We start from the raw sequence: 56303 nt of genomic DNA, 5'->3' as shown, positions 1-56303 counted from the left end.
ACCAGATGACCCGATGCGCCACAACCTCAGCCGGGCTGATATGGCTCATCGCTTTCATATAGAGTGGCAGGCAACCCCACATGAAATAGGCAGAAATCGCCAGCACAAGTCCTTTTGAGGTGTCCGCATTCTGTGAGGGTGTGGAGGCAATCGCCAAAAGAAATCTCCGACAAGAATCGGACCTATTTACGGCAGTTCCTCAAGGGTTGAAAACTCTGAAAAGAGTGAAGTCGCTCATAACGAATTGTGATGGGTCAACGCCAAAGTCGCGCTATTTAGCGAGGCTCTGCCTCGCGCTCCGGGATATTTTTAGCCAGATGAAGACCGGATCCGCTGTTTCATCTGGCCCTAAATATCCCGAGGGAGTCGCGGCTTGCCGCGGCGGGGGCAGAGCCCCCAGCTCTGCGGGTCAAACCTTCACGCGCTCCGATTTGGGATCATACATAGGCTTCAAAGACGCCTCGGCCTTCACTTTGACACCACAAACGTCGATCTCGTAGCTCGATGCCAGAACATCAGCAGCTTTTTCGCCTGCGCACGGCACGTACCCCAGACCGACAGCACCACCCAGAGTGTGGCCGTAGTTGCCGGAACTCAGATAGCCGACATACTCACCATCGCGCACAATTGGTTCGTTGTGGAACAACAGCGGCTCAGCCTCGGTCAGTTTGAACTGCACGAGACGGTTTTTGGGACCAGTCTCTTTGCGCGCAATCACGGCTTCGCGGCCGATGAAGTCACAGCCCTTGTCGACCTTCACGGCAAAGCCCAGCCCGGCATCAACCACGTGGTCTTCACAGGTGATGTCATGCCCAAAGTGACGGAAGCCCTTTTCGATGCGGCAGCTGTCCATCATGTGCATACCGCACAGCTTCAGCCCCATATCCTGCCCGGCTGCGTGTAGCGTCTCGAAGGTATGTCCTGCCATGTCCGAAGAGACATAGATCTCCCACCCCAGCTCTCCCACATAGGTGACGCGGTGCGCGCGGGCGAGGCCCATACCAAGCTCAATCTCCTGCGCGGTACCAAATGGGTTGGTCGCGTTTGAGAAATCGTTGGGCGAGACCTTCTCGAGCAAGGCGCGCGCGTTCGGTCCCATGATGGCCAGAACGCCTTCGCCGGCGGTCACATCCGTGATGACGACGTTGAAGTTGCCTGCATGGCGCTGCATCCACGTTTGATCTGACAGACGGGTCGCGGCTGGCGTGACGACCAGATAGGCGGTCTCGGTCAGGCGGGTCACGGTGACGTCGGCCTCGATCCCGCCGGTGCGGTTCAGGAACTGGGTGTAGACAATCTTGCCATTCGGCACCGAGTAGTCGCCGCCGCCGATGTAGTTCATGAATGCCTCGGCGTCGGGGCCTTCGATGCGGATTTTTCCGAAGGAGGACATGTCATACATGCCGACATTCTCGCGCACGGCGCGGTGTTCTGCGGCAGAGTTTTCGAACCAGTTCTGACGCTTCCAGCTGTACTGGTATTCGCGTTCCTGCCCGTCATTGGCGAACCAGTTGGCCCGTTCCCAACCGGCTAGTTCCCCCATGACCGCGCCCTGTTCCAACAGGTGGTGGTGGAACGGAGTTCGCCGCACACCGCGTGCAGTGGCTTTCTGACGGTACGGGAAGTGATCGGCGTAAAGCAGGCCCAGTGTCTCTTTCGAGCGCTCGAACAAGTACTGCTTGTTGCCTTGGAAGGGCTGCATCCGGCTGATGTCGACATCGCCCAGATCAAACGGCTTCTCACCGCTGTCCATCCATTCGGCCAGCGCCATGCCCGCGCCACCGGCCGACTGGATACCAATGGAGTTAAAGCCCGCCGCGACCCAGACATTGTCCATCTCGGGCGCAAGACCCAAGTGATAGGCATCATCAGGAGTGAAAGATTCAGGTCCGTTGAAGAAGGTGTGGATACCGGCTTCGGCCAGCATCGGCATGCGGTTTACCGCGGCTTCGAGGATTGGTTCAAAATGGTCGAAATCCTCGGGCAGTTGATCAAACTCAAAGCTGTCGGAGATACCATTCATGCCCCAAGGCTTGGCATTCGGTTCAAACGCACCCAGCAGGATTTTGCCCGCGTCTTCCTTGTAATAGGCGCATTCGTCCGGAACGCGCAGAACCGGCAGCTGTGTAAGGCCATCGATGCCTTCGGTGACAATGTAGAAATGCTCGCAGGCATGCAGCGGAACGTTCACGCCCGCCATGCGACCCACTTCGTGGCCCCACATCCCGGCGCAGTTCACTACCATATCGCATTCGATATGACCCGAGGCGCTGCCGTCGTCGGCAACCCAGTCAACGCCGGTGACCTTGCGCCCTTGCTTGACTACATCGGTCACCTTCACACGCTCTTTCACAATACCACCGCGTTGGCGCGCGCCCTTGGCCAGCGCCAGCGCGATATTCGCCGGGTCACCCTGCCCGTCCAGCGGCAGATACACAGCCCCTTTGACGTCTTCGATGTTGAGATGCGGATACAGCTCGGCCACGCGCTCGTTCGAGATCTCTTCGACTTCAACGCCAAAGGCGCGGGCCATTGCGGCCTGGCGGTAGATCTCTTCCTTGCGCTCTTCAGTCAGCGCAACGGTGATTGAGCCGCAGCGCTTGAAACCTGTCGCAACTCCGGTTTCTTCCTCGAGCGAGCCATAGAGTTCCTGACTGTACTTCGCCAGCTTGGTCATGTTCGCCGTCGCGCGTAGCTGGGCGATCAGACCAGCCGCATGCCAGGTGGTACCGCTGGTCAGTTGCTTTCGCTCAAGCAACACGACATCTTTCCAGCCCTTCTTGGTCAGGTGATAGGCAACCGAGCATCCGATCACGCCGCCGCCAATGATGACCACGCGGGCCTTGCTGGGAAGATCAACCATAGTGAAGACTCCGTTCGTTCAGGTTTGTCCCTGAATGGCATGAAAAATCAGCGCGGAATCCATCAAAAACGTCATCGCATCCGCAAAAATCATCTCTGCGCGGCTTGTCTCTTTTGTTGACGCATCACAAAGGGCGTCACGCCGAAAAAACTCCGGTAAACAGATGAGAAACCGTTCGGGAAACCGCAGGCCAAGCCTATTTCGCGCACGCTCATAGTGGTGTTCAGTAGAAGGTTATTGGCCTTGGCTAGCCGCATTTCACGATAGAACCCGTTGGGTGTGGTGCCGAAGAACGCCTTGAATTTCCGCTCAAGAGACCGATTCGAGATATTCAGGCTGTCCACGAGGTCCTGGATCGGCAAAGGGTCTTCGATGTTGGCCTGCATCAGCTTGATGCACTGATCCAGTTTCTTGTCCCCAGTCGCTGTGTTTTTTGCGCCCGAGAACGGCTGCATCGACGAAAAATCGCGGATATTTTCATGCAGCATGACGTCCGCCACGGTCAATTGCGTGGGCCCCGAGATATGCCGCCCGATCACGACCAGTGCGATATCGGTGGTGGCCCCCATACCTGCACAAGTGACGACTGCGCCGCGCTCGGTTGCGATGGACAGTTTCGCTTCGAACCGTGCACCGCGCTCACGCAGGAATGAGGCGTTTTCCCAATGGGTTGCCAGATCGGCGGTACCCTGCTCGTCGATATACCGGCTTGCCGCCTCAGCCAACAAAAACACCTGCGCGCCGCGATAGGTATAGTTCGACACCACCCGGCCCAAAGACAGGTCGGGGTGATCCGGGTCCGAATTGCCAATCACAAACAGATAGGTGGCATCGGGTTGGTTCGGGATGGTTTCGGTCTGAACCTTTGCGTCGCTGCTGCTTGCCACCGGACCGCCACGCAGGGATCGGTAGGTATAGGTGAACGGCGGCGTTGCAGACACCCGATTAGAAATCCGTAGAACATCTACCAGCGACGCGAGTTCCAGCAGCACAAAGCCCGGCGCCACCAGAATGTCGAAATGCACGGGGCTGGTCTGACGCGTGGTGGGGGCTGGCGATGGTGTCTCGGACATACCTTTCCCTTGTCGGTTCAGACGATCCGATGACCGGCTGACTGCAGGCGACGCGCGAGGGCCTCGATATGATCCGGGCCGATTTCGCAGCATCCGCCAACGATTGTTGCGCCTTGGTCGACCCAGGCCATCGCGTGGTCGGCATAGGCCTCGGGGCTGAGATCGTGGCGCTGTGCGAGACTATCAACCGTGGGAGCGTCTTGCAAAAACCCCTCGGCGATATGCGTGAAGCCGTTGGCATAGGCACCAAATGGCAGTCCCATCCCTGACAATATCTCAAGCCCGGCTGGAACCGCTTCGGGACGGGTGCAGTTGATCAGCACCGCTTGCGGATTGTAACCCTCGACCAAGGGGGCAATCTGATCCAACGGCTCGCCGGATCGCAGACGCGTTCCGTCCTCATCCATCGGAGACAGGGCCAGCCACACAGGTTTCCCGCAGCCAGCAGTGCCCCTCAGGGCGCCTTCGGCCTCCATCACCGACGAGACCGTTTCGATCAGGATCAGGTCCACACCATCCCCCATAAGCGCGACCAGTTCAGCGAATTTGCGTCCGGCCTCCTCCGGATCAGGCTCGAGATCGGGTCTGTAGGAGGCCAATAGCGGCCCGAGCGCTCCGGCAATGCGCCCGCCATTCCCTGCGCGCGCCAGATCGGCCTGAGACACGGCGGTGTGGATCAATTGCGCCAACTGGTCCTCGATCCCTTCGCGCACAAGGCGCGAGCTGTGGACGGCATAGGTGTTGGTTGTCGCAACTGTGGCCCCGCGCCGGAAGTATTCCGCATGAACCTCGCGCACCAATTCCGGTTGATCCATCATCACCCGCGTCGACCAGAGCGGCGTTGGTTGTTTACCGCTGCGCTTGACCAGCTCCTGCCCGATCGAGCCATCCAACAGAGTAATTTCGGCCATGTCATAAACTCCTTACGGGATCAGCACCAATTTCCCCGGCAACGCTTTGGATTGGAAATCCTCTTGTGCCCTGGCGATATCCTTTAGGGGATAGGTGCGGGAAATCAAAGGCTTGATCCGACCAGCGTTCATCAGCTCAACCAGACGGCCAAACACCTCAGGCGATTGGTGAGTGCAGCCGTGAATGGTGATATCGCGCAGGTAGATGTCGCGTAGATCGGCCTGCACCATCGGGCCTGCAATCGCACCTGATACAGCATAGTGCCCGCCGGGTTTCAGGGCCAGCACGAGGCCCGCCCAGGTCGGGCCGCCAACCACGTCGATCACGACGTCGAACATATCTGCAGGCAACGCAGCATCGCGATCAAAGGTCTCAACCGCGCCTTGGGATTTCACAACCTCGGCCTTGGCGGCACCGGTCACACCCCATACAGACGCGCCGCGCAGGCGGGCCAGTTGCACTGCCGCCAGACCGACACCGCCCGAAGCCCCAGTGATCAGCACCTTGTGGCCAGCGGTGACCCCGGCGCGGGTCAAAAGGTTCTCGGCAGTGCCAAAGGCGCAGGGAATGGCCGCGATCTCGGTATCTGACAGTGGCGAGGCAGAGACATCGTAGAGATCATTCGCTTCGACCAGACAGTATTGGGCAAAGGCGCCATCAATCTCAGAGCCTAAGGCAATAAACCCCTGTGGATGGCCAGGTCGCGGGCGCGGCAGATTGATCGGGCAGGTCACGCGCTGACCGGGTTGAAACCCTGAACCCGGACCGGCTGCTTCGACAATGCCGCACAGGTCGCCGCCTTGAATTCGAGGGAATTGAAGCGCGCCGCCCCACCCTCCGGCATCGATATCCTGATCGACGTCATCGGTGGCCCCGGTCACGTCCGAAGAGTACCACCCGACCCGCGTATTGATATCGGTGTTGTTGACCCCGGCAGCTGCGACGCGGACCAGAACCTGCCCGGGACCGGGCGTTGGAACGGGAATATCCTCGCGCCACTGCAAAGCCTCCGGCCCGCCGTGATGAGTGAGGTAAACGCCGGACATATGTGCAGGGATCGTCATTTCAGCCTTCCGATTTGGACTTTGGTGAAAGGCAGACTGGGGCCCGCCATGGGCCCCAGCTTGGAGTTTTGTGCCAATTTGGCAATCCCCAAAGGGATCAGGCGCGCAGACGCTCGTTGGCGGGATCCCAGAGCGGCTGGTCTTCCTGCACCACAGCCCGGTACTTCTGGCCGTAGATCTCAACCTCAAGCTCTGTGCCCGGGTTTGCGACCTCGGTCTTGACCATGCCCAGCGCGATAGACTTGCCAACACGATAGCCCCATGCGCCCGAGGTCGTCTCGCCCACGATCTGATCGCCCTGCCAGATGCAAGACATGTAAGGCGCGTCGCAATCGCCTGCGTCCACTGTCAGCGTGACAAAGGATTTCTTCACACCCTGTTGCTTTTCGTTCAGGATTGCGGACTTGCCGGGGAAGTTCTGCGGTTTATCCAGTTTGACGAACCGCTCCAGCCCGCCTTCCAGCAGCGAGTAGTCGGTCGACAGATCGCCCTTCCACGCACGGTAGCCTTTCTCGATACGCAGCGAGTTCAGGGCGTACATGCCGAACGGGGTCGCACCCGCGTCGAGGATCGCTTCGTAGATCGCCGGCATGTCTTCGTTGAGGGCGTGAACCTCCCACCCCAGCTCTCCGGCGAAGGAGACGCGGATCAGGAAGGCCGGTTTGCCCGCCACGGTCGCGGATTGATGCGTCAGCCAGCCGGTGGACAGATCCGCATTGCTGAGGCCCGAGAGAATCTCGCGCGATTTCGGGCCGGTCACTATCAGCGTGTCACGAGTGGTAGTGACGTCCTCGACCGAAACACTTTCTGGCATTGCTGACATCAGGATGTCGCGGTCGTGCCACTGCGCGGTAGCGGCCGTGATCATCACGAACTCATCCTCGCCTAGTCGGATACAGGACATCTCGGTCAGGATACGGCCACGGTCGTCCGAAATGTAGACGAGGTTGATGCGGCCAATCTTGGGCAGACCACCGGTGATCAGGCCGCGCAGAGTTTCGGCAGCACCTTCACCTTTGACCATGAAACGCGAGAAGCCCGGCAGGTCCAGCACGCCGCAATTGTCGCGGACAGCTTCGCACTCTTCCTTGATGCGCTGCTCCCACGGGCCCGAGCGACCCCATGTATGCGTGGCCTCAAGCGAGGTGTCGTCGCCCGGCTTGGCAAACCAGTTTGCGCGTTCCCAGCCGTTATAAGCGCCCATGACGCCGCCCAGTTCCTTGACCTTGGCATGGACTGGCGACAGTTTCTTGTCGCGCGCAGCAGGCCATTCATGGTGCGGGAAGTGCATGGCGTATTCGTTGCCGTAGACCTCCATGCCCTTCTGGTTGCAGTAGTCCTGATCGGTGTAGTCGGTGTAGCGTCGCGGATCGACGGCCCACATATCCCACTCGGTGTGGCCATCAACGATCCATTCGGCCAGCACTTTGCCTGCACCACCGCCTTGCGCGATGCCGAAGGTAAAGCTGTGCGCTTCAAACGCGTTCTTCACACCGGGCATCGGGCCGATCATCGGCAGACCGTCCGGCGCGTAAGGGATCGGGCCGTTGATCACGCGACCAACCCCCGAGGTTGCCATCAGCGGAACCCGTTCCATCGCGTCGGTGATGATGTCCTCAATCCGGTCCAGATCGTCGTTCCAAAGCTGGAAGCTGAAATCCTCGGGCATCGGATCGTCTTCGGTCATCCACTCGCCCTTGCAGTTGGGCTCATAGGGGCCAAGGTTGAAGCCGTTCTTTTCCTGACGCAGGTAGTATGAGATATCCACGTCGCGCAGCAGAGGCAGTTTGCCACCGTTCTCCTTCGACCATGCCTCAACCTCGGGGACTTCATCGGTCAGCAGGTACTGGTGGCTCATGACCATCGCGGGCACCATGCGGCCGCCATAGGGTTTGAACATCTCACCCACACGCTGCGCGTAATATCCGGCTGCGTTGACGACATAGTCACAGGCGATATCGCCCTTTTCGGTGTGAACGGTCCAAGTGCCGTCATCGTGCTGCGTTACATCGGTGGCCGGGCAGAAGCGGATGATTTTTTGGCCCAGATCACGCGCGCCTTTGGCGAAGGCTTGCGTCAACTGCGCCGGGTCGATATCACCATCGGTCGGGTCGTATAGCACGCCCTCAAGGTCATGGGTTTCGAGGAATGGGTAGCGCTCTTTCGCCTGCTCTGGGGTCCACATCTCCATCGGGATGCCCTGGTACAGACCCATCGACATCGCGCGTTCGAATTCCTGCATGCGCTCTTTGCTGTGCGCCAAACGGATAGACCCCGAAACGTGGTAGTTCATCGGATAGTCGACTTCTTCGGCCAGACGCGAATACAGCTCGGTCGAATAGCGCTGCATGTTCATGATCGCCCACGAAGTCGAGAAGGTCGGCACGTTACCCGCCGCGTGCCATGTAGACCCCGCAGTCAGTTCGTTCTTTTCCAGCAGAACGCAGTCCGTCCAGCCCTTTTTCGCCAGATGATACAAGGATGAGCAGCCGACAACGCCGCCACCGATGATGACCACTCGGGCCTTGGTTGGAAAATCACTCATGTGTTTTGATCCTCTGTTACTGTGCCCGCTGGGGCAGATCGTCTGAGATGTCGTAGTAGTCACCCTTGTCCGCGACAAAGATGTGCTTTGAGAGTTTCAGGCCCGTTGGTTCGCTGAGCGCCCCCATCGAGATCGAAATCGTCTCTTCTTCATTGTGCTGCCAGAACAGGAATGAGCCGCATTCGCTGCAGAACCCACGCCGGGCGGTCTCTGAGGCGCGGAACCAACGCAGCGTGTCACTGGCGGTGAAGCTTAAGTTGTCCTGATGTGTCCAAGTCGATGACCATACATGACCCGATTGTTTGCGGCACTGACCGCAATGGCAGGCAGAGGGCGGCGAGAGGTCTCCGTCAATCGTAAACGCGACTTTGCCGCAAAGGCAGGATCCCGTCTGCATATAGCTACCCCCTTGCTGCGGGCGCAGAGCTGGCACCCAGCAACACGCCATAGATGATGAAACAGGTCGCCATGATCCGGCGGACCCAGATATTGAACACAGCCCCCAATGCCGCCTTGCCCATCAACGCGCCCAGCAGGGTGAAGCCGGCATAGCTGAGCGTGGTGATGATCAGAGCGGTCGGCATGATAACCCCCATCTGCTGCCAGATCGGCACGTCGGGCTGCACGAATTGCGAGAAAGCCGCCAGATAGCCAGCAACGCTTTTGGGGTTGATCGTCGCCACCGCCAGCGCATGCAGATAGACGTGCCGCGCCGGGCGTTCAGTGGCAGGCGCTGGCCGTTTCGCGTTGATCCATCCGCGAATACCAACCCAGATCAGGAACCCAGCCCCGACCAGTTTAGCGATGAAGAACGCGGTAGGTGAGGCTGCGATCAGGGCCGTTACACCCAATGCTGACAAGATCAGAAATGCGCTGGCCTGTGTCAGGATCGCAAGAACACCGAGCATCGCCTTCGGGAAGGGCAAGCTCATACCGTTTGAGATACAATTGACGGCATTCGGCCCCGGAGTGGTGACGAACACCACCCAGAACAGCGCGAATATGGTCCAGGCCTCAAAGCTCATCAGTATACCGGTGGTGCAATGACCCAGATGGCCACGGCGGGCTCATCATAGGGGTTTGCCCATTGATAGGGTTCGTGCTTGATGCGGAAACTATCGCCCGGCCCGACCGTGAAGTGCCGTGCACCGATCGTCAGGTCCAGTTGGCCCGAGATCATATATCCGACCTCCTGCGTTGGCCGGTCCGCGGGTTTTTGCATTTTGGATCGGGGCTCAAACGTGGAATGCACCATCTCGAAATCATCGGTCAGGTCTGGCGACAGCAGTTCTTCGATCAGACCTTCTTCACCCGAGCCCATAGGACGTCGTGAAACGGCGCGAACCACATAGCCTTGCTCCTCAACCGGAGCGGCAGAATGCGAAAACAGCATCGACATGGGAACACCCAGACATTCCGCGATCTGACGCAGGTCCGAGATTGAAGGGTCGGACATGTCCCGCTCGACCTGACTCAGCCAGCCGACCGAGCGGTTCAGGCGATCGGCAATTTCAGTCAGCGTCAAACCCCTTGCCTTTCGCAAGGCCCGCAAGTCCGCTCCGAGCGTCGCGCGCTGAGGGGTTTGCGTGTTCAAAACCAGACTCCGATTCTCGTGAAATTCCTTTTACGTTTTTCACGATGCCTCAGTTCCGTGAAATTTCAAAGCATTTTTTCACGACAGGTCGCAAGTCAGCGACCAAACCCAAACAAAACAGAGGTTTAGGCAGAGAACACGTTTTGGAGAATTTTGGTCAATTCGGACGCGTCCACTTCCGTGAAAGCATCCGGCTGGTCGCTGTCGATGTCAAACACGGCAATAACCGCGCCCGAGTCATCGCGAACCGGCAAAACAAGCTCTGACCTTGTGGAAGATGCGCAGGCGATATGACCAGGAAAGGCATCCACATCCGGGACCAGCTGCACCTCACCCGTGCGCGCGGCTGCGCCGCATACGCCGCGCTCGAACGGGATGACCAGACAGCCGTGACCGCCTTGATAAGGGCCGATCTTCAGCAGGCCCGGTTCGGTAACGCGATAGAACCCTGTCCAGTCAAAGCGATCATCGGCGTGATGCACCTCGCATGCGATGGTCGCCATCAGAGAAATCCGATCGGTTTCGCCTTCGGTCAGCGAGGCTATGGTTTTGGCGAGGGTGTCATAGTCGACGGTCATGTTGGAAATGCTCCGATCCGGGTCTTGGGGGGCGACGCCCCCAATCCCCGGAGTATTTGCAAAAGCGCAGAGGGTCAAACGCGTTCGATGGCGATTGCCGTGCCCTCTCCGCCACCGATACAGATCGCAGCGATCCCACGTTTCAGGTCGCGTTTTTCCAAAGCGTTTAGAAGGGTGACCATGATCCGGGCACCAGATGCGCCGATTGGATGGCCCAAGGCGCAAGCTCCGCCATTGACGTTGACCTTGTCGCGCGGCAAGCCCATTTCGTGCATGAAAGCCATCGGAACCACGGCGAATGCCTCATTCACCTCCCACAGGTCCACATCATCTTTGGTCCAACCCAGACGATCCAACAGCTTTTGAGCCGCAGGAACCGGAGCAGTTGTGAACAGGCCCGGGGCCTGCGCATGGCTGGCGTGGCCTAAAACGCGCGCGCGGGCGGTTAGTCCTTTTGCCTGAGCGGCGTCTGCAGAGGCTAGAAAGAGAGCCGCCGCTCCGTCAGAAATGGAGGAGGAATTCGCCGCCGTCACCGTGCCATCCTGACGGAAGGCTGGTTTCAGTGTCGGGATTTTCTCGGGTCGGGCGGATTTGGGTTGCTCATCGGCCTCAAGCACCAACGCCCCCTTGCGGGTTTGCACCGTTACTGCGGCAATTTCCTTATCAAACGCGCCACTGTCTTGCGCAGCCAGCGCGTTCGAGAGGGATCGCAGCGCATATTCATCCTGCGCCTCGCGGGTGAACTGATAGGTCTCGGCGCAGTCTTCGGCAAACGTTCCCATCAGACGGCCTTTGTCATAGGCATCTTCAAGCCCGTCCAGAAACAAATGGTCCACAACCTGCCCGTGCCCGATCCGCTCACCGCCGCGCATCTTGGGCAGCATGTAGGGCGCGTTTGTCATACTCTCCATCCCGCCCGCGATCATGGTATCTGTGTGGCCCAAAGCGATCTGATCATAGGCGATCATGGCGGCCTTCATACCCGAGCCGCACATCTTGTTTAGGGTGGTAGCGGGCACTTCTTCTCGCAACCCGGCGGCAAACCCCGCCTGACGCGCTGGGGCCTGCCCTTGCCCCGCCGGAAGCACGCAGCCCATCAGGACTTCGTCGACAGTTTCCGCGCCCGCCTGCTGCAAGGCGGCGCGAATCGCGGTTCCGCCAAGTTCGGCAGCGGGAACACCCTCGAACATGCCCTGGAACCCTCCCATAGGTGTACGGGCCGCGCCTGCGATCACAACGTCTTTCATCGGAAATCCCTCCTCTTGCCGGGACTTGAATACCGAATGGTAAGATTTGCCGTCTAGCGTATTTCTACGACGCAATTTCAGCTGAAAAGGGCGGTCAATCATGAGGCTGACCAGCACAACTAACGAAGGGGCACAGATCATCACCGTTCATTCGGAACGGATAGATGCGGCCATCGCGATCCAGTTCAAGGAAGACATGCGCCGCGAAACAGAAACCGACGCAACGCGCTTCGTTCTGGATCTGGCAGGCGTGGAATTCATTGATTCAAGCGGATTGGGGGCCATTGTCGCCTCGATGAAACAAATCGGAAGCGAACGCCGCCTGGATCTGGCCGGGTTGCAACCCGTGGTCGAAAAAGTGTTTCGTCTGACGCGAATGGATACCGTTTTCAGGTTGTTCGATTCCCTCGACGACGCGCTGTCAGCACAAGCAGACTAACGCGGCCAACGTAGATGTGTGTAACGCCGTCCAGTGATCAAACCTGCCTGCAGCTGAGTTTTCCGGCTGTAGAAACGGAAGCCAGCGCTGGCATTGCAAAATTGAGCGCAGGCCTGGCCCGTCACGGCTTGCCTGTCGAAAAGGCGGATGACGTGAAGATTGCCTTGGCGGAAGCAATCAACAACGTCGTCGAGCATGCTTATTCTGGCATTGAACCCGCCAAGGTGCAGGTTTGTTGCCGGTTGGAGCACAACCAGCTGGACATTCTGATATCGGATACGGGGCGTCCGCTGCCCGGCTGCAAACCTCCGGATGGGACCCCGGCCTCGGTTGAGACCAGCCTGCAGAACCTGCCAGAAGGGGGTTTTGGTTGGTATCTGATTCACGAACTGACAAGCGAGATTCGGTATGAGCGTCGTGATGGTTGCAATCTGTTGTCGTTGCGGTTCGACGTCCCAATGCCCGAATGACCCGAGGGATTTGACGCGAAATGGCCACAATAAGGCCTTTTTCGAACCATTACGCCGCCCCAAACGACTGTCAAACATAACACCGTAGCTCAGATAGCTTCCCTCGGCGCCAAGTGTCACAGCCCCCACCCAGTGAACGGCGCCGAGGAACCTCCCTACTCTCATTGAAGAACTGGACAATCATTCCCTGCGCGATAGTTTCGCGTTGTTCAAAACAGGGGGATGATGATGCGGGATTTACACAAGCCGGGCCGGTCCCAAGTTCTGGCCACAAACGGGATATGTGCGACCTCGCACCCCCTTGCGGCGAAAACCGCCGTCGACATTCTGGAACGCGGCGGCAACGCCATGGATGCAGCCATTGCCGGGGCGGTCTTGCTGGGGATTTGCGAGCCGCAGATGACCGGTTTGGGTGGCGATTGCTTTGTCCTCTACAATCGCGCGGGAGAAACCCAGATCCGAGCGTTGAATGGTTCAGGCCGGGCACCTGCTACTGCGCAAGCCAGCGCGCTGCGGGATCGGGGCTTGACTTCGGTGCCTTTGACCAGCCCCGACGCGGTTACAATACCGGGCGCGGTCGACGCGTTCTGCCATCTCAGTCAAATCGAAGGCCGACTGGGGCTGGGTGCCATTCTGCAACCGGCCATTCACTATGCAGAACAGGGTGTGCCGGTCGCTCCACGCGTTTCTTTCGACTGGCGCAACGGCGAACCGACCCTCCAAGGGGCCGCGCGGGATCACTATCTGATCCACGGGCAAGTCCCCAAGACAGGTCAGGTCTTCCGCGCGCCAAAACAGGCGGAGGTCCTGCGGCGGATCGCAAAGGATGGCCGAGAGGCCTTCTATTCAGGTGAAATCGCGGAGGATATGATCGCCGCCCTTTCCGCCTTGGGAGGCCTCCACACCGCCGAGGATTTCCAATCGACGCAATGCACCCCCTCCGAACCGATGCGCGGCACTTATCACGGCGTTGATCTGGTCGAGCATCCCCCTAACGGCCAAGGCGCAACGGCGATCTTGCTGCTCAATATTCTCAAGCATTTTGACCTTACCAGCATGGACCCATTGGGCGCGGAACGAGTGCATATCGAGGCCGAAGCGACAAAACTGGCCTATGACGCGCGCAATCGTTTCATCGCAGATCCCGACCATATGGCGCGGGCCGAGCGGTTTTTGGACAAAGACATCGCCGCATCCCTCGCGGCTTTGATCGACCCTAAACAGGCCATGCCCGCTGCCGCCCCGCTGACCGAAGCGATTCACAAGGACACCGTCTACATTACCGTCGTCGACCGCGATCAGATGGCCGTGTCGTTGATCTATTCGATCTTCCACAGTTTCGGCTCGGGGATCGCATCCGAGAAATACGGCATCTTGCTGCAAAACCGCGGCGCAGGCTTCACCCTGCAAGCCGGGCACCCAAATGAGCTGGGTGGCGGCAAACGCCCGATGCACACGATCATTCCCGGCATGCTGGCCGAGAACAACGGCGTTACGATGCCCTTCGGCGTCATGGGTGGGGCGTATCAACCCACAGGACATGCGCGGTTCGTGTCAAACCTGATGGATTTCGGTTTTGACCTGCAAGAGGCCATCAACGCCCCCCGTGCCTTCGCCGACGGAGGCATCCTGAAGCTCGAGCGCGGGTTCCCCGAAACGGTTGCTCAACAATTAAGCGAAATGGGTCACACTGTGGAGGTCCCAGAAACTCCACTGGGTGGCGCACAGGCCATACGAATCCGTGAAGACGGTGTTTTGGAGGGGGCCAGTGACCCCAGAAAGGACGGTTGCGCGTTGGGGTATTGATCAACGCGCAGGCGCGCCGCCCCGCTCAGTTCAGATGGAAGTGCAGCGGGTAGGATCCATCTTCGAATGGGCCGAACATGTTAGGGATGTCGGGATGCTCAACCGGCTCACCCGATCGGTCCTCGATCAGATTTTGTTCTGAAACATAAGCTACATAGAAGGATTGGTCGTTTTCAGCCAACAGGTGATAGAACGGCTGATCCTTGATCGGCCGACTGTCTTCGGGGATGGCTTCGTACCATTCCTCGGTATTCGAAAACTCTGGATCCACGTCAAAAATCACCCCTCGGAAGGGATGTTTCTTATGTCGCACAACTTGTCCCAGGCCGTACTTGGCATGTGTCTTTAGCATTGTTTCAGCCCCCAAAGAGGTTACTACCTCTTTCCGGGCAGAAAAGCCAATCATTGATGTGAAATTAAGGGAAACAGTCTGTGAACCTCTTACTGACAGTGTTCGAAATTGCGGCACCCGTGTTCCTTTTGTCAGCAATCGGCTTTGTCTGGGTCAAGCTTGGCTTTGAATACCGCCTACAGTTTGTGACGCGTTTTGCGATGACGCTGGCAGTCCCCAGTCTGATTTTCGTGGCCTTGATGCAGACCGAAATTCCCGGTGGTGACCTGTCACGGTTCACTCTAGCCACCATTGCGGCCAATCTGGTTCTCGCAGTCGTTTTTTGGGTTATTGTAAAGGTGCTAAAGCTTGAGCAACGCACCTACCTTTCTCCGCTGATCTTCGGAAATACCGGCAATTTGGGCCTTCCCCTATGCATCTTTGCATTTGGTCAGGCCGGTTTGGGATATGCGGTTATTTTTCTGGCCGTGACCGCACTGTTTTCCTTTACCTACGGAATCTATCTGGTCGCGGGCAAAGGCGCTTTCGGACAGGTCATCCGTCAGCCCATGGTCTGGGCCACGCTGCTGGGGGCGCTGTTCTTGTGGCAAGACTGGGAAACACCTCTCTTCCTAACCAACACCTTGGATTTGCTGGGGCAAATGGCTGTTCCGATGATGCTTGTGACCGTCGGAGTTGCGATCGCGCGCCTGACCTCTCGCAGTCTTCGCCAGGCCATTTGGCTGTCGCTTCTCAAGTTGGCGGTTTGCTTTTCCTTGGGATGGGGTGTTGCGATCCTCTTCGGGCTTGAAACCATCGCATTCGGTGTTCTGGTCTTGCAAATGTGTACCCCGGTCGCGGTCACCTCATACCTGCTGGCCGAGCGGTTTGAGGCCGATGCAGACGCCGTTGCGGGCATGGTGATGGTCTCAACGGTGCTGTCTGTCGCCGCGTTACCGGGTGTTTTGGCTATCGTTCTGTAACGATTGTGATTTCCTCAGCGCTCAATCTGCGCTAGAATGCCAGAAAAAAGGCACGAGGCACATGAGCAGAATTCTATTCGTACTCCTAGGGGTGCTGCTTTTGGCATCCTGTGGTGGCGGGTCTAAACAGCCACCCAGCAGACTAAATGACGCGTGCAGCATTGCGCGCGAGAAACCTGACTACATCAAAGCCTTCAAAAAAACCGAGCGGAAATGGGGTGTTCCCGTTCACGTTCAGATGGCGACGATCTATCAGGAAAGCCGTTACCGCCACGATGCGCGCACCCCGCACCGCTATGTGCTGGGCGTAATCCCGATGGGTCGGCAAAGCAGCGCCTTTGGCTACAGCCAAGCCCTGGACGGCACGTGGGAAGAATACCAGCGTGAAACCGGAAAACGCCGCGCCAAGCGGGATCGCATTCGCGACGCGTCCGATTTCATCGGCTGGTACATGAACAAAACCTACGAGCGGAACGGCATCAATCTGGGCGACACGCGCAACCAGTACCTGGCCTATCACGAAGGCCATACAGGCTATGCGCGCGGTAGCTACAACCAGAAATCCTGGCTGTTGAATGTGGCCAGCGATGTTGATGCACGGGCCAACCTGTATCAGGCTCAGCTGGCCGGCTGCCGCTACTGACTTGGGCGGGTCAGCGGTCGCTAGACCCGACCCGCTTTCCGTTCGAGAACAAGCTCTGATCGAGGCGCGCCCCCTCGGTCAGTTCCCCTAGAAGAACCGTGGTTTGTGTGCCTGCATTGTCGTGGATCACCCATTTCCGCAGCTCGACGGGGTTGTCTGTAAACATCAGCTCAATCCGGCCCGACTCAGGGTTTTTGGGGTCCTGTGCCGTTACCACGGTCGCGGTCCCGTCAAAGTCGTGTCCGACGACCATGTTGGCCTGCCCCAGATTTACGTTCCGAGCCAGCACAAGTGAAAGAGGCGTCCGTTTCAGCGGGTATTGTTCGGGCGGCTGGTTGGATTTCGGATCAAAGATCTGAACACTCCCCGAACGCGCAAGAACAACCGCGCTGTCGGGCGGATCATATTCAAACCGCATCTTACCGGGCCGTTGGATCCATAGCTTGCCGGTACTCAGCGAGCCATCATCATTCACTTGGGTAAAGCTGGTCTGAACCGTTTTCATCTTGTTCAGATAATTAGAGATCTCCGACAGCGGCAGCTTGTCCGCAGCCCATGCGGCAGGCGCGGCCAGTGTCAGAGCAAGGGCAAAAGCAATCTGTTTCATACGACTCAGATAAGGCTTCTGCCCTTGTTATTAAATATCCTACTGCTCGGGGACGAGGATTTCCCTCTTACCGACATGATTTGCCGCCGAAACAACGCCTTCGTCCTCCATCTGCTCAACCAGCCGGGCGGCCTTGTTGTAGCCGATGGCAAGTTTCCGCTGGATGTATGAGGTCGAGCATTTGCGATCCTTGATCACAATCGCCACCGCCTGATCGTAAAGCGCATCCTCGCCGTTGGTATTGCCACCGGTACTCAGGCCCAATACGGCGTCGATGTTGTCGGCTTTTTCCTCAGCCGGGCCATCGACCACACCGCTCATGTAATCGGGCGGACCGAATTGCTTCAAATGGTTGACGATTTCCTCGACCTCTTCGTCCGAGACAAACGGGCCGTGGCAGCGGGTAATCTTGGCACCACCCGCCATATAGAGCATGTCACCCTGCCCCAGCAGTTGCTCGGCGCCCATCTCACCCAGAATGGTGCGGCTGTCGACCTTCGATGTCACTTGGAACGAAATCCGGGTCGGGAAGTTCGCCTTGATCGTACCGGTTATCACGTCGACCGAGGGGCGCTGCGTGGCCATGATCAAGTGAATACCCGAGGCCCGCGCCATCTGCGCCAGACGCTGAATGCAGGCTTCGATCTCTTTGCCCGCGACCATCATCAGGTCGGCCATCTCGTCTACGATAACGACTATATAGGGCATCGCCTCGGGCGCGAATTCTTCGGTCTCGAAGGTGGGTTCACCTGTTTCATCGTCAAAGCCCGTCTGGACCGTGCGGCTGAACATCTCGCCCTTGTCCAGCGCGTCCTTCACGCGGCCATTGTAGCCTGCGATGTTGCGGACACCCATCTTGGACATCTTGCGATAACGATCCTCCATTTCGCCCACGACCCATTTCAGGGCGACAACCGCCTTTTTCGGGTCCGTCACAACGGGTGAGAGCAAGTGCGGGATGCCGTCATAAACCGACAGTTCCAGCATCTTGGGGTCGATCATGATCAGGCGGCACTCGTCCGGCGACAGCTTATAGAGCAGCGACAGGATCATGGTGTTGATCGCCACCGACTTACCCGAGCCGGTCGTCCCCGCGATCAACAGGTGAGGCATCTTCGCCAGGTTCGCCACAACGGACTCACCACCAATATCCTTGCCCAGCGCAAGAGGCAGCGCATGGTTGCCATCACCGAAATCGCGGCTGGCGAGGATTTCGCGCAGCACCACCATCTCGCGGTTTTCATTGGGCAGTTCGATCCCGATCACTGAGCGTCCGGGCAGGGTCGAAACACGAGCCGACAGCGCCGACATCGACCGCGCGATATCGTCGGCCAGACCGATCACGCGGCTGGCTTTCAGACCCGGAGCGGGCTCCAGCTCATACATGGTGACCACGGGGCCGGGGCGGACGCTGACGATCTCACCCTTCACACCGTAGTCGTCCAACACGTTCTCCAGCATCCGCGCGTTTTCTTCCAGCGCCTCGTCGCTCAGGTGGTGACGCTGAATGCTGGCCGGGTTGGACAACAGGCCCAAGGGGGGCAGTTCGAAATCGGAATGCCGTTCTTCGAAGGACAGGGTCGGCTGCGCCTCGGCCTGTGCCCGACGGGACGGCGGCGGAGTGCGACGGACGGGTTGGGCCACTACCGGCTTGCGCGGCTCGGCCACCGGGATCTTTACGGCTGGGCGCTGTGGCACAACCGGTCCAGGTGTCGCCGTATCTTCGAACACCGCGCCATCGTCGTAGGCATGCGCGTCACAGTCATCTTCGGGCATGTAGTCTGCCTCTGGCTCATAGTCGGGCTCGGGCTGATAGTCATGCGCCGTGTCTTGCCACGTCGGTTCAGCCGACAAAACAGGCTCGGGTGGCAGACCAGCAGCGGTCATGGGCGGCTCGGGCGGCAATTCATTCGCCCCTCTGGGATTGAAGATCAGCGGGTCCGGTCCACGACCGCGGCCCTTGGTCAGGGGTAGGTTGGGGTCGTGTTCAGGGGCCATCTCACCGGTCGCCACCTTGCGATTGCGCACAGCGGCCGAAATCTTCGAGCGGATACGATCTTCACCCGGCATTTCATCAAAACCCTGCACTGGCATGGCTTCGACCAATTCAGGCTCTGGCAGCGGCTCGGGGCGACGGATCAGGGCTGGCATCCGGGCCAGAAGGCCGGTTTTGGGGGCGGGTTCGGGTTCTTCCTCGACCTCTTCGAAGATTGGGTCTTCAAACGCGATCTCGTCGTCGAAAACGGGTTCGATCCGCGCGGCGCGGTGCTCTTTCCATTGTTCACGACGCTCTCGCGCGGACTGTACCGTGGCCGAGGCGCCCCGACCCAGTAGGTTCATCAGCATGTCGTATGACATCACCAGCCCCAGCAGGAAAGCTCGCGTTCCACGCGCGACATCAACTTTGGTGAAGCCAAGAACAAAAATACCCAGCGCCAGCATTCCGACGGCCATGGCCAGCGACATCAGCTTGACCAGGAAATGCGAGGAGATCGGCAGAAGCGTCAGCAAAGCCCCCATGACGGTGTCGCCAAACAGTCCGCCCAACCCATAGCTATGGGTCGCGCGCCAGACCTCGCCTGGAACCAGAGTGGCGGCGTAAACCGAGACGACGGCGATCCAGATCGGCGCAAAGATCAGCCGCGCCACGGCGCGGTCTTCGCCGAAATGACCGGCAAAACGCACACCCCAACCAATCAGAACCAGCGCGATCCCCCAGCTGCCCCAGCCAACGATCATGAACAACGGCGCAGCGATCGAGGCACCGATCCGGCCCATCCAGTTCTGCACTGGCGCGTCGGTCGAGACCATCCAATTCGGATCTTCCGGAGTGTAGGACCAGATCATTGCCGCAGCGGCCAGCCCCAACAGGATCAGAGCGATCCCGATCAGTTCCTTGGTTCGCCGCTCAATCGCGGCCTGAGTCGTGCTGTCCAGTAATGGATCGCGGTTGCGCGCGTTCAATGATGCCATTTTGCCCTCGTACCTCACGAATAGATGCAGTCACGAAGCTTGATCAGCCCCTGCTGCAACTCTTTTTTTGGAGCCACCAAAGCGGCCCGGATAAATTGCTCGCCCGGGTTTTGCCCCGGATCACCTTGAGAAAGATATGCGCCCGGCAGGACCCGAACGCCGGTCTCCTGCCAAAGCTTCAATGCGGTTTCCTCGCCGTTCTCGACTGGCAGCCACAGGAAAAACCCGGCCTCGGGCGGCATGTAGCCCTGCAGGCCTGAGAAGACGTCATCCGCGATGGCGTATTTTTCTTGATAGAGCGCGCGGTTCTCGATCACATGCGTCTCGTCGGCCCAAACGCGCGCGGCAGCAGCCTGTAGCGGCAGTGGCAATGGCGCACCCGCATAGTTGCGCAGCTGTTTGACCCGTTTGATACTGTCCGGCCCGCCCGCAATCAGGCCCGAGCGTAGCCCGGCCAAATTCGACCGTTTCGAAAGAGAGTTGAACAGCAAGACCCGCTCAGGATCCGCGCCCAGCTCTTGCGCGACGGTCAGGGCACCAGTTGGGGCCTCATCGCGGTAAATCTCGGAATAGCACTCATCGGCGAAAATGCGGAAATCGTATTTCTCGGCCAGGCCGATCAACTCGGCCCAATAGTCGCGCGAGGCGACAGCCCCCTGCGGGTTCGCAGGCGAGCAGATATAGGCGGCAACCGTCCGGTTCAGCACATCCTCAGACAGGCTGGTATAGTCCGGCAAATGGCCGGTCGCGGCGGTGGCGGACACGAAGCAAGGCTGCGCCCGGACCGAGATCGAGGCGACCATATAGACCTGATAAAACGGGTTCGGACACAGAATGATGGGATCTTGCCCGTTCTTCTGTTCGGGGCACAGCGCCATGGCAGCATTGTAAAGCCCCTCGCGCGTGCCGTTCAGGGCCATCACGTTGGTATCGGGGTCCATCGTCACGCCATAGCGGCGCCTGATCCAGTCAGTGATCGAACCTCGCAGCTCGGGCGAGCCTTCATTCGGGGGATAGCCCTGAAACCCAGCCGCGTTTTCTGTGATAACGTCTGTGACCCAAGCGGGGAAGTCATGCATCGGCGCGCCGATGGTCATGTGAATCACGTCTCCGCCCGGTTGATGGTGGTCCAACAGGGTGCGCAGACGCGGGAATGCGTATTCCGGTAGGTTCGAAAACCGCTCGGGAAAATTCATATCTACTGCCTCAATATCGGGATCGTTTTCGCCCCGTTTGATTGGCAGATTACAGATCAGACCCCGCCCCGTCCAGACAAAGAGGTTCCGAATCAGGGGATTGTGGCATTCACGCCAATGCGGTTTCCGCCGCCGAACCCAACCGCAGCAGCGCTTCTTCCGAGCCGGGATAACCCAGCATCATCAATCCACAACCCGCAGTTCTTGCTGGTAGCGTCAGCGCCGCAAGCCCCATCAGATTGCCGATACGCGTATTACGCAGGGCCAACAGATTCTCGGTTACGTAATAGTCGTGATCGCTGAGGAGCCGCTCTAGGTTGGGCGGTAGGATGGGAGCGGTTGGCGCCAGAACCGCATCAAAACCAGCGGTCGCCGCATCCCATGCCGCACGGCAGGCCTTGAGCTTGGACCACGCGGCCACATAGTCGGGGCCTGAAACATCTTTGCCGGTGCGGAACCGCTCAAGAATCTCGGGATACATCGCCTCGGGGTTGGCTTCGATGACGTCTTTCCACAGCCCGTAGGCCTCAGTCGTGTAGAGAACACCCGAAAGCGCCATAGCATCGTGCAGTTCAGGCACCTCCAGCGGGACAATCTCGGCCCCGGCATCGCGCAAACGATCCAGCGCATCGTCGAAGGCCTGTCGCGGCGCATCGCGCAGGTCGTCCTTGGCGACGTTCTGCAACTCGGCAAAGCGGCGGCCTTTCAGGCTGGCACCCCGCAGATCCGCAGGTGTGCCGCCTTCCAGCATGGCCAGCATATGGGCGGCATCTTCGACGGAACGCGCCAGAGGGCCAACCGTGTCGAACCGCAGACAAAGTGGCACGACCCCTTCAAGGCTGAGCCGCCCGGCCGTGGTTTTCAGCCCCACCAGATTGTTCCAGGCTGCCGGGATTCGCACCGACCCACCCGTATCCGAGCCAATCCCGCAGGCCGCCAGCCCCCAAGCCACCGAGGCCCCGGCGCCCGAGGATGAACCACCAGGCACAGCATCCTCATCATCCACACAGGGCGGCGTGTCCGTGATCGGGTTCAAACCTAGCCCCGAAAACGCCAGTTCGCTCATGTGGGTTTTGCCGAGGCACACGGTGCCCATGGCCGTTGCGTTGCGTAAGACCACCGCATCCGCGTCCGGCACTCGCCCTTTCAACAGGGCCGAGCCCGCCTCGGTTCCAATACCAGCCGTGTCGAACAGATCCTTCCAGCTGATCGGCACGCCATCCAGCAAGGATCGACGCAAGCCCAAGGCAGCGCGCTCTTTCGCGGCTTTCGCCTCAGACCGGGCGCGGTCATGGGTGACGCGTGCATAGATACGGTCGCGGTGGGGATGGGCGTCAATGGCGGCCAGATAGGTCTCGGTCAGTTCAACGGGGTCGATTTGCCCCTTCCCGATCCCACGGCCCAAATCACAGGCCGTCATGGTTAGCCATTCCTGCATCACACCCCTCCTTGCGTCTGACTTTCTGGGACGGTAGCGACAGGACCGCACATGGACAATCCCGAAAGGGCGCGCATATTGCAGGGCATGACACAGGCATCGAAAATCCTGATCGTGGGCGGAGGCCTGAACGGCGCGGCCCTTGCATTGGCACTGGCGCAAACCGGGCATTCTGTTTGCGTGATTGACACGTTGGGCGAAAAGGTCCGCAAGAACGCGGCATTCGACGGGCGGTCTTATGCGCTGGCGCTGGCGTCCAAGCGGTTGCTTGACGCAATCGGTGTCTGGGGGCGGGTTGAGGAACATGCCCAGCCCATGCTTGAGATCAAGGTCACCGATGGCCATGCGGGTATCGGGCCGTCACCCTTTTTCATGCATTTCGACCATACCGAGATCGAGGAAGGCCCGATGGGCTACATGGTCGAAGATCGCCACCTGCGCCGCGCGTTTCTTGAGGCGATGGCGCAAGACAAAGCGATCACCCAGATCAACGGCAGAACGGTCGTTTCGCAACAGGTCGATGCAACTGGTGTGACGTTGACGCTGGATGATGGTGCGAGTGCTGAGGGCCATCTGATCGTAGGCTGCGACGGGCGCAGTAGTGGAACCGCGTCACGCGCCGGGATCAAGCGTACCGGCTGGGATTACGGCCAAACAGCCCTTGTCTGCGCAATTGAACACGACCTGCCGCATCACGGCATTGCCCATCAGTTCTTCATGCCCCCCGGCCCGCTTGCGATCCTGCCACTGACCGGCAATCGTAGCTCGATCGTCTGGAGCGAACGCACCGAAGCAGCACAGCGCATCAACGCTTTGCCTGAGGCCGAATACCTGCAGGTCTTACGCCCTCGGTTCGGGGATTTTCTGGGCGATATCCGCCTGCAGGGTGACCGCTTTACCTATCCACTGAACCTGACCATCGCCAATTCCTTCATCTCGGATCGCCTGGCCCTTGTCGGCGACGCCGCACACGGGATGCACCCTATTGCAGGCCAGGGCCTGAACGCCGGGCTGAGGGACGTGGGCGCCTTGGCCGAAGTGCTGACCTTGGCCGGACGGCGTGGCGAGGATATCGGGTCGGTGTTAGTGCTGGAGCGCTATCAGGAATGGCGGCGGTTCGACACAGCCTCGCTGGCGATGGCAACCGATATGTTCAACAAGCTGTTTTCGAATGACAACCCGCTGCTGCGCCTTGGTCGGGACATCGGGATGGGCATTGTCGGCTCCCTTCCCGGCCTGCGCCGGGGCTTCGTTCGCGAAGCCGCCGGGTTGACCGGCGACCTGCCGAAGCTCTTGCAAGGACGGGCAATCTAGAGCGTAATTGAGCGTTCAAAAACGCTCAGTCCAACGCGCGGGCTTCATCGACCAGCATCACGGGGATGCCGTTGCGGATCGGAAAGGCCAAACCGGCAGCCTTCGACACCAGCTCCTGCTTGTCAGCATCATAGTGCAGCGTCGTATGCGTCTGAGGGCAGATAAGCGCCTCAAGCATATGGCGGTCAAAAGCGTGTTCAGTCTCGCTCATTGCAGTTTTTCCTCATTTGATCCGCCCCGCAGCGCGAATTCGATCAATGTCACCAGCGTCTCACGCCTTGTGCGCAGACAGGGGGCCTCTAGCAGGGCCTGTTTGTCCTCCGGATCGAAATCCATCAGCATCGACAGGGAATTCACCAAAAGCTCATCATCTGCTTCTTTCAGCGAATCCCAATCGGTCGACAGATCACGCGAGTCGAAGAAGCGTTCCAGCAGGTTCAGAAAGCGGCTGCGGTCGAAAACGTCGTCCTTCTCGGCCTTGCCAAGATCGCGGTCAAACCCATCCCAGGACACTTCGCACCGGCGATAAGGTGTGAAGGCGTCCAGTTCGGACTTGATACGGAACCGGGACACGCCGGTCAGGGTGATCAGATAGCGGCCATCCTCAGTCTCGGAGAATTGCGTTACGCGACCAGCACAACCGATCCGATGCAGCTTTGTGTCATCGTTCAGCGAGGGGTTCGGCTGAACCATTCCGATAAGCCGCTCCTTTGTTTTCAGGGCATCGTCCAGCATCTGCAGGTAGCGCGGCTCGAAGATGTGCAACGGAAGTCGCGACCGGGGCAGCAGCAGCGCCCCGGGCAGTGGAAATACGGATATCGTATCCGGCAAGTCGGCGGGATGAATCATAGACCCGAGTCTAGCTCTGATCCGAAATTAGGCAAATATCATCGAGCTGAGTTTGCGCCGCCCGTTCAGAACAATCGGATCGTTTGGCTTGAGCGCGTCGAAGATCGTGAACAGCTGCGTTTTGGCAGCACCCTCGTTCCACTCACGATCGCGGCGGAACAGCTCCAACAGCTGTGTCACGGCCGCTTCCACATCGCCATTTGCGTGCAGGGCCTGCGCCAGATCGAACCGAGCCTGATGATTGTCGGGATCGGCCTCAACGGCTGCGGTCAACTCGGCCACCGGGCCCGCATCCGCCGCTTGCTTGGCCAGCTCCAATTGGGCATGAGCGGCTTCGAGTTCCGGAGCGTTGGATATCTCGGCAGGCGCACCGTTCAGGATCGCCTCGGCCTGTTCCAGATCGCCCGAGGCAATATGCGCCCGCACCAGACCACCATAGGCAGCGGCATGGTTGGGGTCTTCGCCCAGAATCGCGGCAAAGGTCTGCGCCGCATCCACGGCTGCGCCTTCTGCCAGCATTTCCTCGGCTGCTTGTACGGCATCCTCCAGTTGACCACCGGGGCTTTCGCCACCGGTCGCCTCGATCACGCGGTCGATAAAGGCCTTGATCTCGGAACCCGGCAAAGCGCCTTGAAAGCCGTCCACCGGCTGACCCTTGAAGAATGCATAGACGGTCGGAATCGACTGAATGCGCATCTGAGACGCGATCATTTGCGCCTCATCTACGTTAATTTTGACCATCTTGACCGCGCCTTTGGCCGCGGTCACCGCCTCTTCAAGCGCGGGCCCAAGCGTCTTGCACGGCCCACACCAAGGGGCCCAGAAATCCACGATCACCGGAATTTCCTGCGACGCCTCGACAACATCCTCCATAAAGGTGGCTTCGCTGCTGTCCTTGATCAGATCGGTGGCTGAGGTGCTTTCCGTGCCGCTCAGAAGGTCCATGGCATTCACTCTCCGGTTCAAACGTGCGCCCTATATGCAGTCCCTTGCTGCAGAAACCAAGAGCCGAGTTGCAAGTCTAAAGGTCGAAACTGGCGAAAACCGGGGCGTGGTCGCTTGGTTTTTCCCATCCGCGCGCGTCCCGCAGGACCCGGCTTGAATGCCCCGCGTTCGAGATATCCGGCGTGGCCCAGACATGATCCAGCCGCCGCCCCTTGTCAGCTGCATCCCAATCGCGCGCCCGGTAGGACCACCAGCTGTAAAGTTGCCCTTCAGGGATGTCTTGCCGGGTGATATCCACCCAACCGCACGCATCCTGTGTTTCGGCCAGCGCTTCAACCTCAATCGGCGTGTGCGAGACGACCTTGAGCAGTTGTTTGTGCGACCACACATCGTCCTCGCGCGGGGCGATGTTCAGATCACCAACCAGAATGGATTTTTCAGGCTTTTCCGCATGGAACCAGTCGCGCATATCGGTGAGGTAGTCGAGCTTTTGCCCGAACTTCTCATTCACCGCCCGATCCGGCACATCCCCGCCTGCAGGGACATAGAAGTTTTGGATGGTGACGCCATTTTCCAACCGCGCGGCGATGTGGCGGGCATGGCCGAGACTGGCGAAATCCTTTTCGCCTACCTCCTCCATCGGGATGCGCGACAGGATGGCGACACCGTTGTACCCCTTCTGCCCACGAGCCACCATGTGGGTGTATCCCAGCTCCGCAAATCCTTCGGTCGGAATCTTTTCAACCGGAGACTTGCATTCCTGCAAACACAGCACATCCGGAGCCTCTTCCTGCAGCAATTTCAGCACGATAGGCTCGCGCAGGCGGACCGAGTTGATGTTCCAGGTGGCAAGGGTGAAGGGCATAGTAGGGGAATCCTCTGTCGAAGTCGGGCTTGGCGTGGCACGGCGTTGGGCGCCACGAGAACAGGCCACAAACGGCTAGGGTTCGTCAATGACTGCTATGCGGGCGACACAAGCTTTTGCTGCGATCAGTCCGCATCGCCGAAATAGACGAAACTCATTTTGTTGCCATCAAGATCCCGGACGTAAGCTCCATAGAAGTCAGGGCCATATTGCGGGCGTGATCCCGGCTCCCCTTCGTTGGTCCCGCCAGCAGAGAGAGCCGCCGCATGGGCTGCCTGCACTTCTTCTTCACTTTCACAAAGCAAACCGACCATATTCCCATTGCCCGGCGTTGCTGTTTCCTTGTTGAACGGCGGCGCGACCCAAATCCGTCCACCACCGCGCAGACCATAGCAAAATCCATGGGGCATGAATTCCATGACCACCATTCCACCAATCAGAGGCAGGACGGCATCGAAGTAATCCCTCGCCTTTGCTACATCGTTTGAACCGATCATCACGTAATTTAGGGACATAATATATCTCGCGAAATAGATGGAACATACAGAGAACAAATGCCATCCTGTCGACCGTAACGCAACCCCCGAAGTGCGTAGACCGCGAAAGGACCTATGCCTCAGGCACCGGTTCGTAACACGAATCTTGCCGAGTAAACCAAGCTTTTTCTGAGCGTGTAGTGACAAGCGGCCCGCAACCCAAGAATGAGCGGTTGCGAAGGCGCTCAACGAAAAAAGCCGGGCCATCTGGCCCGGCAGTCCAACAGGGAGGTACATGTCATTACCCGGACATGCACGGGTTGGGAGTAACCTAATTATGACTTCAGGGTATCACTTTGATCCAAATCAATCCACCTCGGATCAAGATACCAGTCGATATCCACCTGACTCTGTGACCAAAAGGCGAGCATTTGACGGATCAGGCTCGATTTTCTGACGCAGGCGGTAGATGTGCGTCTCAAGCGTGTGAGTCGTCACACCCGCGTTATAGCCCCAGACCTCATGTAGCAGGACGTCGCGCGCCACCACACCATCGGTCGAGCGGTAGAGGAACTTGAGGATGTTGGTTTCCTTCTCGGTCAGACGGATTTTCCGGTCTTCCTCGGTGATCAGCATCTTCATTGCAGGCTTGAACGTGTAGGGGCCAAGCACAAATACGGCGTCTTCGGACTGTTCATGCTGACGCAACTGCGCGCGGATGCGGGCCAGCAAAACCGGGAATTTGAAGGGCTTGGGGACATAGTCATTGGCACCGGCATCCAGACCCAGGATCGTGTCCGCGTCACTGTCATGGCCGGTCAGCATCAGGATCGGGCTTTTGACACCCTGCTTACGCATCAGGCGGCACAGCTCTCGACCGTCCGTGTCGGGAAGACCCACATCCAGAATCACGAGGTCATAGATCGCTTCGCGCGCGCGCTCCATTGCGGACGCTCCGTCAGAGGCTTCGAACACGTCGAAATCCTCGGTCATCACAAGTTGCTCGCTGAGCGCCTCGCGCAGGTCCTCGTCATCATCCACCAATAGGATTTTCTTGAGCTGAGCCATTCTTGGGTCCTCCAAAGCCTTTCCCATCACTTGCGTGTGGAATATGCAATCAACAAGATTTACTGCAACCGTCTCACGCCTTCGTGTCAGACGCAGCGGAAATGTTTCACAATTCCAGCCGAAAGCGCTAGGAAAAGGGTCGAACGTTATAGGGTAACATAGATGAGTCTCATCCCCGATATCACCGAATTGCTGGCGCGCGCGCGGGCTGACCTGCGGATGGGCGTGCCAATCGTGCTGGTGGATGACAATGGCGGCAGCGTTCTGGCCATCTCGGCTGAGACGATCACGCCCCAACGACTGGCCGATCTTCGCAGTTTGGGTGGGGCACCTGTGGTGGCCATCACCGGGCGACGGGCGGAAACGCTGAAAGCACGCGCTTACGATGGCGATCTGGCGCGGGTGTTGATCCCGGCAGATGCAGACATGGCATGGGTTCAGGCGGTGGCGGATCCATCGGACGATCTGAATGCGCCGATGAAAGGCCCGCTGATGACCGAAAGGCAGGGCAATGCCAACCTGCACCGCATTGCAATCGCTCTGGCCAAATCCGCCCGATTGCTGCCGGCCGCCGTGGTGCTGCCGGTCGAAGACGGCCGCAATTTCGTGGCAACCCACGGGTTGACTTGCATAGATCACTCCCGGGCCGCGCCGCATCTGGCAGATCGCAGCGCCCTGCACCCGGTTGTCGCCGCGCGCTTGCCGATGGAGGTGTCCGAGGCCGGTCGGTTGCACGTTTTCCGCCCTGAAGACGGCGGGGAAGAGCATTACGCGGTCGAGGTCGGGCGACCGGATCGCAGCAAGCCCGTCTTGGCTCGGCTTCATTCGGCCTGTTTTACCGGCGACATCATGGGCAGTCTGAAATGCGATTGCGGCCCTCAGCTGCGCGGCGCACTGGCTCAGATGGGTGCCGAGGGCGCTGGCGTGTTGCTCTATCTAAATCAGGAAGGGCGCGGAATCGGACTGGCCAACAAGATGCGCGCTTACTTCCTGCAGGATCAGGGCTTTGACACGGTCGAAGCCAACCACCGCCTTGGGTTTGAAGATGATGAGCGCGACTTCCGCCTCGGGTCGGATATTCTGAAATCGCTGGGCTTCAGCTCTGTCCGGTTGCTGACCAACAACCCTGCGAAGATCGCCATGATGGAGCGGACAGGGATCGCCGTCGCCGAACGGGTTCCGCTGAAAGTCGGGGAGACCGCCCATAACCGCGGATATCTTGAGACCAAGGCTGCGAAATCCGGGCATTTGCTGTGACACCCGCAGATTTGGTGCTGACCCCACGTGGTATTCGGTTCCGGGGACGGTCCTTTCCCTGCTCGATCGGGAAAGGCGGGCGAAGTACTGCCAAACGCGAAGGCGATGGCGCTACGCCGGTCGGTGTTCATCGCATTGTCGGAATGCTCTACCGCGCGGATCGGATCTCGGCCCCCACGTCATGGGCGATTCCGATCGGCCCGCAAGACCTTTGGTCAGACGATTCCAAAGACAGCCGCTACAACCAACTGGTCACTGCCCCCTATCCGTTCAGCCATGAACGGCTACGCCGCGCGGACCCTCTCTATGATCTGGTGCTGCTGACCGATTGGAACTGGCCGAATGCGGTGCCGGACAAAGGCTCTGCCATCTTCCTGCACCAGTGGCGGAGACTGGGTTATCCGACAGAGGGTTGCGTCGCCTTTCGCCGCGATCATCTACGCTGGATAGCCGAGCGGATCACGTCCGGCACCCGCCTGATCATTCCTGAGGTCTGACCCGTTCGCCAAAGATGGCCGATCCGACACGCACATGGGTGGCCCCAAGCGCAATCGCCTGTTCGAAATCGCCGCTCATGCCCATTGAAAGACCCTCGAGGTCATTGCGGGCAGCAATCTTCGCCAGCAAGGCAAAATGCAGCGCGGGTTCTTCCTCGACCGGCGGGATGCACATCAGACCGCGTATGGGCAGGTCCAGCGCCCGGCATTCTGCAATGAACCCGTCCGCATCTGCAGGAAGGATACCGGCCTTCTGTTCCTCTTCCCCCGTATTGACCTGAATGAAGAGGTCCGGACAGGACCCAAGCTCCTGCGCCAACCGTGCCAGAGTATTGGCCAGTTTCGGGCGATCGACCGAGTGGATGGCATCGCAAAGCTCCATCGCCTGACGGGCTTTGTTTGTTTGCAGCGGGCCGATCAAGTGTAGATCAATGCCGGCGAATTGCTCCTTGAACGCGGGCCACTTTCCGGCTGCCTCCTGCACGCGGTTCTCGCCAAAGCACCGATGACCCTGTTCCAGCACATCCTGCACACGCTCATTTGGCTGTACCTTGGATACGGCGATCAGCTTCACCGACCCGGCAGCCCGCCCTGCTTTGGCTTCGGCTTTTGCGATACGGGCGGAAATCTCTGACAGCGACATGATGATCCTCAAATCTGGTTTGCAGCGAGACAAACACCATGTCGGCGCAAAAGAAAAGGGCGGGTCCGAAGACCCGCCCTAGAACCGTTTGGTTTAGATCAACTTAGAAGTTGAACTGGGCACCAAAGTCGGCGCGGACAAAGCTGTCTGCGTCACCTTCTTTGATCTGGCCGATACCACCGCGCAGCGATACACCGCCACCCAGGTCGTAGTGAGCGCCGATACCAACGTTGCGGGTATCGCCATCAGCCGAACCGTCACCGTAGACGAACTGGATGGTGGTCGCAGCGCCAACGTTGTAGGCCAACGACAGGCCGTATGCAGTGCCGTCTGTTGCGTCTACTTCGGTGTTATCGTCTGCAACAAACAGGGTACCTGCCAGGTCGCCGAATTCACCACCCAGGGTAAGAACTGTCAGGCTTGGGTCGTCGCCCGTACCACCGTCGGTCTGACCGTAGGCCAGAGCGGCAGTGATGTTGTTGAAGGTGTAGGTCGCGCTGATGTCCCAACGGTCTGCATCGGTTTCGGTCACAACGAGGGCTGGATCACCTGCAGCACCAGTCGAGGTGATGGATGCAGCTTGGTCGTACGACGCGCCGAATGCGAAGTCACCAACAGCGTACTGGAAGAAGACGCCGTTTACGCCTGCGCCACCCGAGCTGTAGGTTGCGAAGCTATAGTCAACACCCGAGTACTGACCCAGGAATGTTTCCAGACCTACTTCGTAGCCGTAGTAGTTTGCGAGGTTGTCGAACGAGCCGGCGATGTTGCCAGCGTCAACACGCAGACCACCGAAGATGACCGAGTAACGTGCGCCGTTCAGCTGAGCTGTACCAGCTTCACCTTGGCCATCGTCGTCAGCCTGTACACGAACACGACCTTCGAAGCGAACGCCGCCATCAGTTTCTGCAATGCCGTCAATGTTCAGGCGGAAGCGCGATACCAGGATTACGTCATCAGATTCGATGGAACCGGATGCGCTCACGTCGTCAGCAGTGCCGTTCAGGCCATCGGCACCAGGACCGGTGGCGGTCACGGTGCGGCTACGATCTTCAACGTAACCCAGACCAAAACGGCCGTAACCGCTGAAGTTAACTTCAGCTGCTGCAACGCCTGCGGTCGCTACCAGCGCCGTCGTTGCGAAGAGAACTTTTTTCATCTTGTTTCCCTCGGTTTCAAAAAGTTTTATCTACTCGACACATGCAAAGCATATGTCTCAGCACGGACATCGTTTCGCTCTTTTCCCCCCCTTTGTGCAAGGTTGGGCTAAATGCCGGGACTGCATTGAAGTTGGATTGGTGCAAGGATGCCACAGTCCTGATCACCGTCCTGTAACTTGGATATAGTGGGATTTGATAAGAATAGGCTTGTTGCGCAAAGGGTCCTTGGCTAGGAGTAACATCCAAAGAACGCAAATACAGCGAAACAGGACCAACCGACCATGCGCTTGCCGACGACTTTGGGTTTGATCATGCTGACCGCAGCCGTGTCGGCATGTGGGCAGAATCGGGGTGCTGCGCCGAATCCCGATTTGCTGAATACGGAAAGCACACGCACCGAAGAACGAGAGCTGAACGATCCCAACCGATCCACGATCTGGGACGTCTTCGGACCCAACAATGCAGAGCAAACCACCAATGTGAATCGCTACCTTTGGGCCGCGTCTCTGGACGTATTGAATTTCCTGCCCGTGCAAGAGGTCGATCCGTTTACTGGCGTGATCGTAACGGGTTACGGCACGCCTCCGGGCGGAGGGCGGCAATATCGGGCCACTGTTCACATCAGCGACCCCGCGCTGGCCGCACGGTCATTGTCTGTTGCCTTGCAGTCCAGCGGAGGGTCTCCGGTCAGCGCTGCTACGACCCGCGCGGTTGAAGACGCCATCCTCTCGCGCGCACGACAACTAAGGATTGCAGACAACAAGTTCTAGCAACCCGATCAAAATCGCTCTAAAGACCACGCCGGGTTCCTACCCGGCGTTTTCAGTTACGAAGGACCGCATGATGTCGCGCTACTCGGCCAGTGAAATCGAAGCAAAATGGCAAGAGGCCTGGGACAAGGCCGGAATCTTCACCGCCGACCACAAGGCGGACAAGCCGAAATACTACGTGCTTGAGATGTTCCCCTACCCGTCTGGCCGAATCCACATGGGTCACGTGCGCAACTACACGATGGGTGACGTGATCGCGCGGCACAAGCTGGCGACCGGCCACAACGTCTTGCACCCGATGGGGTGGGACGCGTTCGGCATGCCGGCCGAGAACGCCGCGATGGCGATCGGCGGCCACCCCAAAGACTGGACCTATGGTAATATCGCCGACATGCGCGGGCAGATGAAACCTCTGGGCCTGTCGATCGACTGGTCGCGCGAATTCGCCACCTGTGACCCGGAATATTATGGCCAGCAGCAGGCGCTGTTCCTCGATATGCTCGAGGCCGGGCTGGTTTACCGTAAGAACGCCGTGGTGAACTGGGATCCGGTCGATATGACCGTTCTGGCCAACGAGCAGGTCGAAAACGGGCGCGGCTGGCGCTCGGGCGCTCTGGTGGAACGGCGCGAGCTGACGCAATGGTTCTTCAAGATCTCGGACTACTCCGAGGAGCTGCTGAAGGCCCTGGACACGCTTGAAAACTGGCCCGCCAAAGTCCGCCTGATGCAGGAGAACTGGATTGGCAAATCGCGTGGTCTGCAATTTGGCTTTGAACGAACCGATGGAGGTGAGCCGATCACCGTCTACACGACTCGCCCCGACACCCTGTTGGGCGCGTCATTTGTCGGCATCTCGCCAGATCACCCGATTGCCAAACAGCTTGAGGCTGAAAACCCTGAAGTCGCTGAATTTGTTGCTGAATGCCGCAAAGGTGGCACCACCGAAGAAGCGATCGAGACCGCCGAGAAACTGGGCTACGACACAGGTATAAAGGTCAAGCACCCTCTGGATCCGAATTGGGAACTGCCGGTTTGGATCGCAAACTTCATCCTGATGGACTACGGCACCGGCGCGATCTTCGCCTGCCCGGCCCATGACCAGCGCGATCTGGATTTCTGTCGCAAATACGGCCTGCCCGCGGTCGATACGTTCTTTGCGCTGGACGATGAGTCTCCGGTCGACAAGCTCGCATTCGTTCCGCCAAAAACCGAGAAAGTCCGCTGGGTGAACCATTTCGCGGGCCTGACCGAGGCAACCGGCGAAGAGGCCATCAACGCCACCGTCGATTTTGCCGAAAAGGCGGGTTGGGGCGAAGGTGTCACCAAATTCCGCCTGCGCGACTGGGGTCTGAGCCGCCAGCGCTACTGGGGCTGCCCGATTCCCGTGGTCCACTGCGAAAAATGCGGCACGGTACCCGAGAAGAAAGAGAACCTGCCGATCGAGCTGCCCTATGATGATGGCAACGGCAAAGCCATCGACTTCTCGATCCCCGGAAATCCGCTCGACCGGCACCCCAGCTGGCGGGATACGCCCTGCCCGTCCTGTGGCGCTCCGGCCAAACGTGAGACCGACACGATGGACACGTTTGTCGATTCGTCTTGGTACTACGCCCGTTTCACCGCTCCACGCGCGGAAACCCCGACCGATCTGGCTGAGGCCGAGTACTGGATGAATGTCGACCAGTATATCGGTGGTATTGAGCACGCGATTCTGCACCTGCTCTATTCCCGCTTCTTCGCGCGGGCGATGCAGATCACCGGCCACCTGCCGCAAAAGGCCATTGAGCCGTTCAATGCGCTCTTCACTCAGGGCATGGTCACACATGAGATCTACCAGACGCGCGACACCAATGGCCGTACGGTCTATCACCTGCCCGAGGACGTGACCGACGGCAAATTGGCCGATGGCACCGAGGTCGAGATCATCCCTTCGGCCAAAATGTCGAAATCCAAGAAAAACGTTGTGGACCCGGTAAGCATTATCTCGGCCTTTGGCGCAGATACTGCTCGTTGGTTCGTCCTGTCCGATTCGCCACCCGAGCGGGACGTGGAATGGACAGCTTCCGGTGCCGAGGCCGCGTTCAAGCACCTCAGCCGTGTCCATCGCATCGCCTCCGAAATCGCCGAGTCGGACGTTCCGGCCAATAGTGAAGACGAAACCCTGCTGCGCGAGATGCACAAAGCGATCCATGACGTGTCGGGGGGAGTAGAATCCTTTGGCTTCAACGCCTCGATTGCCAAGCTTTATGCCTTCACCAATACTCTGGCGAAGTCGAAAGCGGGAACCGAGGCCAAGCGCGAAGCCGCTAAGACTTTGGCACAGTTGATGTCGCCGATGACCCCACACCTGTCCGAGGAACTCTGGCAACTGCTGGGTGGTGAGGGTCTTGTGGCAATAGCTGCTTGGCCGGTCGCGGATGAGGCGATGCTGGTCGATAACACCATCACCCTGCCGATCCAGATCAACGGCAAACGCCGCGCGGAAATCAGCGTTCCCAAGGATATGCCCAAGGATGAGGTTGAAAAAATCGCGCTCAGCACCGAAGCTGTGCAAAAGGCGTTGGAGGGAGCCGCGCCGAAGAAGGTGATTGTTGTCCCGGGCCGGATCGTGAATGTCGTCGTTTAACCGCAGAAGTTTTTTGTTTGCCCCGCTGACGGCCTGTTTTCTTGGGGCCGCCTGCGGGTTCGAACCGATCTATGCGCCTGGCGGAGCGGGCTCGGAACTCTTTGGCAAGGTTGAGGTATCGGCCCCAAACACGGTCGACAGTTTCCTGCTGGTTCAGAACCTCGAACAAAAGCTGGGGCGCAGCGCGACCTCAGGCAATGCCTATCGTCTGGATGTCCGTGTTGAGACCGCCGTGCAGGCCGCTGCGATCACGACCACCAACGAAATCAACCGCTTGTCTATCGACGGGCGCGCCGAATACACGCTGAAATCGAATGAAACAGGGCAGATTCTGGCCTCGGGCGAAGTTACGGATTTCGTGGGCTATTCCGCGGCAGGCTCGACCGTTTCCACCCTTGCGGATGAGCGCGACGCCCGTGAGCGCCTGATGGTGATTCTGTCCGACCAGATCGTCAATCGCCTCTATGCGACGCCGGGCCTGACCTCATGAAGTTGAGCCCGCGCGAGGCTGACGGGTATCTTGCCAGACCGGACGCGGACAAAACCGGGTTGCTGATCTACGGCGCCGACACCATGCGCGTGGCTTTGAAGCGCCAACAGGTGTTGACCGCGTTGCTTGGGGCAAATGCCGAAGAAGAGATGCGTCTGACCCGAATGCCTGGCAGCAATCTGCGCGGCGACCCGGCGCTATTGCTGGATGCGGTCAAAGCGGTTGGTTTTTTCCCCGGCCCGCGCGCGGTGTTCGTGGAAGAAGCAACCGATACCGCCGCGCCCTCGATCCTCGCCGCGCTTGAGGATTGGACTCCCGGCGATGCTCAGATCATAGTGACAGCAGGCCAGCTGAAAGCCAGCTCGAAAATCCGCAAGGCCTTCGAATCGCACCCGGCGGCCTACGCGGTGGGCATTTACGACGATCCGCCCTCTCGGGCCGAAGTCGAACGGGTTCTGACGCAGGCCGGCTTGAAGAACATCCCGCGCGACGCGATGTCGGCGCTGGGAGAGTTGGCGGTCAGCCTCACCCCCGGTGATTTCACCCAAACGGTCGAGAAGCTGTCGCTTTATAAACGGGGCGACGAGAGCGAACTCGGCCTGGAAGATATCGAAGCCTGCGCGCCCCGCTCGACCGAGGCCGCGCTGGATGATGTATTGAACGTGGTCGCCGAAGGCCGCGCCGGAGAGATCGGGCCGCTGATCCGTCGTCTGCAGGCGCAGGGCACCAACGGGGTGACGCTGTGTATCGGCGCGACCCGCCATTTCCGCACGCTTTACGCCTGCGCATCTGATCCGGGCGGTGCGGCGCAAGGCATCGGCAAGCTGCGCCCGCCCGTCTATGGCAAACGACGCGACCGTATTTTGCGGCAGGCTCAAGGTTGGGGTGCGCCCAAGTTGCAAACGGCGCTGACAGTGCTGACAGATACCGACCTGTCGCTACGCTCGGCCGGGCAAACGGCCCCTGCGATGGCCTTGGTCGAACGCGCGATGATCCGGCTGGCGATGCTGGCCCGGTCGCGTTAGCGCCTCAGCCAATCCCCAACCGACCTTCCTGCCCAACGCCCCGTCGCCAGACAGGCCGTGAGAAGGTAACCGCCGGTGGGTGCCTCCCAATCCAACATCTCACCGGTACAGAACACTCCGGGCATCGCAGTCAGCATCAATTCGTCGTTCACAACAGCGCGTTTGACGCCTCCAGCGGTCGAGATCGCCTCATCCATCGGGCGCAATCCCGCATGGCGTATTGGCAGGGCTTTGATCAACGCGGCCACGTCTTCCGGCGCAGTTGGAAGCGGGCGGGCGAACTCCATCAGCATCGCGGTTCGCACCGGTCCAAGTTTCAGGGCTTTGCGCAGGTGATTGGACAAGCTCATCTTGCCGCGCGGTTTTGCCAGGCGCGCGACCACTTCCGAGGTCGACAAGTCAGGCATCAGGTCAATCGTCAGCGGCTCGCCCTCTCGCACCGGCTTGCAGATGGTGTAGATGCCTCCGCCTTCCAAGCCGCGGGCCGAGATCACCGCCTCGCCCCGTGTGCGCTGGGTGCCGGCTTGTAGCGCGACCCCTTTGATCGGCGCGCCAAAATGCACGGTCATGTGATCTGACCAGTCGATCAAAAGCCCAGCATTTGCGGGTGCAAACGGTGCGAGTTGCACGCCTTTCTCTGCCAGCCATGGCGCCCAGGCCCCGTCCGAGCCCAACCGCGCCCAGCTGGCCCCGCCCATGGCAAGCACGGTTGCGTCGGGCTGCAGCCGTTGCGGACCATCCGGGGTATCAAACACCAGAGCTTCGCCCTCCCACCCAGTCCAGCGCCAGCGGGTTCGGATCTCGACACCACTATCCGAAAGACGCGCCAGCCATGCACGCAGCAAGGGTGAGGCTTTCATAACGGTTGGAAAAACACGGCCTGTTGAGCCGGTGAAAAGCTCTTGCCCCAAGTCGCGCGCCCAGTACTGCACAGCCTGCGCGTCGAACTCAGCCAGCATCGGGCGAAGCCAGCCTGCGGCTTCATTATAAGATTGAATCAGTGTCTCAAGGGACTCATCCTTGGTTAGGTTGAGACCCGACTTGCCCGCCATGAGGAACTTGCGCGCGACCGAAGGCTTGGCTTCGGCCACCAGAACCGAGTGACCGGCAAGGGCAAGCTGCTCGGCCGCCATCAACCCGGCCGGTCCTGCCCCGATCACCACTGCCTGCGCCATCCTCGCCCTCTTGCCTTCGCCGCCCGCAGGCGCATCATTCCCAACCATGGCGAACAGTGATCCGATCTGCCCGCTTTGCGACCGCCCCATTCCCGATGGCGGCGGCAGCCTGCATCATCTGATCCCAAAACTCAAAGGAGGCAAGGGCGGACCAACCGTTCTGCTGCACCAGATCTGCCACAAAGAGGTCCACGCCACCCTGTCCGAGGCCGAGCTGGCACGCAGCTTCAACACGGTCGAGGCCCTGCGCGCCCATCCAAGGCTTGAGAAATTCCTGAGTTGGGTGCGCAAACGCCCGCCCGGTTTCCGTTCGAAAGTTCCGGGCAAACGACGCGGGCGCTGATCAAATCGCTTTGCGTTTGATTTGAAGCGAAATACGCTGCCTCTCCCTGCGGTCGAACGCGCATTTCGACGATCTCACCTCAAGTAAAACGCGAAGCGCTTTAGCCTGGCAGAACCGGATCGCCAAACGCATCTGAAAGTGCGGAGGGCAGACCCTCGACCTCGATCCCCTGATAGTCGGGAACAGGCGCGAATTGCGCGCCTTGCACATGCTGGAACTCCAGCGTTGTGTAGGGGCGTTTCCAGAGCCATTCGCGATTCTCGACCGCCCAAAGGTCAGGATCAGGCGGAGCCTCTTGCGTGAAGGCATAGAAATGCAGGTCAAACCCATAGGCCGCTACGTCCTGCATCGACAGAAGCTTCATACCCTGAGCACGACAGAACGTATCCTCGACGGAGATATCCCCAGTGCGCAAGGTGATCTGACCCACTCGCGCGCCGGCGAACGGGACCGCAGGGTCGGCGGCATTTTCCGGGCGGTTGCCTTCAAAATCGTGCTGCAAAAGCTCGATCACAAAGCCTTCAGGGTCGCTGAGATGCGCCATATACCCAATATCGAGGAACTGACGTGGCTCGCTGACAATATAGCCTTTGGCTCGAAGCGTATCGGCGGCCAGATCGACATCGGGCAGAGTGATCCCAATCTTCCAATAGCGATGCCCCTGATCGTGGGAATACCCCCTACCCCCCGGTAACAGCAGCAGATCAGCATCTTCGCCAGCGTATCCTACACGCCGGGATTCGCCGACTTCCTGCACAGACATACCCAAAACATCCCGATAGAATCCGGCCAGACGAACCGGATCAGCGACGCGCAGCCTGACTGCGGACAATCTCAGCGACAAAGCTCTGCAATCCCCGCTGCGATCTCTGGTTTGGCCGCCAGGCTGTCGGCCACCAGCTCGCGCGCCGTCGACATCAGATCGTCCGGCGAGACAACGCGATCCACCAGACCGAACACATAAGCCTCCTCAGCCGAGATCTTTTGGCCCGACATCAGAATCAACTTGGTGCGCGCCGGACCAATCAATGCGGCCATGCGCTTGGGGTCGGAGGGTTGTGGCAGAAAGCCCAGCTTCATCACCGGATAGAAGAACTTGGCGGAAGGCACAGCGATTCGCAGGTCGCAAGCCAATGCCATGCCGTTTGCACCGCCCGCCAGCGTTCCGTTCAGTGCCGCAACGGTCAGGCAGGGCAGCGCCGCGATTGCACCTGACAACCGCTCCCAGACATCCGAGGTGGCAAGCCCCGCGCGGGCTTCCTCCAGATCAGCGCCGGCGCTGAAGACCTTGCCCGCGCCGGTCAGGATCAGGGCGCGCGCCTCGGTTGCGGCCTCAGAAATTTCGGCCAACTCGGTCAGCATCGCGCCGGTCAGTGCGTTGGCCTTGCCCGGATTGTTGATCGTGACGGTCCACAAACCTTCTTCCTTAGTCAGTTCAATCACGTCAGGCCGATCCTTTGGCGAATGTCGTCTTGGCGCAGGGAAATCTCAGCCCCCAAGTATTCGTCAGCGTCCGAAGAACACATCCACAGCAATGCCCGTGCGGGCCAATCCGCCGGGATGTGGACATCCCAGTCCAGCTGGCTGACGGGGTTGATGCCGCTGGCCTTGATGACACGCTGCATATCGGTTGCCACTGTGCCCGGCGACAAGCCCATGGCGCGGATGCCGTTGTGAGCCTCTTCCAGATGCAGACATTCCGTCAGCATCTTGGCCCCGGCTTTCGAGGCGCAATAGTGGCTCCACGCCTCAACCGGGTTCGAGGCAGCGCCTGAGGAAACGGTCAGAACCGTCCCTCCACCCGCCGCCCGCATCACCGGCAGAGCGGCACGCATGCCGTAGAAAACACCCTTCAGGTTGATATCAATGGCCTGACTCCAGGCGCTGACATCAGCGTTCGACAGGTGAAAGATCGGCTCGATGACACCCGCGTTGCCAATCAGAACGTCCAAACCGCCGAAACGCGCGACGCAATCGGCCACCGCTTGTTCGACCTGCGTGAAGTCGCTGACGTCGCAAGCCAGTGCCATCGCATTGTCGCCCAACGCAGCCGCAAGCGTATCAATTTGATCATGACTACGGGCCACCAGCGCGACTTTCGCCCCCGCTGCGGCAAACACGCGCGCGGCCTCGGCGCCGATTCCACGGCTGGCCCCTGTTATGAGTACTGTTTTTCCCTGCATTTAACGCTCCTCACGTCTTGGGCTGACCTTTGGCTACAGGCGTAACGCGGAAACGGGGAAAGGGTCCAGCCCTTGCCCCCTTGACGATGCCTGCCACAAGCCCGACCATGCGCGCAAATTGATCAAGAAGGGTTACCTTATGTCTGTTTTCATCCGCCGCAGCTGTGGCGCCGTTCTGGCTTGTACCGTCGCAACTCAAGGTGCATATGCCGACCTGACTGCAAATGACGTCTGGAACGACTGGCAAGAGTATTTCCGGTCCGTAGGTTACACGGTCGAGGGTGAACCCAGCAGCGCTGGCGATGTCATGACCATCAACGACATGACCCTGTCCATGGACTTCCCTGAAGAGGACGGCCAGTTCCAGATGACCATGCCCGAGGTCACACTGACCGAAAACGGCGATGGCACCGTCAACGTCGGCTTCCCCGGTAGCTTTCCGATGGTCATTTCGGGCGGCGTCGAAGATGAAAAGTTCACAGCAAACCTGACCTACAGCCAGACAGATCTGGAAATGGTTGTGTCAGGTGATCCTTCCGACATGACCTATGACTACACGGCGGCAGCCCTCGGGATTGTGTTGGATTCGATCGAGGGCGGAGACGAGCCAATTCCCGAAGATGCGCTGGAAGGTGGTATCGAATTTACAGGTATGGCTGGCACATCGCGCATGCTGATCGGCGACAATCGCGAAATCACGCAGACCCTCGACGCCGACCAAATGGCCTATAAGTTCAGCTTCAAAGACCCCGAAACCGGGGAATCGGGGTTGATTGATGGGGTACTGAACGGCCTGACATCCAGCGGCGACAGTGTCCTGCCCACTGGGTTTGATCTGGCCGACCCGCAGGCACTGTATGACGCAGGCTTCGCCTTTTCCGGCATGGTCGCCTATGGCTCGGGCAAGACTGACATCAGCGGCGTTAGCGAAGGTGAGCAATTCACCATGGCAAGCTCGTCGCAAGGTGGCCGACTTGAGGCCAGCGTAGATGGCGAACGTGTGGCCTATGACCTTGAACAGAATGACGCGAAACTGGCAGTGACCACGGGCGACCTGCCCTTCCCGATTGAGATCGCAATGGCGAAGGCGGGTCTGAACCTGGACATCCCGGTGCAGGAATCGGAGGAAGCCGCGCCCTTCGCCTTTGGCTTGAACCTGACCGATTTCACCATGTCTGATGTCCTCTGGAGCATTTTCGACCCCGCGGGCAACCTGCCACGCGATCCTGCCACCATTGCGCTGGACACCACCGGCACCGCGAAAGTTCTGTTGAACATCTTCGATCCGGAACAGGCTGCTGCGCTTGAAGAAGAAGGGGAAGTCCCTGCCGAGCTGCATTCGCTGACAATCAACGAATTGCTGGTCTCGATGGTAGGCGCGCGTTTGACCGGGGATGGTGATTTCACGTTGGACAACGAGAACCTCGACGAATTCGGCATGCCCATTCCGACTGGCGTTGCGAACCTGCAATTGGTTGGGGCCAATGCGCTGATCGACAAACTGATCGGCATGGGCCTGATGTCCGACAACGACGCCTTGGGTGCGCGGATGATGATGGGCATGATGGCCGTTCCGGGCGATGAACCCGACACACTGAATTCGACAATCGAATTCACTGAAGACGGTCAGATTAAGGCCAATGGTCAGCGCATTAAGTGATGATATCCGGGAGGGCCGCAGGTGATCGGCCCTCCCACACAATACCGTCAGGGTCTTGCGAGAGGCGCGGTGCAAGGCTAGGTCCTTGGCAACACATCCGGAGGCCGCATGACCCGCACACCAGAAGAAATCAGCCAGCAATTGCTTGACGCCGCACGCCTCGCCGGGGCCGAGGCGGCAGATGCCATCGTGATCGACGGATCCTCCGTTTCGGTCGAGGTACGTGGCGGCGCGCTGGAACATGCGGAACGCTCAGAAGGCACCGATCTGGGGCTGCGGGTGTTTCTGGGCAAACAGCAGGCCATTGTTTCAAGCTCGGACAGCCGTCCCGAAACGCTGACGGCCATGGCCGAACGGGCCGTCGCCATGGCGCGCGAAGCGCCCGAGGACCCTTTCACCGGTCTGGCGGCCAGCGAGGAATTGACCAACGGTTGGGATCTCGACGCGCTTGAGTTGTTTGACCCCTCCCCGGAACCTACTGCCGAAGCGCTGATGCAAGATGCGCTGGCGGCCGAAGCCGCTGCTCTGGCCGTGCAAGGCGTATCGCAAGTCTCGGACGCGGCGGCGGGCTATGGCACACATCGGGTGCATCTGGCGGCCACCAACGGATTCTCGGGCGGGTATGCGCGCAGCAGCCGGTCAACATCCTGCGTTGCGATCTCGGGCGAAGGCACCGGGATGGAGCGGGACTACGACGGCGACAGCCGCACCTTCCAAGCCGACTTGCGGGACGCCGAGGAGATCGGACGCAGGGCCGGGGAACGCGCGGTCGAACAGGTTGGCGCGCGCCAGCCCGCAACGGGCGGTTTTCCGGTGCTCTTTGACGAGCGCATTTCATCCTCACTGATCGGGCACTTACTGGCCGCCAGCAACGGCGCAGCGATCGCGCGAGGGGCGTCGTGGCTGCAAGATTGTCTGGGCGAGCAGGTATTGCCCGAGCATCTGTCGCTGATCGAAGACCCGCACCGCCCACGTATCTCAGGCTCGCGCCCGTTTGACGCCGAAGGGCTGGCAACGCGCCGCCGGGCAATTGTCGAGAACGGAGTGCTGACCGGCTGGACGCTGGATTTGGCCAGCGCCCGTAAGCTTGGCATGACCTCAACCGGCAATGCAGCGCGCGGCGTCTCGGGGCCGCCCTCGCCCAGCAACTGGAACCTCAGCCTGACCCAAGGCACCCAAAGCCGCGCGGATCTGATGCGCGATATGGGTACCGGGTTGCTGGTCACCTCGATGATCGGATCGACGATCAACCCCAATACGGGGGATTACTCGCGCGGGGCCTCCGGGTTTTGGGTCGAGAATGGCGAGATCACGCATCCGGTCAATGAATGCACCATCGCGGGCAACCTGCGCGACATGCTGAAACGGATCATCCCAGCCAATGACGCACGCCCTTACCTGTCGCGCGTTGTTCCCTCGGTGCTGATCGAAGGGATGACCCTTGCCGGCAACTGACCTGCCACTCCTGATCGACGCCGCACGCAAGGCCGGAGAGATCGCAACCCGTTTCTCGGGCGCGCATGCCCAGCGTTGGGACAAGCCCGACGGTGCCGGACCGGTGACCGAGGCCGATCTGGCCGTCAACGAAATGCTGGAACAGATGTTGCCCACGGCGCGGCCCGACTATGGCTGGCTCAGCGAAGAGACCGAGGATAGTCCGGAGCGCCTGTCGCGGGACCGCGCCTTCATCATCGACCCAATTGACGGCACCCGTAGTTTTGCCGAAGGCTCGCGCACCTGGGCACATTCGTTGGCCGTTACGGAGCACGGAGAAGTCACCGCCGCCGTGATCTACCTGCCCCTGCGCGACCTATTCTATGCGGCGGCGAAAGGTCAGGGCGCCACCCTAAACGGTGCGCCAATCCGCGCCTCGGAGGCTTCAGCCCTCAGCGCGGCTACCATTCTGGCCGCCAAACCCAACATGAACAGCCACCATTGGCGCGATGGCGACGTGCCGGAGTTTGACCGTGCCTATCGCCCGTCGCTAGCCTATCGCATGGCCCTGGTCGGCGAGGGGCGTTTTGACGGCATGTTGACCCTACGGCCCAGTTGGGAATGGGATATCGCGGCGGGCGACCTGATCATTCGCGAGGCCGGAGGGGTCTGCACTGATCGCGCAGGCCAGCCCCTGCGGTTCAACAACGCGCAGCCACGGCTAAACGGCGTTCTCGCCGCGGCGCAGGATATCCACAACCAGCTTTCGTCCCGGCTTGATCCGAACGGCCCTGGCATCGCCCCATGAGCAAACCGCGATCTCTGAGTCTTGCGGCCTACCGGGTCCTGTCCTGGGTGGGTGCACAGCAAAGCATCCGACCGGATCAGCCCCGCCCAGACGGAGAGCTTGTCTGGGTTCACATCGCAACACGCGACCGCTTGCGTGCGATCAGTGACTTTTGCCTCAGACTGCAACAGGCCCGACCCGGCCTGTCGATTCTGCTGAGCGCCCCGCCAGAGATCGACCTGAGCCGCTGGACTGGTAGCCCCTTTCACATGGTCAACCTGCCCGCCGAACAAACCGGCGCAGCGCGGGCTTTTCTGGACCATTGGAAACCCGATCTGGGTCTGTGGGTTGGAGGGGGATTGATGCCCAGCATCATCACCCGCGCGGAAGAGCGCAAAATCCCGATGCTTCTGATTGAGGCGCAGTTGGATGTCGTCTTGTCCCGCAATGCGCGGTGGCTGCCGGATATCAGCAGATATACGTTCGATTGCTTCGAACATATACTCACCACCACCGACGAAACGGCCCGCCAGATCCGGCGAATGGGGGTTGCCTCCTCCAAAGTGCGCAAAGCGCCGCCGCTGCAGTTCAGCCCGAACCCCTCACCCTGGCCTGAGGACGAATTGATCGAGACCAACCACGCCCTCGCCGGACGTCCGGTCTGGCTGGCGGCTCGGGTTCAGGCGAAAGAGTTCATCTCGGTCCTCAGTGCGCATCGGCAGGCGCTTCGCATTCTGCCGCGATTGGCGTTGATCTTACACGTTGCGGATCGGGCCGAGGCCGCGCCGCTACAGCGACGGCTTGAAACCATGGATCTGCGCTGTTCCAATTGGGATGACGGCGGCCCTATCGAGGACACGACGCAGGTGATTGTCAGCTCTGAGCCCGAAGATCTTGGCCTTTGGCAACGCGTTTCACCGGTGTCCTTCATGGCCAGCTCGCTGGAACGCGGCGCGGGCGGGCAGGACCCGCTGGATGCTGTCGCGCTGGGATCGGCGGTTATCTATGGCCCTCATATCGATATCTATCAGTCGGTCTATGCCCGCCTTGCCGAGGCCGATGCCGCCCATCCGGTCAAAACCGCGACCGAGCTTGGAGATGCGGTCGTCGCCCTTCTGGCCCCGGATCGCGCGGCGGGGATGGCGCTGGCGGGATGGCAGGCGATCACCGAAGGGGCACCTCAGGCCGAGCGGCTAGTCGACATGCTGCAGGACCTTCTGGACCAGCGGAGTAACCACAATGCGCGCGCCTGACTTTTGGAACTCGGACCCCGCGCGCCCGGCGTTGCGTGCCAGACTGCTCAGCCCATTGGGGCGGCTTTATGCGGCGGCCACTGCGCGACGGGTCGGCTCTAATTCTGGACTGCAGCCGGGTGTGCCAGTGATTTGCATCGGCAACCTGAATGCTGGCGGAACCGGCAAGACCCCCACGGTGATCTGGGTGCTGGAACAGCTGCGCAACGCATGGCACGAGCCGCATGTCGTTACGCGCGGGCATGGCGGGTCGCTGGAAGGCCCGGTTCGGGTCGACCCCACCCAACACAGCGCCGCGCAGGTCGGGGATGAGCCGCTTCTGCTGGCCATGTTCGCCGAGGTCTGGGTTGCCAAGGACCGTGCCGCAGGCGCGCGCGCTGCGGCCGAGGCGGGCGCAAGCGTGATCGTTCTGGATGATGGCTTCCAGAATCCGGCGGTCGCCAAGGATTTCTCGATCATTGTGGTGGATGCCGAGCGTGGGTTTGGCAACGGCCTGTGCCTGCCAGCAGGTCCCCTGCGCGAACCCGTAGAGGTCGGCCTGAAACGCACCGATCTGGTTCTGTCATTGGGCGATACGCAAGCGCAAGAAGTCTTCGCCGCACAATGGGCCCCTAAGCTAACGGTGCCCCATGCGACGGGCGTTGTCGCGCCGTTGCAAACCGGCATGGACTGGGCTGGATCGCGGGTTCTGGCTTTTGCCGGGATCGGCCACCCTGAGAAATTCTTTCAGACCCTGCGCCAGCAAGGGGCCGAGCTCTTGCGTGCCGAGGCGCTCGACGATCATCAACCACTGACCCCGGCGCTGATGACCCGGCTTGAAAACGAGGCGCGCCTGCTAGGCGCTCAGATGGTAACGACGGAAAAAGACGCAGTGCGCCTGCCGCAAGCCTTCCGCAACAAGGTCGTCACCCTGCCCGTCCGGCTGCAAGTGAATGACCCAGAGCAGGTCACAGAGATGATCCTGAAGGCGGCCCCATCTCCCAATTGACCGGAATGGTTGGCCTGAGAACAGGCCGACCAAAAGGCGCTTAGCTGCCCAACTCGTTTTCGATCAGTTGCTTGAAGTCCTCATAGGACTGGTTCGAAACCTTCTTGCCGTTCACAACAAAGGACGGGGTGCCCGTCACATCGTCGCGTTCAGCGTTTTCCTGATACCACGCCACCAGAGTCTGGGCGCGTGTACCGTCCTGCAGGCAGGCTTCCAGCTGGTCATTGTCGATACCCGCCAGACGACCGATCTTGCGCAGCTCATCCACGATCTCTGTTGGACCACCGGCTCGGGTCCATTCGGACTGGCCCTGATAGATCAGATCGGTAATGCCAAAAAACTTCTCAGGCCCTGCGCAGCGCGCAACCATCGACGCCCACAGACCATAGCGGTCAAAGTAGACCTCACGATAAATGAACTTGACCTTGCCGGTGTCGATGAAGTCCTTCTTCAGCTGCTTATAAGCGCCCTGATGGAAGGTGGCGCAATGCGGACAGGTATAGGAGGCATACTCGATGATCTCTACCGGCGCATCCTCGGCCCCCTGCACCATCTCAATGATTGTAGAGGTGTCCAGGTTGGCCTCTTGCGCGATGGCGCTGCCGACCAGAGGATTGACGGAAGACGTGTTCGAAGCTGTCATCCAATAGCCACCAGCGGCCACTGCGACAGCCGCACAGATTACGGTTGCAATACGGCTCATTCTCAGCCCTTTCTCAGCGTTTCTGCTTGGATAAAACGTTGCGGCCCAGACGTTCAAGGGCCGCACGCAAATCTTCATCATGCACATCCTGCGAGACTCTGCCCGCTTCGGCCATGATTTCAGGTTTGATCTCTGGTTTCGCTTGTTTCGGCTTGTGGTCGAAACTGGCCTGCCCCTCGGCAAATCCGGTCGGAGCGGTCTGGGTGATGCGCACACGGCTGATCGCGTTGTAGCCGTAAACGGCGTTCACCTTTCCGCGTAGTTGTTCTTTCTGCATTTCCAGCATGGGGGCCTGCGGCCCGGTTGTCAGCACGGTCAGGGTCGCCCCCATCCCGTTCCTGCCATAGCCCACATTCACGGGTCTTGCGATGGCGGCAGTGTCCTGGCCCACGATCTCGGCCCAGTGGGTCAGAAGGCGCGACACGGCAAAGCCCCGGCTTTCGCCGGCGCGCCTGATCTGATCGTTCAGCAATGTCGCGGTGCGTTTGAACCCGCGGGTCGAAGAACGTCTGCGCTGCATCTGGTTTCCAACTCCTGCACCGCTATTGTAGTAGGCAGGCCAGCAGGCGCCAGCGAAACCCGACAGTGAGATAGATAAAACTTGCGTGACAGCCCCGAATTTAACCTGAGCGCTGAATTGCTCGACTGGTATGACCGCCACGCGCGCGAGATGCCGTGGCGTGTTGGCCCAACCGACCGCGCCGCAGGCGTGCTGCCGGACCCTTACCGGGTCTGGTTGTCCGAGGTCATGCTGCAACAGACAACCGTCGTCGCCGTGTGGGACTATTTCACCCGCTTTACAACGCGCTGGCCGACCGTGCAGGCGCTGGCCGCCGCCCCCGATGATCAGGTCATGGGGGAATGGGCGGGCCTCGGGTATTATGCCCGCGCGCGCAACCTGCTGAAATGCGCTCGTATAGTGGCCGACAAGCACGAAGGACAGTTCCCCAACACCTATGACGCGTTGTTGGACCTGCCGGGGATCGGCCCCTACACCGCCGCCGCGATCTCGGCCATTGCGTTTGACCGGCCCGAAACTGTGCTGGATGGCAATGTCGAGCGGGTGATGGCTCGGCTCTACGACATTCACGACCCTTTGCCCGGATCAAAACCTGTTCTAAAAGAGAAAGCCGCCGCGCTGACACCACAGTTGCGACCCGGCGACTACGCACAGGCCGTAATGGATCTGGGAGCCACAATCTGCACGCCCAAATCCCCAGCCTGTGGAATCTGCCCCGTGCAGACCCCCTGCCTTGCCCGCGCTGCAGGCACGCAGCCGGAGCTGCCGAAGAAATCGCCCAAAAAGCCGAAACCCACGCGATTCGGCCATGTCTACATTGCGCAACACTCAAACGGAGCGTTCCTGCTGGAACGCCGCCCCGACAAGGGTCTTCTAGGTGGTATGTTGGGCTGGCCTGGCTCGGACTGGTCCGAGGCCCCGCCCGAGGCCCCTCCGTTTTCGGCAGAGTGGCGCGCATTGAACAGCGAGGTGCGCCACACCTTCACGCATTTCCATCTGGTGCTGCGAATCTGGACCGCACCGCTGCCCGAGGGCACCGAACCCGACGGGCTGACCCTATTGCCCAAGCATGACTTCAAGCCTAGCGACCTGCCGACAGTGATGCGCAAAGCCTACGACCTGTGGCGGGGTTAATAAGCCCGCTGGGCAAGCCCGAGCCGTCCGGCTAGGGTGCATCTGCCTATTCGGAGCATTATGGATGATCGCGACTCAAACCCTTTCGCGCTGGCAAGCCGCTCTGCCCTATTGGGTGTCCTTCCAGTTGATCCCGCTGATCTGGGCAACGGCCTTTGCGGGGGGTTGGTGGGTTTTGCTGATCCCCCTCTCCACATGGTGGGCCTTTGCGGTTCTGGACCGCTTGACCGGCCTAAACCTGCAAAACGCCGACCCTGAAACCCCCGATGATGCGCTGCATTGGTACATCCTGCTGACCAAGCTCTGGGTGCCTGTCCAATTCGTCACGCTGTTTGGCCTGATCTGGTACGCAACCCATAGCGATCACTTGTCGAGCTGGTCGAAGATCGGGCTGTTCTTCGGCATGGGCGTCATCTCAGGCACGATCGGCATCAACTACAGTCACGAGCTGATGCACCAGAAATCGCGGTCCGAACGTTGGCTAGGCGATCTCCTTCTCGCGATGGTCCTCTATTCTCATTTCCGGTCCGAGCATCTACTAGTCCATCACCGTCATGTCGGCACTCCGCGCGACCCGGTGACGGCGCGCTACAACGAAGGTTTCCACCGCTTCTACCCCCGTGTCCTTTGGCAATGCCTGATCTCGGCCTTCCGGGCCGAGCGGGAGAAGCTTGCCCGAAAGGACCGACCGTGGACTTACCTCTCGAATCCGTTCTGGCGCTACTGGGCCCTGCAAACCGGCATGCTGATCCTCGCCGCCCTGATCGGAGGTTGGCCCGGCCTCGCCCTGTTCCTACTGCAAGCGGGCGTCGCGATCTGGCAGTTAGAGCTGGTCAACTACGTGGAACACTACGGGCTGACCCGAAAACATTTGGGCGAGGGCAAATACGAACACGTTCTGCCCCGGCATTCGTGGAACGCCTCACAAAAAGCGTCGAACTGGCTGCTGATCAACCTGCAGCGCCACTCGGACCACCACTACAAACCCAATCGTCGCTTCCCGCTGCTGCAGAACCACGCGCAAGAGGACGCACCGCAATTGCCCTACGGCTACCCGGTGATGACGATCGCCGCGATGATCCCACCGCTGTGGCGCCGCGTCATGAACCCGCGAGTCCGCGCCTGGCGGCAGCACTATTACCCCGAGATCACCGATTGGCACCCATACAACAAGGCACTGAACCCCGGCCCAAGGGCGTGACCGCAGCGCGCACCGCGCGCTGCCCGGCCCAACTGGAGGGGCTGCATCTCTGATGCTGCCCAAACAGGCGGGAGCCGTTCACAACACCCAGATATCCATAGAGGTTTCCACACCGCGAACGGTCTGACCCTGGCGTTTCTGAAACCCATCCATCAACGCTCTACCATTCGGATTCTCGCGCAACGCCTGCTCCCGCAACGCATCACTGACCACGATCCGGGCGTGAAAATCACGAGTCATCGCCTCCAGCTTGGCCGAGACGTTCACCGCATCTCCAATCACGGCAAATTCCAACCGGTTGGCCCCGATATCCCCCAGAACGACAGAACCAAAATGCACGCCGATCCCGACATGGATATCATGCTCCCCCGCGCGAAGCCGCTCTTGGTTCCAATCGTCGATGACGCCAACCATTGCACGCGCGCAGCCCAGCGCATTGCTCGCGTCCAAAGGCGTTGCGACCGGAGTGCCAAACGTTGCCATAAGCCCGTCCCCCAGATATTTGTCCAGCGTGCCATGATGACGGAACACTTCGGCCTCCATCCGAGCATGAAACCCGCGCAACACCTCAATTACTTCATAAGGGTCCCGTCCGGCTGCAAATTTCGTGAAGCCCACAATGTCGATAAACAGCACCGCGATATCCGCCTTGCGCACCTGTTTAAGCGGCTCGTCGTTCTGGCTGAGCTCATCGACCACATTGGGCGAGAAGTAACGCGATAGATTCGCCCGCTCCCGCTCTAGCCCTGCATTGCTCATCAACAAGCGATTTAGCCGTCGCATTGAAACACCAAGCGTCACCGCAACCATGACGAACACGATCACCTGCTGAATACGCTGCGGGATATCGAAACTGTTGGGATCCAACAGCTCAGCGACGTCCGGATAGCCCTGCAGAGCCGCGGCCACTTTCTGGCTGATTCCCGGAATCGGCGTGGCCACCCACCAAGCGATGATCCAACCCGCCGTCCAAATTAGTGCCGTCCAGGAGCCAATCGCGACAACCGTGCGCCACGAATAGGCCAACGTGCCTGCGGCCAGAATAATGAAGAAATATTGGAAATTGTCGAACCGGTACTGCATGGCCAGCGGTCGCACATCATCGCTGAACGGGTTCGGAACAATCATCCCAAGCGTCATGATCAGCAGATCGACAAAGATCAGCAACAGCTCGGTTCGCGATTGCCCAACCCGCCCTGCGCGCCGGATCAACCAGCCATTGGCGCAGATGAGAAGCAGGATGAAATGATACCACAACACCTCCCATTGCGGGTTCAGAAAGATCAGTAGAACGCCGGTCAAAGCCATAGCGATCCAGCGGGCGCGGACGGCCAGTTCCAGACCCTCTTGCTTGTGCCGTTGCATTGCTGCTTCGGTGTATTTGTTGTCCAGATCTACAACATCCGGCTGCGTAACGGCGAACCGTTCCAGTCTGGATGGGCTGGCAGTTATCTCGCTCATGACAGGAACCTCTGAGGCGGTGCTGGCGACGCGACCATGCAATCACCTCTGGCTGGAAAACAAAAGACCCCGCCGAGAACGGCGGGGCAAGGCGTAGTGCCTTGTGTCAGGCCACAGGCACCGGCGGTTTTCGTGATATCAGTTGTGCATCTCGGCCCGGATCTGCTGGCGCAGCACGTCGATGGGCACCGTTTTGCCATCGCGCTTAAAGCACCAGTAAGTCCAGCCGTTGCAGGAGGGGGCGTTCTCAAGATGTGCGCCAACCTGATGGATCGAGCCTTTGACATTGTCGCCTACAAGCGTTCCATCCGCGCGAACCTTGGCCTTGTGGCGCTGGTTCATCGAATACAGCTCTTCGCCTGGGCGCAGCATCCCACGTTCGACCAATTGGCCGAAAGGAACACGCGGTTCGGCGCGTTTGCTGGCACTGACCTCCAGTGCCTCGCGGTCGAATTTGCGCACCTTCGAGATCCGCTTCTCGGCCACTTTGCGATAGCTTTCCTCGCGCTCGATGCCGATGAATTCACGGCCTAGCATCTTGGCGACGGCACCCGTTGTGCCAGTGCCAAAGAACGGATCGAGGATCACATCACCCGGATTGGTCGAGCCAATCAGAACGCGGTGCAACAGAGACTCGGGCTTCTGTGTCGGATGCGCCTTGTCGCCATTTTCGTCCTTGAGGCGCTCATGCCCGGTGCAGATCGGCAGAACCCAGTCACTGCGCATCTGCACGCCTTCATTCAGCGCTTTCAGAGCTTCGTAGTTGAACGTGTATTTTGCGCCTTCGCGCTTCGAGGCCCAGATCATCGTCTCATGCGCATTGGTGAATCGCTTACCGCGGAAATTCGGCATCGGATTCGACTTGCGCCATACGACGTCGTTCAAAATCCAATATCCCGCGTCCTGCAGGGCCGAGCCCACGCGGAAAATGTTGTGGTACGAGCCGATCACCCAGATTGCGCCGTTCGGCTTGAGCAAACGATGAGCCGCCTTTAGCCATTCACGCGTGAACTGGTCATAAGCACCAAAGCTTGAGAATTGATCCCAGTGATCGTCGACCGCATCCACCTGGCTGTTATCGGGGCGATGCAACTGGCCTTTCAGCTGCAAATTATAGGGCGGATCCGCGAAAATCAGATCAACCGACGCCTCGGGCAGACTGTTCATCACGTCGATGCAGTCCCCAGATAGAATCGTGTTTAAAGGGAGCGCTTTTGCGCCCTTTTTGGTGGTCGTTGTCATATCACTGCCTCAAGTATCCACGGCGCTTTTGCGCTCATTTGGTTGAGACAAGGATGAGTCAAAGACGATTCGCCGTCAATTTCTTTTTTGAATCAGCAACTTACGATTTACTCTTGATACAAGATATTGTGTACCGTCTTGAACGAACGCCTATGATGTGGGGTCACGCCAAGATTTTGCAGCGCCTCGCGGTGTTGTTTTGTCGGATATCCGGCGTTTGCCTCCCAGCCGTAGCCGGGATGCTGTTGCGCTAAATCCACCATCAGCTGATCGCGCCAGTTTTTCGCGATGATCGAAGCTGCCGCAATCGACACAGATTTGCCATCCCCCTTGATCACGGCCTCGGACGGGATCTGCAGGTCATTGGGAATCATGTTCCCGTCGATCAAAAGGTAATCGGGCGCTGGTTCCAGTGCCTGCACCGCGCGAACCATGGCCAGATGCGAGGCGCGCAGGATATTGAGCTCATCAATCTCGGCGACCGAGGCCTCGGCCACGGCGATCTCGGCCCGGTCCCGCAACTCGGCCTCCAACGCTGTGCGTCGCTTGAGCGAGAGCTTCTTGGAATCGTTCAGCCCCTCGGGAATATCGTCTGGGTTCAGGATCACGGCGGCGGCAACCACAGGTCCGGCCAACGGGCCGCGCCCGACCTCATCCACGCCTGCAATCCGGATATGGTCCTGCGCGTGCAGCCCCTGTTCGAGTTCATAAGTCGGTTTTGTCATCCCTTCGGAAAACCGCGTTTTCACAGCTACTGCAACAAAAAAGAGAGGGCAGCTTGCGCCACCCTCTCTCAGCGCGGTGCTGTTTCGCACCACTCCTGCTCGACCGTGTTACTTGTAAACGACGCGGTATCCGTGATGGCGCAGGCATGCAGGTTCATACGCCTGCTTCACCTTGTTGCCATTCCAGAACCCGACCTTGCACTCTTGCGGCAGGCTGTTGGCATGTTTGTAGTGTTTGTCTAGGCACTTTGTTCCCAGCAACGGACGCTGCCCATAATTGTCATGCTGGCGCAGGCAGCGTTGCGGCAAGTCATACCGCGCCACGTGTCTGGGCAAAGGCTTCACCTTGGTATGCTTGACCTGAGGCGCGGTTTGCACGTGGTTGTACTGTCGCGCGGCCTTCTCACGATCCTTGCGCTTTTCCTTGTTGTAGTAATGCACCCCTGCGCCAATGAGCGCGATCGCAGCCAGCCCCCCGAGGATGTCCCCCGTATCCGCAGCACGCACCTTTGAGGCCGACACGCCGGTTATCGCCATAGCCGTCGCGATGATCAGAGCGATGAATTTCTTATGCATGATGCCTGTCCTTTCCGAGATTTGGGCGACCCCGTGATGGACCGCGTCTTTGATGCCTCAACACTGGGTCCACCCCCCTCAGACAAGCAATATCGGCCCCGTGCTATTGGATATCAGGCACCGCAAACCCCTTTGGTCATTGAATATCAGCCCAAGCCATGCGCAGGATGCAGCTTATGAAACAGATCTTCTCTTCTCTGGTCGCAGCTGCGCTGATATCGGTGGCCCCGGTGGCTTTGGCCGCAGAATGTTATGCCGACTACAAGGCCAAACAGGACAACCCGCTGCGCCTGCACTACGGCGTGATGCAGGTTTCGTCCTGCGACAAGGGTCAGGCAACGAGTGAAGTCGCCCAGCGCCTCAGCGGTTCAGGGTGGACCCTGCTGAATGTCCAGTCCGTCTTCGGGCCGGAAGGGTTGGATCAAAGGAAGGCCAATGCCGGAAAATTCTATCTCCGTTTCTGAGGCGCGACGCTCGGGCGTGCGCCTTGTCGGTCTGGGCATTGCCGCCATTGTCGTGATCCTGATCACCGCCGCGCTGTTCCTGTTCTGGACACTGCCCGATGCCAACGCATTCAACGCCCGCGTCGAACGGTTGTTTGTCGAGGCAGATCTGACCTCACAAACCGAAATCCGGTTGCTTGAGATTCTGGCCCAATCGGGGACGGCCTTTGCCGATACGCTGTCCAGCTACCGCATGGTGATTTACGTGCTGCTGGTTTTTGCATGCGCAATGATGATCTCGGCCCTCGTGTTTCTGGTGATGCTTGCACTGCTGAACCGGCGCATGGCACAGATCGAACGCACCGGCATTCAGGTGACATCCCTGCTGATCAGTCGCGAGGAGAACACCGTCTACCTGAACAACATGGATTTCAAACTGACCCCAGCGGCGATGGAGACCCTCTCGGTGCTGGCGGAATCCCGATTGGATGATGAGGTCCTGTCAGGCGCGCAGATCGAGGCGACGATCTCGGGTCGCGATGCTGCCGATTGTGACGAGGCCGCAGGCGCTACCCGTATCAAACGGCTGCGCGACGCCTTGGGCAATCAGATGGTCAGTGAGTTGCTGGTCAAGAATATCGCCAAGAAGGGCTATATGCTTTCGATCGAAAAAGACGTCATCCAGATGGTTTAGAATCCGCGCCCCTCTTGGAATGCCCGACCAAAACGCCCATTCTATAGAGACCCCGGGCAAGGGAGGGATGGCGATGAACGTCCACACCACACCAAAATCCAACGGCTATGATATCTCGGTAGAACATCTGTCCGACAGGGTCGCGATTTTTCGCGATGGCATCCTGTTGGCCGAAAGCCGGAATGCCAAGGTGATGTATGAAACCCGGCTACCACCGACAATCTACGTCCCGCGTGCGGATGTTTGCGTCGACCTGAGCGGTGAAACCGGCCTGCAGACCTTTTGCCCTTTCAAAGGAACCGCCACCTATCACGATATAAATCTGCCCGGAGATCGCCTGGCCAATTCGGTATGGGCCTATGACGACGCCCTGCCGGAGAGCGCTGCAATTCGGGGGCATATCGGTTTTATGCCCAGTGCCTATACGGATATCGACCTGGGTAAGAACCAACTACGCGACACCGAAAACACCAATATCAGCGGTCCGCTGATCGACTGGCTGATGCGTGGGGCGTCCCTGTCGGATACACCAGAAGCGTTCACCAAGGCGTTGGCCGAAAAGATGCTGGAACACGGGATAGCGATCCAGCGCCTCAGCATTCTGGCATGGTCCTTGCACCCCCTGATCGCAGGCAAACACTTCATTTGGGAAAAGGGTGAGGATGAGATCCTGACCCGCGCGCCCACCTATGAAATCTACGACCACCCCGCATTCATCAACAGCCCTTTGCGCCATGTCTCGAACGGATTGGGCGGCGTGCGCCAAAGGGTAAATGACGAAAACCCGCATAACAGCTTTCCCATCATCGAGGATCTACGGGCAAAAGGGGCCACGGACTATGTCGCCATGCCGCTGCCCTTCTCGGACGGTCGAACAAACGTACTAACGCTCAGCTGCGATCATCCCGATGGGTTCACGACAGAGAACCTAGGGCTGGTGTTCGAATGCTCCGCCGTGATCGCCCGTTTTTACGAGGTGTTTATGCAGCGCGAAAATGCGCAAGTTCTGCTGGAAACCTATGTTGGCAAACGCT

57 protein-coding genes (2 of these 57 cut by a window edge) are annotated in these 56303 nt (G+C 59.5%); 23 read left to right on the top strand and 34 right to left on the bottom strand.

Annotated elements, in window-relative coordinates; genetic code table 11:
- The 11 genes from rarD to ACR0JF_RS14520 all read right to left on the bottom strand — a co-directional run.
- On the bottom strand, positions 1–151 hold the beginning of the coding sequence (rarD, locus tag ACR0JF_RS14570; RefSeq protein WP_170661687.1) for an EamA family transporter RarD. Its footprint begins 749 nt before the window's first position; 151 of the gene's 900 nt are visible here — the first part of the coding sequence; its start codon is at positions 149–151; the stop codon falls past the left edge of the window.
- A gap of 258 nt (positions 152–409) precedes the next feature.
- Positions 410–2863, bottom strand: a complete 2454-nt coding sequence (locus ACR0JF_RS14565; RefSeq protein ID WP_170661541.1) for a GcvT family protein — start codon at positions 2861–2863, stop codon at positions 410–412.
- Between the two features lie 89 nt (positions 2864–2952).
- A complete protein-coding gene (locus tag ACR0JF_RS14560; RefSeq protein ID WP_170661542.1) occupies positions 2953–3936 on the bottom strand; it encodes a helix-turn-helix domain-containing protein in 984 nt (327 codons plus the stop codon).
- 17 nt (positions 3937–3953) lie between these two features.
- Positions 3954–4847: a homocysteine S-methyltransferase family protein gene (locus ACR0JF_RS14555; RefSeq protein ID WP_170661543.1), complete on the bottom strand. Its 894-nt coding sequence runs from the start codon at positions 4845–4847 to the stop codon at positions 3954–3956.
- A 12-nt stretch (positions 4848–4859) separates the two neighbouring features.
- Positions 4860–5912, bottom strand: a complete 1053-nt coding sequence (locus ACR0JF_RS14550; protein WP_170661544.1) for an alcohol dehydrogenase family protein — start codon at positions 5910–5912, stop codon at positions 4860–4862.
- A 97-nt stretch (positions 5913–6009) separates the two neighbouring features.
- Positions 6010–8457: a GcvT family protein gene (locus ACR0JF_RS14545; RefSeq protein ID WP_170661545.1), complete on the bottom strand. Its 2448-nt coding sequence runs from the start codon at positions 8455–8457 to the stop codon at positions 6010–6012.
- A gap of 16 nt (positions 8458–8473) precedes the next feature.
- A complete protein-coding gene (locus tag ACR0JF_RS14540) occupies positions 8474–8854 on the bottom strand; it encodes a GFA family protein (RefSeq protein ID WP_170661546.1) in 381 nt (126 codons plus the stop codon).
- A 4-nt stretch (positions 8855–8858) separates the two neighbouring features.
- Positions 8859–9482: a LysE family transporter gene (locus ACR0JF_RS14535; RefSeq protein WP_170661547.1), complete on the bottom strand. Its 624-nt coding sequence runs from the start codon at positions 9480–9482 to the stop codon at positions 8859–8861.
- Entirely contained in the window at positions 9482–10051 is a 570-nt protein-coding gene (locus tag ACR0JF_RS14530) for a helix-turn-helix domain-containing protein (RefSeq protein ID WP_170375545.1), read from the bottom strand. Before ACR0JF_RS14530 ends, ACR0JF_RS14535 begins: the two co-directional genes overlap by 1 nt.
- 125 nt (positions 10052–10176) lie before the next feature.
- On the bottom strand, positions 10177–10629 hold the full coding sequence (locus ACR0JF_RS14525) for a GAF domain-containing protein (RefSeq protein WP_170661548.1): 453 nt from the start codon (positions 10627–10629) through the stop codon (positions 10177–10179).
- A 74-nt stretch (positions 10630–10703) separates the two neighbouring features.
- Positions 10704–11876, bottom strand: a complete 1173-nt coding sequence (locus tag ACR0JF_RS14520; RefSeq protein WP_170661549.1) for an acetyl-CoA C-acyltransferase — start codon at positions 11874–11876, stop codon at positions 10704–10706.
- 100 nt (positions 11877–11976) lie between these two features.
- Here ACR0JF_RS14520 and ACR0JF_RS14515 point away from each other — a divergent pair, with 100 nt between their 5' ends.
- The 3 genes from ACR0JF_RS14515 (at position 11977) to ggt (ending at position 14591) form a co-directional block, all read left to right on the top strand.
- On the top strand, positions 11977–12315 hold the full coding sequence (locus tag ACR0JF_RS14515) for an STAS domain-containing protein (RefSeq protein WP_170661550.1): 339 nt from the start codon (positions 11977–11979) through the stop codon (positions 12313–12315).
- A 101-nt stretch (positions 12316–12416) separates the two neighbouring features.
- Positions 12417–12785: an ATP-binding protein gene (locus tag ACR0JF_RS14510; RefSeq protein WP_480669528.1), complete on the top strand. Its 369-nt coding sequence runs from the start codon at positions 12417–12419 to the stop codon at positions 12783–12785.
- A 228-nt stretch (positions 12786–13013) separates the two neighbouring features.
- Positions 13014–14591, top strand: coding sequence for a gamma-glutamyltransferase (ggt, locus tag ACR0JF_RS14505; protein WP_170661552.1), 1578 nt, complete (start codon positions 13014–13016; stop codon positions 14589–14591).
- A 25-nt stretch (positions 14592–14616) separates the two neighbouring features.
- Here ggt and hspQ read toward each other — a convergent pair whose 3' ends face one another.
- Positions 14617–14943: a heat shock protein HspQ gene (hspQ, locus tag ACR0JF_RS14500; RefSeq protein WP_170375556.1), complete on the bottom strand. Its 327-nt coding sequence runs from the start codon at positions 14941–14943 to the stop codon at positions 14617–14619.
- An 80-nt stretch (positions 14944–15023) separates the two neighbouring features.
- Here hspQ and ACR0JF_RS14495 point away from each other — a divergent pair, with 80 nt between their 5' ends.
- Both ACR0JF_RS14495 and ACR0JF_RS14490 read left to right on the top strand, forming a co-directional pair.
- Complete coding sequence (locus tag ACR0JF_RS14495; protein ID WP_170661553.1) at positions 15024–15905, top strand: AEC family transporter; 882 nt, start codon at positions 15024–15026, stop codon at positions 15903–15905.
- Between the two features lie 61 nt (positions 15906–15966).
- Positions 15967–16548 (top strand): transglycosylase SLT domain-containing protein, encoded by a 582-nt coding sequence (locus ACR0JF_RS14490; protein WP_170661554.1) that lies wholly within the window; start codon positions 15967–15969, stop codon positions 16546–16548.
- Between the two features lie 10 nt (positions 16549–16558).
- On the opposite strand, the gene ACR0JF_RS14485 is transcribed toward ACR0JF_RS14490, so the two are convergent.
- From ACR0JF_RS14485 to ACR0JF_RS14470, 4 genes are all read right to left on the bottom strand, one after another.
- Complete coding sequence (locus ACR0JF_RS14485; protein WP_170661555.1) at positions 16559–17155, bottom strand: outer membrane lipoprotein carrier protein LolA; 597 nt, start codon at positions 17153–17155, stop codon at positions 16559–16561.
- A gap of 39 nt (positions 17156–17194) precedes the next feature.
- A complete protein-coding gene (locus tag ACR0JF_RS14480; RefSeq protein WP_170661556.1) occupies positions 17195–20128 on the bottom strand; it encodes a DNA translocase FtsK in 2934 nt (977 codons plus the stop codon).
- A gap of 14 nt (positions 20129–20142) precedes the next feature.
- A complete protein-coding gene (locus ACR0JF_RS14475; protein WP_170661557.1) occupies positions 20143–21324 on the bottom strand; it encodes an aminotransferase class I/II-fold pyridoxal phosphate-dependent enzyme in 1182 nt (393 codons plus the stop codon).
- A gap of 109 nt (positions 21325–21433) precedes the next feature.
- On the bottom strand, positions 21434–22762 hold the full coding sequence (locus ACR0JF_RS14470; RefSeq protein ID WP_170661558.1) for an amidase family protein: 1329 nt from the start codon (positions 22760–22762) through the stop codon (positions 21434–21436).
- 51 nt (positions 22763–22813) lie between these two features.
- On the opposite strand from ACR0JF_RS14470, the gene ACR0JF_RS14465 reads away from it, so the two are divergent.
- Positions 22814–24076 (top strand): FAD-dependent monooxygenase, encoded by a 1263-nt coding sequence (locus ACR0JF_RS14465; RefSeq protein ID WP_480669527.1) that lies wholly within the window; start codon positions 22814–22816, stop codon positions 24074–24076.
- Between the two features lie 25 nt (positions 24077–24101).
- Here ACR0JF_RS14465 and ACR0JF_RS14460 read toward each other — a convergent pair whose 3' ends face one another.
- From ACR0JF_RS14460 to ACR0JF_RS14435, 6 genes are all read right to left on the bottom strand, one after another.
- Complete coding sequence (locus ACR0JF_RS14460; protein WP_170375578.1) at positions 24102–24287, bottom strand: Trm112 family protein; 186 nt, start codon at positions 24285–24287, stop codon at positions 24102–24104.
- Positions 24284–24925 (bottom strand): LON peptidase substrate-binding domain-containing protein, encoded by a 642-nt coding sequence (locus ACR0JF_RS14455; protein WP_170493308.1) that lies wholly within the window; start codon positions 24923–24925, stop codon positions 24284–24286. The genes ACR0JF_RS14460 and ACR0JF_RS14455 overlap by 4 nt, the downstream gene beginning before the upstream one ends.
- A gap of 27 nt (positions 24926–24952) precedes the next feature.
- Entirely contained in the window at positions 24953–25870 is a 918-nt protein-coding gene (trxA, locus tag ACR0JF_RS14450; RefSeq protein WP_170661560.1) for a thioredoxin, read from the bottom strand.
- 76 nt (positions 25871–25946) lie between these two features.
- The gene (locus ACR0JF_RS14445) at positions 25947–26735 is read right to left on the bottom strand and encodes an exodeoxyribonuclease III (protein WP_170661561.1); all 789 of its coding nucleotides are present in this window, start codon (positions 26733–26735) and stop codon (positions 25947–25949) included.
- A 125-nt stretch (positions 26736–26860) separates the two neighbouring features.
- On the bottom strand, positions 26861–27250 hold the full coding sequence (locus ACR0JF_RS14440) for a VOC family protein (protein WP_170661562.1): 390 nt from the start codon (positions 27248–27250) through the stop codon (positions 26861–26863).
- A gap of 342 nt (positions 27251–27592) precedes the next feature.
- Complete coding sequence (locus ACR0JF_RS14435) at positions 27593–28279, bottom strand: response regulator transcription factor (protein WP_170375588.1); 687 nt, start codon at positions 28277–28279, stop codon at positions 27593–27595.
- A 162-nt stretch (positions 28280–28441) separates the two neighbouring features.
- On the opposite strand from ACR0JF_RS14435, the gene ribA reads away from it, so the two are divergent.
- A complete protein-coding gene (gene ribA / locus ACR0JF_RS14430; protein WP_170661563.1) occupies positions 28442–29536 on the top strand; it encodes a GTP cyclohydrolase II in 1095 nt (364 codons plus the stop codon).
- Entirely contained in the window at positions 29533–30033 is a 501-nt protein-coding gene (locus tag ACR0JF_RS14425; RefSeq protein WP_170661564.1) for a L,D-transpeptidase family protein, read from the top strand. Before ribA ends, ACR0JF_RS14425 begins: the two co-directional genes overlap by 4 nt.
- On the opposite strand, the gene ACR0JF_RS14420 is transcribed toward ACR0JF_RS14425, so the two are convergent.
- Positions 30017–30676, bottom strand: coding sequence for a YggS family pyridoxal phosphate-dependent enzyme (locus ACR0JF_RS14420; RefSeq protein WP_170661565.1), 660 nt, complete (start codon positions 30674–30676; stop codon positions 30017–30019). The genes ACR0JF_RS14425 and ACR0JF_RS14420 overlap by 17 nt on opposite strands.
- A 103-nt stretch (positions 30677–30779) precedes the next feature.
- A complete protein-coding gene (locus tag ACR0JF_RS14415) occupies positions 30780–31835 on the bottom strand; it encodes a porin (RefSeq protein ID WP_170661566.1) in 1056 nt (351 codons plus the stop codon).
- A gap of 282 nt (positions 31836–32117) precedes the next feature.
- Between ACR0JF_RS14415 and ACR0JF_RS14410 the strand changes: the two genes are divergently transcribed.
- The 4 genes from ACR0JF_RS14410 to holA all read left to right on the top strand — a co-directional run bounded on the left by ACR0JF_RS14410 (position 32118) and on the right by holA (position 36747).
- The gene (locus ACR0JF_RS14410) at positions 32118–32606 is read left to right on the top strand and encodes a DUF3576 domain-containing protein (protein ID WP_170661567.1); all 489 of its coding nucleotides are present in this window, start codon (positions 32118–32120) and stop codon (positions 32604–32606) included.
- Positions 32607–32679: 73 nt separating this feature from the next.
- Entirely contained in the window at positions 32680–35232 is a 2553-nt protein-coding gene (gene leuS, locus ACR0JF_RS14405) for a leucine--tRNA ligase (protein ID WP_170661568.1), read from the top strand.
- Positions 35219–35722: an LPS assembly lipoprotein LptE gene (gene lptE, locus ACR0JF_RS14400; RefSeq protein WP_170661569.1), complete on the top strand. Its 504-nt coding sequence runs from the start codon at positions 35219–35221 to the stop codon at positions 35720–35722. Before leuS ends, lptE begins: the two co-directional genes overlap by 14 nt.
- Entirely contained in the window at positions 35719–36747 is a 1029-nt protein-coding gene (holA, locus tag ACR0JF_RS14395) for a DNA polymerase III subunit delta (RefSeq protein WP_170661570.1), read from the top strand. Before lptE ends, holA begins: the two co-directional genes overlap by 4 nt.
- Here holA and ACR0JF_RS14390 read toward each other — a convergent pair.
- Positions 36744–37922 (bottom strand): TIGR03862 family flavoprotein, encoded by a 1179-nt coding sequence (locus ACR0JF_RS14390; RefSeq protein WP_480669526.1) that lies wholly within the window; start codon positions 37920–37922, stop codon positions 36744–36746. The two genes, holA and ACR0JF_RS14390, sit on opposite strands and share 4 nt — an antisense overlap.
- 46 nt (positions 37923–37968) lie before the next feature.
- On the opposite strand from ACR0JF_RS14390, the gene ACR0JF_RS14385 reads away from it, so the two are divergent.
- Positions 37969–38265, top strand: a complete 297-nt coding sequence (locus ACR0JF_RS14385) for an HNH endonuclease (protein WP_170661572.1) — start codon at positions 37969–37971, stop codon at positions 38263–38265.
- 100 nt (positions 38266–38365) lie between these two features.
- Here the strand turns inward: ACR0JF_RS14385 and ACR0JF_RS14380 are convergent, their stop codons facing one another.
- From ACR0JF_RS14380 to ACR0JF_RS14370, 3 genes are read right to left on the bottom strand one after another with little or no spacing between them, the layout of a single operon-like run.
- Positions 38366–39109, bottom strand: a complete 744-nt coding sequence (locus ACR0JF_RS14380; protein ID WP_480669525.1) for a VOC family protein — start codon at positions 39107–39109, stop codon at positions 38366–38368.
- On the bottom strand, positions 39100–39708 hold the full coding sequence (locus ACR0JF_RS14375) for an enoyl-CoA hydratase/isomerase family protein (RefSeq protein ID WP_170661573.1): 609 nt from the start codon (positions 39706–39708) through the stop codon (positions 39100–39102). Before ACR0JF_RS14375 ends, ACR0JF_RS14380 begins: the two co-directional genes overlap by 10 nt.
- The gene (locus tag ACR0JF_RS14370) at positions 39705–40448 is read right to left on the bottom strand and encodes an SDR family oxidoreductase (protein ID WP_170661574.1); all 744 of its coding nucleotides are present in this window, start codon (positions 40446–40448) and stop codon (positions 39705–39707) included. Before ACR0JF_RS14370 ends, ACR0JF_RS14375 begins: the two co-directional genes overlap by 4 nt.
- Positions 40449–40587: 139 nt before the next feature.
- On the opposite strand from ACR0JF_RS14370, the gene ACR0JF_RS14365 reads away from it, so the two are divergent.
- From ACR0JF_RS14365 to lpxK, 5 genes are all read left to right on the top strand, one after another.
- Entirely contained in the window at positions 40588–42108 is a 1521-nt protein-coding gene (locus ACR0JF_RS14365) for a DUF2125 domain-containing protein (RefSeq protein ID WP_170661575.1), read from the top strand.
- Positions 42109–42216: 108 nt separating this feature from the next.
- A complete protein-coding gene (locus tag ACR0JF_RS14360) occupies positions 42217–43563 on the top strand; it encodes a TldD/PmbA family protein (RefSeq protein ID WP_170661576.1) in 1347 nt (448 codons plus the stop codon).
- A complete protein-coding gene (locus ACR0JF_RS14355) occupies positions 43550–44350 on the top strand; it encodes a 3'(2'),5'-bisphosphate nucleotidase CysQ (protein ID WP_170661577.1) in 801 nt (266 codons plus the stop codon). Before ACR0JF_RS14360 ends, ACR0JF_RS14355 begins: the two co-directional genes overlap by 14 nt.
- Complete coding sequence (locus ACR0JF_RS14350; RefSeq protein WP_170661578.1) at positions 44347–45582, top strand: glycosyltransferase N-terminal domain-containing protein; 1236 nt, start codon at positions 44347–44349, stop codon at positions 45580–45582. The genes ACR0JF_RS14355 and ACR0JF_RS14350 overlap by 4 nt, the downstream gene beginning before the upstream one ends.
- Positions 45569–46570: a tetraacyldisaccharide 4'-kinase gene (gene lpxK, locus ACR0JF_RS14345; RefSeq protein ID WP_170661579.1), complete on the top strand. Its 1002-nt coding sequence runs from the start codon at positions 45569–45571 to the stop codon at positions 46568–46570. The genes ACR0JF_RS14350 and lpxK overlap by 14 nt, the downstream gene beginning before the upstream one ends.
- 40 nt (positions 46571–46610) lie before the next feature.
- On the opposite strand, the gene ACR0JF_RS14340 is transcribed toward lpxK, so the two are convergent.
- On the bottom strand, positions 46611–47273 hold the full coding sequence (locus tag ACR0JF_RS14340; RefSeq protein ID WP_170661580.1) for a DsbA family protein: 663 nt from the start codon (positions 47271–47273) through the stop codon (positions 46611–46613).
- A gap of 13 nt (positions 47274–47286) precedes the next feature.
- The gene (locus tag ACR0JF_RS14335) at positions 47287–47793 is read right to left on the bottom strand and encodes a DUF721 domain-containing protein (protein WP_170375623.1); all 507 of its coding nucleotides are present in this window, start codon (positions 47791–47793) and stop codon (positions 47287–47289) included.
- A gap of 81 nt (positions 47794–47874) precedes the next feature.
- On the opposite strand from ACR0JF_RS14335, the gene mutY reads away from it, so the two are divergent.
- Positions 47875–48927: an A/G-specific adenine glycosylase gene (gene mutY, locus ACR0JF_RS14330; RefSeq protein WP_170661581.1), complete on the top strand. Its 1053-nt coding sequence runs from the start codon at positions 47875–47877 to the stop codon at positions 48925–48927.
- A 64-nt stretch (positions 48928–48991) separates the two neighbouring features.
- Positions 48992–50128 (top strand): alkane 1-monooxygenase, encoded by a 1137-nt coding sequence (locus ACR0JF_RS14325; protein WP_170661582.1) that lies wholly within the window; start codon positions 48992–48994, stop codon positions 50126–50128.
- A 78-nt stretch (positions 50129–50206) separates the two neighbouring features.
- Here the strand turns inward: ACR0JF_RS14325 and ACR0JF_RS14320 are convergent, their stop codons facing one another.
- The 4 genes from ACR0JF_RS14320 to ACR0JF_RS14305 all read right to left on the bottom strand — a co-directional run bounded on the left by ACR0JF_RS14320 (position 50207) and on the right by ACR0JF_RS14305 (position 54132).
- Complete coding sequence (locus tag ACR0JF_RS14320) at positions 50207–51589, bottom strand: adenylate/guanylate cyclase domain-containing protein (protein WP_170661583.1); 1383 nt, start codon at positions 51587–51589, stop codon at positions 50207–50209.
- Positions 51590–51727: 138 nt separating this feature from the next.
- Positions 51728–52831 carry a site-specific DNA-methyltransferase gene (locus ACR0JF_RS14315; protein ID WP_170471442.1) on the bottom strand — a complete coding sequence of 368 codons (1104 nt, stop codon included), beginning with the start codon at positions 52829–52831 and terminating at the stop codon, positions 51728–51730.
- A 107-nt stretch (positions 52832–52938) separates the two neighbouring features.
- On the bottom strand, positions 52939–53556 hold the full coding sequence (locus tag ACR0JF_RS14310) for a ribonuclease HII (RefSeq protein WP_170661584.1): 618 nt from the start codon (positions 53554–53556) through the stop codon (positions 52939–52941).
- Positions 53557–53664: 108 nt separating this feature from the next.
- Complete coding sequence (locus ACR0JF_RS14305; RefSeq protein ID WP_170661585.1) at positions 53665–54132, bottom strand: hypothetical protein; 468 nt, start codon at positions 54130–54132, stop codon at positions 53665–53667.
- Between the two features lie 176 nt (positions 54133–54308).
- Here ACR0JF_RS14305 and ACR0JF_RS14300 point away from each other — a divergent pair, with 176 nt between their 5' ends.
- The 3 genes from ACR0JF_RS14300 to ACR0JF_RS14290 all read left to right on the top strand — a co-directional run.
- Positions 54309–54596: a hypothetical protein gene (locus ACR0JF_RS14300; RefSeq protein WP_170375633.1), complete on the top strand. Its 288-nt coding sequence runs from the start codon at positions 54309–54311 to the stop codon at positions 54594–54596.
- A complete protein-coding gene (locus tag ACR0JF_RS14295) occupies positions 54568–55269 on the top strand; it encodes a winged helix-turn-helix domain-containing protein (RefSeq protein WP_170460025.1) in 702 nt (233 codons plus the stop codon). Before ACR0JF_RS14300 ends, ACR0JF_RS14295 begins: the two co-directional genes overlap by 29 nt.
- A 73-nt stretch (positions 55270–55342) precedes the next feature.
- Positions 55343–56303, top strand: partial view of a DUF427 domain-containing protein gene (locus tag ACR0JF_RS14290; protein ID WP_170661586.1) — the 5' portion only. It continues 617 nt past the right edge of the window; only the first 961 of its 1578 coding nucleotides appear in the window; its start codon is at positions 55343–55345; its stop codon lies off the right edge, out of view.

The sequence above is a fragment of the Ruegeria sp. BG11 genome, from assembly GCF_056538565.1.
Note: the sequence above shows the minus strand (reverse complement) of the source record. Positions and strands in the feature narration are given on the sequence as shown.

Bases quoted from the DNA above. Each gene is read 5' to 3' on its own strand.
- ACR0JF_RS14565 (WP_170661541.1), bottom strand. From the start codon at position 2,863: ATGGTTGATCTTCCCAGCAAGGCCCGCGTGGTCATCATTGGCGGCGGC.
- ACR0JF_RS14560 (WP_170661542.1), bottom strand. From the start codon at position 3,936: ATGTCCGAGACACCATCGCCAGCCCCCACCACGCGTCAGACCAGCCCC.
- ACR0JF_RS14555 (WP_170661543.1), bottom strand. From the start codon at position 4,847: ATGGCCGAAATTACTCTGTTGGATGGCTCGATCGGGCAGGAGCTGGTC.
- ACR0JF_RS14550 (WP_170661544.1), bottom strand. From the start codon at position 5,912: ATGACGATCCCTGCACATATGTCCGGCGTTTACCTCACTCATCACGGC.
- ACR0JF_RS14545 (WP_170661545.1), bottom strand. From the start codon at position 8,457: ATGAGTGATTTTCCAACCAAGGCCCGAGTGGTCATCATCGGTGGCGGC.
- ACR0JF_RS14540 (WP_170661546.1), bottom strand. From the start codon at position 8,854: ATGCAGACGGGATCCTGCCTTTGCGGCAAAGTCGCGTTTACGATTGAC.
- ACR0JF_RS14535 (WP_170661547.1), bottom strand. From the start codon at position 9,482: ATGAGCTTTGAGGCCTGGACCATATTCGCGCTGTTCTGGGTGGTGTTC.
- ACR0JF_RS14525 (WP_170661548.1), bottom strand. From the start codon at position 10,629: ATGACCGTCGACTATGACACCCTCGCCAAAACCATAGCCTCGCTGACC.
- ACR0JF_RS14520 (WP_170661549.1), bottom strand. From the start codon at position 11,876: ATGAAAGACGTTGTGATCGCAGGCGCGGCCCGTACACCTATGGGAGGG.
- ACR0JF_RS14515 (WP_170661550.1), top strand. From the start codon at position 11,977: ATGAGGCTGACCAGCACAACTAACGAAGGGGCACAGATCATCACCGTT.
- ggt (WP_170661552.1), top strand. From the start codon at position 13,014: ATGCGGGATTTACACAAGCCGGGCCGGTCCCAAGTTCTGGCCACAAAC.
- hspQ (WP_170375556.1), bottom strand. From the start codon at position 14,943: ATGCTAAAGACACATGCCAAGTACGGCCTGGGACAAGTTGTGCGACAT.
- ACR0JF_RS14490 (WP_170661554.1), top strand. From the start codon at position 15,967: ATGAGCAGAATTCTATTCGTACTCCTAGGGGTGCTGCTTTTGGCATCC.
- ACR0JF_RS14485 (WP_170661555.1), bottom strand. From the start codon at position 17,155: ATGAAACAGATTGCTTTTGCCCTTGCTCTGACACTGGCCGCGCCTGCC.
- ACR0JF_RS14480 (WP_170661556.1), bottom strand. From the start codon at position 20,128: ATGGCATCATTGAACGCGCGCAACCGCGATCCATTACTGGACAGCACG.
- ACR0JF_RS14475 (WP_170661557.1), bottom strand. From the start codon at position 21,324: ATGAATTTTCCCGAGCGGTTTTCGAACCTACCGGAATACGCATTCCCG.
- ACR0JF_RS14470 (WP_170661558.1), bottom strand. From the start codon at position 22,762: ATGCAGGAATGGCTAACCATGACGGCCTGTGATTTGGGCCGTGGGATC.
- ACR0JF_RS14465 (WP_480669527.1), top strand. From the start codon at position 22,814: ATGGACAATCCCGAAAGGGCGCGCATATTGCAGGGCATGACACAGGCA.
- ACR0JF_RS14460 (WP_170375578.1), bottom strand. From the start codon at position 24,287: ATGAGCGAGACTGAACACGCTTTTGACCGCCATATGCTTGAGGCGCTT.
- ACR0JF_RS14455 (WP_170493308.1), bottom strand. From the start codon at position 24,925: ATGATTCATCCCGCCGACTTGCCGGATACGATATCCGTATTTCCACTG.
- trxA (WP_170661560.1), bottom strand. From the start codon at position 25,870: ATGGACCTTCTGAGCGGCACGGAAAGCACCTCAGCCACCGATCTGATC.
- ACR0JF_RS14445 (WP_170661561.1), bottom strand. From the start codon at position 26,735: ATGCCCTTCACCCTTGCCACCTGGAACATCAACTCGGTCCGCCTGCGC.
- ACR0JF_RS14440 (WP_170661562.1), bottom strand. From the start codon at position 27,250: ATGTCCCTAAATTACGTGATGATCGGTTCAAACGATGTAGCAAAGGCG.
- ACR0JF_RS14435 (WP_170375588.1), bottom strand. From the start codon at position 28,279: ATGGCTCAGCTCAAGAAAATCCTATTGGTGGATGATGACGAGGACCTG.
- ribA (WP_170661563.1), top strand. From the start codon at position 28,442: ATGAGTCTCATCCCCGATATCACCGAATTGCTGGCGCGCGCGCGGGCT.
- ACR0JF_RS14420 (WP_170661565.1), bottom strand. From the start codon at position 30,676: ATGTCGCTGTCAGAGATTTCCGCCCGTATCGCAAAAGCCGAAGCCAAA.
- ACR0JF_RS14415 (WP_170661566.1), bottom strand. From the start codon at position 31,835: ATGAAAAAAGTTCTCTTCGCAACGACGGCGCTGGTAGCGACCGCAGGC.
- ACR0JF_RS14410 (WP_170661567.1), top strand. From the start codon at position 32,118: ATGCGCTTGCCGACGACTTTGGGTTTGATCATGCTGACCGCAGCCGTG.
- leuS (WP_170661568.1), top strand. From the start codon at position 32,680: ATGTCGCGCTACTCGGCCAGTGAAATCGAAGCAAAATGGCAAGAGGCC.
- lptE (WP_170661569.1), top strand. From the start codon at position 35,219: ATGTCGTCGTTTAACCGCAGAAGTTTTTTGTTTGCCCCGCTGACGGCC.
- holA (WP_170661570.1), top strand. From the start codon at position 35,719: ATGAAGTTGAGCCCGCGCGAGGCTGACGGGTATCTTGCCAGACCGGAC.
- ACR0JF_RS14390 (WP_480669526.1), bottom strand. From the start codon at position 37,922: ATGGCGCAGGCAGTGGTGATCGGGGCAGGACCGGCCGGGTTGATGGCG.
- ACR0JF_RS14385 (WP_170661572.1), top strand. From the start codon at position 37,969: ATGGCGAACAGTGATCCGATCTGCCCGCTTTGCGACCGCCCCATTCCC.
- ACR0JF_RS14370 (WP_170661574.1), bottom strand. From the start codon at position 40,448: ATGCAGGGAAAAACAGTACTCATAACAGGGGCCAGCCGTGGAATCGGC.
- ACR0JF_RS14365 (WP_170661575.1), top strand. From the start codon at position 40,588: ATGTCTGTTTTCATCCGCCGCAGCTGTGGCGCCGTTCTGGCTTGTACC.
- ACR0JF_RS14360 (WP_170661576.1), top strand. From the start codon at position 42,217: ATGACCCGCACACCAGAAGAAATCAGCCAGCAATTGCTTGACGCCGCA.
- ACR0JF_RS14350 (WP_170661578.1), top strand. From the start codon at position 44,347: ATGAGCAAACCGCGATCTCTGAGTCTTGCGGCCTACCGGGTCCTGTCC.
- lpxK (WP_170661579.1), top strand. From the start codon at position 45,569: ATGCGCGCGCCTGACTTTTGGAACTCGGACCCCGCGCGCCCGGCGTTG.
- ACR0JF_RS14340 (WP_170661580.1), bottom strand. From the start codon at position 47,273: ATGAGCCGTATTGCAACCGTAATCTGTGCGGCTGTCGCAGTGGCCGCT.
- ACR0JF_RS14335 (WP_170375623.1), bottom strand. From the start codon at position 47,793: ATGCAGCGCAGACGTTCTTCGACCCGCGGGTTCAAACGCACCGCGACA.
- ACR0JF_RS14325 (WP_170661582.1), top strand. From the start codon at position 48,992: ATGATCGCGACTCAAACCCTTTCGCGCTGGCAAGCCGCTCTGCCCTAT.
- ACR0JF_RS14320 (WP_170661583.1), bottom strand. From the start codon at position 51,589: ATGAGCGAGATAACTGCCAGCCCATCCAGACTGGAACGGTTCGCCGTT.
- ACR0JF_RS14315 (WP_170471442.1), bottom strand. From the start codon at position 52,831: ATGACAACGACCACCAAAAAGGGCGCAAAAGCGCTCCCTTTAAACACG.
- ACR0JF_RS14310 (WP_170661584.1), bottom strand. From the start codon at position 53,556: ATGACAAAACCGACTTATGAACTCGAACAGGGGCTGCACGCGCAGGAC.
- ACR0JF_RS14305 (WP_170661585.1), bottom strand. From the start codon at position 54,132: ATGCATAAGAAATTCATCGCTCTGATCATCGCGACGGCTATGGCGATA.
- ACR0JF_RS14300 (WP_170375633.1), top strand. From the start codon at position 54,309: ATGAAACAGATCTTCTCTTCTCTGGTCGCAGCTGCGCTGATATCGGTG.
- ACR0JF_RS14295 (WP_170460025.1), top strand. From the start codon at position 54,568: ATGCCGGAAAATTCTATCTCCGTTTCTGAGGCGCGACGCTCGGGCGTG.